This is a genomic window from Corynebacterium senegalense, assembly GCF_900411315.1.
Lineage (GTDB): Bacteria > Actinomycetota > Actinomycetes > Mycobacteriales > Mycobacteriaceae > Corynebacterium > Corynebacterium senegalense.
This window is the reverse complement of sequence record NZ_LS990887.1, coordinates 1,053,324-1,108,497: the sequence shown is the minus strand read 5'-3', so window position 1 is coordinate 1,108,497 and position 55,174 is coordinate 1,053,324. Positions and strand designations below refer to the sequence as shown.

The window sequence follows — 55,174 nt, the reverse complement described above, 5'->3', positions numbered from 1 at the left end:
ACGAGCTTCCGGCAGCGGCGCAAGATCTTTCTCCGGTTCCACAACCTCGTGCTGGACAACCGCGAGCGCCTCATGGACACCATCCAGGACGAGAACGGGAAGAGCCGCCTGTCGGCGCTGGAGGAGGTGCTCGACGTCGCGCTGACCGCGCGGCACTACGGCTACAAGGGGGAGAAGCTGCTGCGCCCGAGGCGTCGCAAGCCGGTCATGCCCCTGCTGACGAGCACCTGGGAGCAGCGCGCCCCGAAGGGGGTGGTGGGGGTGATCGCGCCGTTCAACTACCCCCTGGCGCTCTCGATCAGCGACGCCCTGGCGGCCCTCATGGCGGGCAACGCGGTGGTGCTCAAGCCGGACTCTCAGACGCCCCTGTCAGCCCTGGCGGGCGTGGAGCTGCTCGAGCGCGCGGGCCTGCCACGCGACGTGTTCCAGGTCGTCCCGGGCCGCGGCTCTGAGGTGGGCCAGGCGATCGTCGAGGAGTGCGACTACCTGATGTTCACCGGGTCCACGGCGACCGGCGAACGCCTCGCGCAGCAGGCAGCGGCGCGCCTGATCGACTACTCCATGGAGTTGGGCGGCAAGAACGCGATGATCGTGGCTCACGACGCGGATCTGAAGCGCACGGTCGACGGCGCGTGGACCGCCTGCTTCGGCAATTCGGGCCAGCTGTGCATCTCGATTGAGCGCCTCTACGTCCACCGCGAGGTGGCGGAGGAGTTCATCCCCGCGTTCGTCTCCCGCGTCCAGGCGCTGCGTGTGGGGGCCGGGCACGACTGGGACGTCGACATGGGCTCGCTCATCTCGGTCGAGCACGCCGACGAGGTCGAGCGGCTCGTCGACGATGCCGTGGACAAGGGCGCCACGGTGCTCACCGGAGGGCGTCGGCTGCGTGAGCTCGGCGACGCCTTCTTCGCGCCCACCGTCCTCACCGACGTGCCCGAGTCGGCGGAGCTGTACCGCGCGGAGGTCTTCGGCCCCGTGGTCTACATCGAGGTGGTGGACTCGAACGAGGAGGCCATCGAGCGCGCGAACGACACGACCTACGGCCTGAACTCCTCGGTGTGGGCGAGCCCGAAGACGGGTCGCGCGATCGCCAAGCAGCTGCAGACGGGCACCGTCAACATCAACGAGGGCTACGCGCCCGCATGGTCGGCTATCGACGCCCCCATGGGCGGGTGGAAGAAGTCGGGCGTCGGCCGGCGCCACGGCGACGGCGGGCTGACCAAGTACACGGAGCAGCGCAACGTCACCCAGACCCGGCTGATGAGCCTGATGGACAACACCGTGCCGCGCGCCCAGTGGGCCGAAACCCTGGCGACGATGCTCCGACTCGGCCGCGACATTCTGCGGTAGGAGCCGGTGGCGCGGCCCACCCCTGCGATACAATCGGCGGTCATGCTGCCCAGGTCACGAATTCTTCCGATCCTGCTCGCCGGTGTGGGCATCGCTCTCATCGTCGGCGGGCTGGTCGCCCCGCGCTTCCTGCTGGGGGACGGGCGGCTCCCGCTTGACCTGGAGAACTCAACCTGGACCCTGCGTGACCCGGAGGGGACCTACCTGGGCGAACCCGCCCCCGTGACGCGCCAGCTGCACATGGGTATCCAGAACCCCGCGGACCGGGAGACCACCGGCGTGCGGGTGGGCGACACCCTGCGCGCGGGGACGGCCGGGCGGGACTTTGACAACCTGGTCAGCGCCGCGACGTGGTCGTACGAGATGGACCGCGTCACGGGCCAGCCCACCGGCGACATGCGCCTGCAGAGCGTGATGGCCATGCCGGAGACGACGGTGTCGGCGGGCGGGCAGTGGCTGAAGTTCCCCGCAGATGTCGCGCAGGAGGACTACGAGGTGTTTGACCCGACCCTTCGCGCGACCGCCCCAGCGCACTTCGTGGGCCAGGAGGAGGTGGCGGGCCGGACGGTGTACCGCTTCGAGCAGGACATCGCCCCCACCAACGTCGCCCTGGCCTATGCCGACCTCCGCAACACCACCACGGTGGAGGGCCCGGAGGGCGAGCAGATCCGGGCGTTCCTCTTCCACAGCGCGCGGCGGGTGATCCTCGTCGACCAGGTCTCGGGGCTCGTGGTGGGCCTAGAGGAGAAGGTCGACGACTACTACGCGGACGCTCAGGGGGCGCGGCTGAAGGAACTGGTGACCTACGACGCGCGGATGGACGAGGCCCAGGTGGAGGGGCTGGCGGGCCAGCTCGGGACGGTTTTCTCCCAAGCCCAGTCCCGCGCGGTGACCATCGGGGTCATCGCCCTCGGCGCCCTGCTCGCGGTGGCGGGCCTGGCGGGCGCGGTGCGCCCGGAGCGGACGCGCCCGAGGCACACATTTGCCGAATGACAACGGGGCAGTGGTAGAGTTCCCGGCAAGTGAGCAACCCGCCCAGGACGGCGAGCGGGGGCCACGGGGTCGACACCAGGGGGGTGGTGTTGAAGGATTAATAGCGAGTCTTTACAATGCGCGCGGATTTGTATAAGCTAAGTCGTTGCGCTGGAAGCCGTCTCCAGTTTGTTCCGGAAACCTTGCAGGTGCGGTTTGTTTTTCCGCATTTGACAAGGTGACTTTGTGCATTCTAGGGGCGGATCTTCCACAGCAGACCGAATGCTAACTTATCCAGCGGATTTCCCGGCGAGGCTGTAAGCCAGAGCAGTTTTCCCGGGTCCGCGTGAGGTGCTGGAAGGACCCAACTTGGCAGTCTCCCACCAGACCATGTCAATGGCCACAATCCCCGGAGCTCCGCAGCGTTACTCCTTTGCGAAGATCTCCGAGCCGATCACGGTTCCGGGGCTTCTTGACGTTCAGCTCGAATCCTTCGCGTGGCTCGTCGGCACGCCGGAGTGGCGCAAGCGCGAGCAGGCGGCACGCGGCGAGGGCGCCCGCGTCACGAGCGGCCTCGAGGACATCCTCGAGGAGCTCTCCCCGATCCAGGACTACTCGGGCAACATGAGCCTGTCCCTGTCGGAGCCGCGCTTCGAGGACGTCAAGTACACCATCGACGAGTGTAAAGACAAGGACATCAACTACTCCGCGCCGCTGTACGTGACGGCGGAGTTCATCAACAACGACACCCAAGAGATCAAGTCCCAGACCGTCTTCATCGGCGACTTCCCGCTGATGACGGACAAGGGCACCTTCATCGTCAACGGCACGGAGCGCGTCGTCGTCTCCCAGCTCGTGCGTTCCCCGGGTGTCTACTTCGACGAGACCATCGACAAGTCGACCGAGCGCCCGCTCCACTCCGTGAAGGTCATCCCCTCGCGGGGTGCGTGGCTCGAGTTTGACGTCGACAAGCGCGACACCGTCGGCGTGCGCATCGACCGCAAGCGCCGCCAGCCGGTGACCGTGCTGCTGAAGGCCCTGGGCTGGACCACCGAGCAGATCACGGAGCGCTTCGGCTTCTCCGAGATCATGATGTCCACCCTCGAGTCCGACGGCGTGGCCAACACCGATGAGGCGCTGCTGGAGATCTACCGCAAGCAGCGCCCGGGCGAGCAGCCGACCCGCGACCTCGCGCAGTCCCTGCTCGAGAACGCCTTCTTCCGCCCGAAGCGCTACGACCTCGCCCGCGTCGGCCGCTACAAGGTCAACCGCAAGCTGGGCCTCGGCGGCGACCACGAGGGTCTGATGACCCTGACCGAGGACGACATCGCCACCACGCTCGAGTACCTCGTGCGCCTGCACGCCGGCGAGACCGAAATGACCTCCCCGAACGGCGAGATCGTCCCGATCAACACCGACGACATCGACCACTTCGGCAACCGCCGCCTGCGCACCGTCGGCGAGCTCATCCAGAACCAGGTCCGCGTCGGCCTGTCCCGCATGGAGCGCGTCGTGCGCGAGCGCATGACCACCCAGGACGCGGAGTCGATCACCCCGACCTCGCTCATCAACGTCCGCCCGGTCTCCGCCGCGATCCGCGAGTTCTTCGGCACCTCCCAGCTGTCGCAGTTCATGGACCAGAACAACTCCCTGTCTGGCCTGACCCACAAGCGCCGCCTGTCCGCGCTCGGCCCCGGCGGCCTGTCGCGCGAGCGCGCCGGCATTGAGGTCCGCGACGTCCACCCGTCGCACTACGGCCGCATGTGCCCGATTGAGACCCCCGAGGGCCCGAACATCGGCCTGATCGGCGCGCTGGCCTCCTACGCCCGCGTGAACTCCTTCGGCTTCATCGAGACGCCGTACCAGAAGGTCGAGGGCGGCAAGCTCACCGACCAGATCGACTACCTCACCGCCGACGAGGAGGACCGCTACGCGATCGCGCAGGCGGCCACCCCGATGAACGCGCAGCGCGAGCTGACCGCGGAGCGCATCGAGGTCCGCCTCAAGGACGGCGACATCGGCGTCGTCGGCCCGCAGGGCGTCGACTACCTCGACATCTCCCCGCGCCAGATGGTCTCCGTGGCAACGGCCATGATTCCGTTCCTCGAGCACGACGACGCGAACCGCGCGCTCATGGGCGCGAACATGCAGAAGCAGGCCGTGCCGCTGCTGCGCCCGGAGGCCCCCTACGTGGCCACCGGCATGGAGCAGCGCGCCGCCTACGACGCCGGCGACACCGTGATCTCCCGCAAGGCGGGCGCGGTGACCAACGTGACCGGTGACTTCATCACCGTCATGGACGACGACGGCATCCAGGACACCTACATGCTGCGCACCTTCGAGCGCACCAACCAGGGCACCTGCTACAACCAGACCCCGATCGTCTCCCAGGGCGACCGCGTCGAGGCCGGCCAGGTCATCGCGGACGGCCCGGGCACCAAGGACGGCGAGATGTCGCTCGGCCGCAACCTGCTGGTCGCGTTCATGCCGTGGGAGGGCCACAACTACGAGGACGCCATCATCCTCAACCAGCGCGTGGTGGAGGAGGACATCCTCACCTCCGTGCACATCGAGGAGCACGAGATCGACGCCCGCGACACCAAGCTGGGCGCCGAGGAGATCACCCGCGAGATCCCGAACGTCTCCGAGGACGTGCTGAAGGACCTCGACGAGCGCGGCATCATCCGCATCGGCGCGGACGTGCGCGACGGCGATATCCTGGTGGGCAAGGTCACCCCGAAGGGCGAGACTGAGCTGACCCCGGAGGAGCGCCTGCTGCGCGCCATCTTCGGCGAGAAGGCCCGCGAGGTCCGCGACACCTCCCTGAAGGTGCCCCACGGTGAGACCGGCAAGGTCATCGCCGTGCGCCGCTTCTCCCGCGAGGACGACGACGACCTGAGCCCGGGCGTCAACGAAATGATCCGCGTCTACGTCGCCCAGAAGCGCAAGATCCAGGACGGCGACAAGATGGCCGGCCGCCACGGCAACAAGGGTGTCGTGGGCAAGATCCTGCCGCAGGAGGACATGCCGTTCATGGAGGACGGCACCCCGGTGGACATCATCCTGAACACCCACGGCGTGCCGCGTCGTATGAACATCGGCCAGGTCCTCGAGGTGCACCTCGGCTGGCTGGCCAAGGCCGGCTGGACCGTGAACCCGGACGACCCGGCGAACGCGAAGCTGCTGGAGACCCTGCCGGAGCACCTCTACGACGTGCCGGCCGAGTCCCTCACCGCCACCCCGGTGTTCGACGGCGCCACCAACGAGGAGATCGCGGGCCTGCTCGCCAGCTCCAAGCCGAACCGCGACGGCGACGTCATGGTCGACGGCAACGGCAAGGCCCGGCTCTTCGACGGCCGCTCCGGCGAGCCCTTCAAGTACCCGGTCTCGGTGGGCTACATGTACATGCTCAAGCTGCACCACCTGGTCGACGAGAAGATCCACGCACGCTCCACCGGCCCCTACTCGATGATTACGCAGCAGCCGCTGGGCGGTAAGGCCCAGTTCGGTGGCCAGCGCTTCGGCGAGATGGAGGTGTGGGCGATGCAGGCCTACGGCGCCGCCTACACCCTGCAGGAGCTGCTCACCATCAAGTCGGACGACGTGGTCGGCCGCGTGAAGGTCTACGAGGCCATCGTCAAGGGCGACAACATCCCGGACCCGGGCATCCCGGAGTCCTTCAAGGTGCTGCTCAAGGAGCTGCAGTCGCTCTGCCTCAACGTCGAGGTGCTGTCCACGGACGGCGTCCCGATGGAGCTGTCGGGCGACGATGACGACTACGACCAGGCTGGTTCCTCGCTGGGCATCAACCTCTCGCGCGACGAGGGCTCGGCCGCCGATACCGCGTAAACGCCAGGCGGGCGTCGTTAAGCGCACGCTTCTCGACGCCCGGACGAACGCACAGAACTTAGACCACAATCGATCCTCCCGAACCGGGAGGTGAAAGGGAATTTACGTGTTTGACGTAAACCTCTTCGACGAGCTTCGCATTGGCCTGGCTACCGCCGACGACATCCGCCGTTGGTCCCACGGTGAGGTCAAGAAGCCCGAAACCATCAACTACCGCACCCTCAAGCCGGAGAAGGACGGTCTCTTCTGCGAGCGCATCTTCGGCCCGACCCGCGACTGGGAGTGCGCCTGCGGCAAGTACAAGCGCGTCCGCTACAAGGGCATCATCTGCGAGCGCTGCGGCGTCGAAGTGACCAAGTCCAAGGTGCGCCGCGAGCGCATGGGCCACATCGAGCTCGCCGCGCCGGTCACCCACATCTGGTACTTCAAGGGCGTGCCCTCGCGCCTGGGCTACCTGCTCGACCTGGCTCCGAAGGACCTCGAGCGCATCATCTACTTCGCCGCCAACATCATCACCAGCGTTGACGACGAGGCGCGCCACAACGACATGTCGACCCTCGAGGCCGAGATGATCCTGGAGAAGAAGGAAGTCGAGGCCGACGCCAACTCCGAGATCGCCGAGCGCGCCCAGAAGCTGGAGGAGGACCTCGCCGAGCTCGAGGCCGCCGGCGCCAACGCCTCTGCCCGCAAGAAGGTGCAGCAGGCCGCCGACAAGGAGATGACCCACATCCGCGAGGCGGGGGAGCGCGAGGTTGAGCGCCTGGACGAGATCTGGCAGACCTTCGTCAAGCTCGCCCCGAAGCAGATGGTCATCGACGAGAACCTCTACGACGAGCTCGTGGACCGCTACGAGGACTACTTCACCGGTGGCATGGGCGCCGAGGCGATCCAGACCCTGATCCGCAACTTCGACCTCGACGCCGAGGCCGAGGAGCTGCGCACCATCATCGCCGAGGGCAAGGGCCAGCGTAAGGTCCGCGCCCTGAAGCGCCTCAAGGTCGTCGCGGCGTTCCAGCGCTCCGGCAACGACCCGGCCGGCATGATCCTCGACGCCATCCCGGTGATCCCGCCGGAGCTGCGCCCGATGGTCCAGCTCGACGGTGGCCGCTTCGCCACCTCGGACCTGAACGACCTGTACCGTCGCGTGATCAACCGCAACAACCGCCTCAAGCGCATGATCGACCTCGGCGCGCCCGAGATCATCGTGAACAACGAGAAGCGCATGCTGCAGGAGTCCGTCGACGCGCTGTTCGACAACGGCCGCCGCGGCCGCCCCGTCACCGGCCCGGGCAACCGCCCGCTGAAGTCCCTGTCCGACCTGCTCAAGGGCAAGCAGGGCCGCTTCCGCCAGAACCTGCTGGGCAAGCGCGTGGACTACTCCGGCCGCTCCGTCATCATCGTCGGCCCCCAGCTGCAGCTGCACGAGTGCGGCCTGCCCAAGCTGATGGCCCTCGAGCTGTTCAAGCCGTTCGTGATGAAGCGCCTGGTGGACAACGACTACGCGCAGAACATCAAGAGCGCCAAGCGCATGGTCGAGCGCCAGCGCCCCGAGGTGTGGGACGTGCTCGAGGAAGCCATCTCCGAGCACCCGGTGCTGCTCAACCGCGCCCCGACCCTGCACCGCCTGGGCATCCAGGCCTTCGAGCCGAAGCTCGTCGAGGGCAAGGCCATCCAGCTGCACCCGCTCGCCTGCGAGGCCTTCAACGCCGACTTCGACGGCGACCAGATGGCAGTCCACCTGCCGCTGTCCGCCGAGGCGCAGGCCGAGGCCCGCGTGCTCATGCTGTCGTCGAACAACATCCTCTCCCCGGCGTCCGGCAAGCCGCTGGCCATGCCGCGCCTGGACATGGTCACGGGCCTGTACTTCCTCACCATGCTGAAGGGCGAGTCCGAGATCGGCGGCGAGGGCGCCTACGCCCCGGCCGACGAGAACGGCCCGGAGAAGGGCGTCTACTCCTCCTACCGCGAGGCCATCATGGCCTACGACCTCGGTGTGCTCGGCCTGCAGGCCCCGATCCGCGTGCGGATCGACCACCTCCGCCCGACCGTCGAGATCGAGGCGGAGCAGTTCCCCGACGGCTGGGAGAAGGGCCAGCCGTGGATGGCGGAGACCACCCTCGGCCGCATCATGTTCAACGAGCTCCTGCCGTTCAACTTCCCGTACCAGGAAGGCGCCATGGTGCGTAAGGGCGGCGGCTCCGGCAAGGTCATGCTGGGCGACATCATCCAGTCGATGGTGGAGAAGTACCCGATGATCACCGTCGCGCAGACCCTGGACAAGATGAAGGACGCCGGCTTCTACTGGGCCACCCGCTCCGGCGTGACCATCTCCATGTCCGACGTTCTCGTCCTGCCGAACAAGACCGAGGTCCTCGAGCAGTACGAGAAGGAAGCCGAGGAGATCGAGCGCAAGTTCTGGGAGAAGGGCGCGCTGACCGAGGAGAACCGCTACGACCGTCTCGTCGAGCTGTGGCAGGACGCCACCAACAAGGTGGGCCAGGCCGTGGAGGACCTCTACCCGGACGACAACCCGATCCCGATGATCGTGAAGTCTGGCGCCGCCGGCAACATGCGCCAGATCTGGACCCTGGCCGGCATGAAGGGCATGGTCGTGAACTCGCGCGGTGAGTACATCACCCGCCCGATCAAGACCTCCTTCCGCGAGGGCCTGACAGTGATGGAGTACTTCAACAACTCCCACGGCTCCCGCAAGGGCCTGGCCGATACCGCGCTGCGCACCGCCGACTCCGGCTACCTCACCCGCCGTCTCGTCGACGTCGCCCAGGACGTCATCGTCCGCGAGGACGACTGCGGCACCCACCAGGGCGTCAAGGTCCCGGTGGCGCAGGAAGTGGGCGGCAAGTGGGTCCGCGACGACCTCGTCGAGACCTCCGTGTCGGGCCGCGTGCTCGCCTCCGACGCCAAGGATGCCGAGGGCAACGTCGTCCTCGAGGGCGGCACCGAGCTGTCCGAGGAGCGCATCGACGCCCTCGTCGCCGCAGGCGTGGCCGAGGTCAAGGTCCGCTCCGTGCTGACCTGCCAGACCCCGACCGGCGTGTGCGCGAAGTGCTACGGCAAGTCCATGGCCTCCGGCAAGCTTGTCGACATCGGCGAGGCCGTCGGCATCGTGGCCGCGCAGTCCATTGGTGAGCCGGGTACCCAGCTGACCATGCGTACCTTCCACCAGGGCGGTGTCGGCGGCGACATCACCGGCGGCCTGCCCCGCGTCCAGGAGCTGTTCGAGGCCCGCGTGCCGAAGAACCGCGCCCCGATCGCCTCGGTGGCCGGCACCGTCACGCTGGAGGACGAGGGCAACTTCTGGACGCTGACCATCCACCCGGATGACGGCTCCGACCTCGTGGTCTACGAGAAGCTGTCCAAGCGCCAGGGCCTGGCCCAGGTGCGCCGCCCGATGGAGTCCAACCCGGATGCCATGATCGAGCGCTCCCTGCGCGAGGGCGACCACGTCAACGTGGGCGACCGCCTCCTGCGCGGCGCTGCCGACCCGCACGACGTGCTCGAGGTGCTGGGTCGGCGTGGCGTCGAGAAGCACCTCATCGACGAGGTGCAGGCCGTCTACCGCACCCAGGGTGTGTCGATCCACGACAAGCACATCGAGATCATCATCCGTCAGATGCTGCGCCGCGGCACCGTCATCGACTCGGGCACCACCGAGTTCCTGCCGGGCACCCTCGTGGACCTCGCCGAGGCCCGCCAGGTCAACGCGGCCGCCGTGGCCGAGAACGGCCAGCCGGCGGAGATGCGCTCCGAGATCATGGGTATCACCAAGGCATCGCTCGCAACCGAGTCCTGGCTGTCGGCGGCCTCCTTCCAGGAGACCACCCGAGTGCTCACCGACGCCGCGATCAACAAGCGCTCCGACAAGCTCATCGGCCTGAAGGAGAACGTGATCATCGGTAAGCTCATCCCGGCCGGTACCGGCATCTCGCGTTACCGCAACATCCAGGTCAAGCCGACCGAGGCCGCGCGCTCCGCCGCGTACTCCATCCCGAGCTTCGGCGACTCCATCTACGGAGACGACGGCTACGGCGAGTTCACCGGCGCGTCCGTGCCCCTGGACGAGTACGGGTTCGACCAGATCTAGTAACTCTGGCTTGTAGCTGGGTCTGCTGAACCACAGCGCCCCCGGGTATCCGCCCGGGGGCCCTTCGTCGTCTTCCGCTGAGACGCACGCTTGTCGACGTCACACCGTCCGCTCACCCCGAGGCTTTCTGACCACCTCGACGTCGCCCAACAGTGCGACGCCGCGCAGCCGGACGATCGGGGCGGTCGCGGCGGCGGAGCGCTCGTCGAACTCGGAAAGGGTGATCCGCCCGTCGCTGAGGGCGTCGGAAAGCAGTGCGGTGGCTCTTTCGCGCAGGGAGTCGGTGGCGCGCTGGCGGGGAAGGGCTGGGTCCTCTGTCATACGCGTGATGATAGGCGGGATTTGGAGGTTGAGCCGGGCGTGCTTTATCCTGGTGAGGTATTTCTCGCGTGCGCAGCGTGCGGGAAACGTTGAATCCCTCGCGACAATTGCGATGGTGTTCCAACGTGCGAACGGCAGGGCCCCGGATGGAAGAGCCCCAATTTTTGCATGTATGGGCACTGTACGGTGTCGCTCCGGGGCTCGCCCCGTGCACAGACTTAAAAAGAAGGATTTTCATGCCAACTATTCAGCAGCTGGTCCGCAAGGGCCGCCACGACAAGCGTGGCAAGGTTGCCACGGTGGCCCTGAAGGGCTCCCCGCAGCGTCGTGGCGTGTGCACCCGTGTGTACACCACCACCCCGAGGAAGCCGAACTCCGCTCTCCGTAAGGTCGCGCGTGTGCGCCTGACCTCCGGCATCGAGGTCTCCGCCTACATCCCGGGCGAGGGCCACAACCTGCAGGAGCACTCCATGGTCCTCGTCCGCGGCGGCCGTGTGAAGGACCTCCCGGGTGTCCGCTACAAGATCATCCGCGGCGCGCTGGACACCCAGGGCGTCAAGGACCGCAAGCAGGCTCGCTCCCGCTACGGCGCGAAGAAGGGACAGTAATCACTCATGCGTAAGCAGCAAGCTCCGAAGCGTCCCGTCGTCAAGGATCCGGTGTACAACTCCGAGGTCGTGACCCAGCTGGTGAACAAGATCCTGCGCGACGGCAAGAAGTCCACCGCAGAGCGCATCGTCTACGGCGCCCTCGAGATCTGCCGCGAGAAGACCGGCACCGATCCCGTCGGCACCCTCGAGAAGGCCCTCGGCAACATCCGCCCCGACCTCGAGGTCCGCTCCCGCCGCGTCGGCGGCGCGACCTACCAGGTCCCGGTCGAGGTCAAGCCGGCCCGCTCCAACACCCTCGCCCTGCGCTGGATGGTCACCTTCACCCGCCAGCGCCGCGAGAACACCATGGTCGAGCGCCTGGCCAACGAGATCCTGGACGCATCCAACGGTCTCGGCGCCTCCGTGAAGCGCCGCGAGGACACCCACAAGATGGCCGAGGCCAACCGCGCCTTCGCCCACTACCGCTGGTAATTCCTCGCCTGTGACGAACGGAACCACGCGCAACCCCGCCGCGGCCGCCACGCCCTGTCCTCGGACGAACTGCATATCGCTCTTCCTCTGAGATGGGGCTGGTGGTGTTGGCGGGGTTGCGTCGTCTCCCGGCCTCGAGCCGCCCGTCGCTCACAGCCCACGCTGCCAGGTGGGTGAAAAAGTGGCAGAATTAATAAAGATACATATTCGCCAGAGACGTTCACTGGCTGCGGGCGGGCGGAAAGCCGGCCTTTACGCCACAGCGTCGACGACTCTTAAGTTGGGGTAAAAACGTGGCACAAGAAGTGCTTAAGGATCTGAACAAGGTCCGCAACATCGGCATCATGGCCCACATCGATGCCGGTAAGACCACCACCACCGAGCGCATCCTCTTCTACACCGGCATCAACCGCAAGGTCGGCGAGACGCACGACGGCGGCGCCACCACCGACTGGATGGAGCAGGAGAAGGAGCGCGGCATCACCATTACGTCCGCCGCGGTGACCTGTTTCTGGAACAACAACCAGATCAACATCATCGACACCCCGGGCCACGTGGACTTCACGGTCGAGGTCGAGCGCTCGCTGCGCGTCCTCGACGGCGCCGTCGCGGTTTTCGACGGCAAGGAGGGCGTCGAGCCCCAGTCCGAGCAGGTCTGGCGCCAGGCCGCCAAGTACGACGTCCCGCGCATCTGCTTCGTCAACAAGATGGACAAGCTGGGTGCGGACTTCTACTACACCGTCCAGACCATCGTCGACCGCCTCGGCGCCAAGCCGCTGGTCATGCAGCTGCCGATCGGTGCCGAGGATGACTTCGACGGCGTTGTCGACCTCATCGAGATGAAGGCTCTGCTGTGGCCGGGCAAGGTCGAGACCGGCACCCCGCCGCAGATCGGCGAGATCCCCGCCGAGCTGCAGGAGAAGGCCGAGGAGTACCGCGAGAAGCTGGTGGAGACCGTCGCGGAGTCCGACGAAGAGCTCATGGAGAAGTACTTCGGTGGCGAGGAGCTCACCACCGAGGAGATCAAGGCCGCGATCCGCAAGATGACGGTCAACTCCGAGATCTACCCCGTCTACTGCGGCACCGCCTATCGCAACAAGGGCATCGAGCCGCTTCTCGACGCCGTCGTCGACTACCTGCCGAACCCGCTCGACATCGGCGAGGTGCACGGCACCGACCTGAGCGGCGAGGAGGAGCTCGTGCGCAAGCCCTCCGTCGAGGAGCCCTTCTCCGCTCTGGCGTTCAAGATCGCCGTCCACCCGTTCTTCGGCAAGCTCACCTACGTGCGCGTCTACTCCGGCCAGGCCATCCCGGGCGAGCAGATGCTCAACTCCACCAAGCAGCACAAGGAGCGCGTGGGCAAGCTCTTCCAGATGCACGCGAACAAGGAGAACCCGGTCGAGCACGCCGACGCCGGCAACATCTACGCGTTCATCGGCCTGAAGAACACCACCACGGGTGACACGCTGTGCAACCCGGATCACCCGATCATCCTCGAGTCCATGGACTTCCCGGACCCGGTTATCCAGGTGGCCATCGAGCCGAAGACCAAGGCCGACCAGGAGAAGCTGGGCACCGCCATCCAGAAGCTTGCGGAGGAGGACCCGACCTTCACCGTCAAGCTCGACGACGAGACCGGCCAGACCGTCATCGGCGGCATGGGCGAGCTGCACCTCGACGTGCTCGTCGACCGCATGAAGCGCGAGTTCAAGGTCGAGGCGAACATCGGCTCCCCGCAGGTGGCCTACCGCGAGACCATCCGCAAGAAGGTGGAGTCCCTCGACTACACCCACAAGAAGCAGACCGGTGGTTCCGGCCAGTTCGCGAAGGTCATCGTCACCATCGAGCCCTACAACCCGAACCCGGAGGAGCTGGAGGAGGGCGAGTCCGCCACCTACCGCTTCGAGAACGCCGTCACCGGTGGCCGCGTGCCGAAGGAGTACATCCCGTCGGTCGACGCCGGTATCCAGGACGCCATGCAGTACGGCTACCTGGCCGGCTTCCCCCTGGTGAACATTAAGGCCACCCTCGAGGACGGTGCCTACCACGAGGTCGACTCCTCCGAGATGGCCTTCAAGATGGCCGGCTCCCAGGTGCTCAAGGAGGCCGTCGCGAAGGCGAAGCCGGTCCTGCTCGAGCCGCTGATGGCCGTCGAGGTTGTCACCCCCGAGGAGTACATGGGCGACGTCATCGGCGACCTGAACTCCCGCCGCGGCCAGGTCAACTCCATGGACGACCGCTCCGGCGCCAAGGTGGTCAAGGCCATCGTCCCGCTGTCGCAGATGTTCGGCTACGTGGGCGACCTGCGCTCCCGTACCCAGGGCCGCGCGAACTACACCATGGTGTTCGACTCCTACGGTGAGGTTCCCTCCAGCGTCGCCCAGGAGATCATCGACGAGCGCAACGGCAACTAGGCCGTAGCACCCCGCTCCACCCCGGGGTCGGAGCCCGCGTGCCAGCGGGCCCCGGCACCTCCCCGGGGAGGGCGAGCCGGGGGAGTAGCAGCCGGGCTGAGATCACGGGCCCGCCGGGCCCAGATTTGAGCCGGCCGTTACTCCCAAGGCAGATCTACTTTTCCTCAGATCGCCGAGATCCTCCTTGCTGCCCGTACGGGCGCAAGACGGTTTGAAAAACGGTCTTGATGAATCTAGGATCATGTAACTGGCACATTGTGAAATGGCCATTGTCGCGCGCCCGGTTTTCGTCCGGGGCGGGTCAAGGCGAAATGTAAACCACGTGGCTGCGAAGGTCGTAGCCACCATGAAGTCCAGGAGGACATGCAGTGGCAAAGGCTAAGTTTGAGCGTACGAAGCCGCACGTAAACATCGGCACCATCGGTCACGTCGACCACGGCAAGACCACCACCACGGCTGCCATCACCAAGGTGCTGGCCGACGCCTACCCGGAGGAGAACAAGGCATTCGCGTTCGACGCGATTGACAAGGCTCCGGAGGAGCGCGAGCGCGGCATCACCATCAACATCTCCCACGTGGAGTACAACACCCCGAAGCGCCACTACGCGCACGTCGACGCTCCGGGCCACGCCGACTACATCAAGAACATGATCACCGGTGCCGCTCAGATGGACGGCGCGATCCTCGTTGTCGCCGCCACCGACGGCCCGATGCCGCAGACCCGCGAGCACGTTCTGCTCGCCCGCCAGGTCGGCGTCCCCTACATCCTCGTCGCCCTGAACAAGTGCGACATGGTCGACGATGAGGAGATCATCGAGCTCGTCGAGATGGAGGTCCGCGAGCTTCTGGCTGAGCAGGACTACGACGAGGACGCCCCGATCGTCCACATCTCCGCTCTGAAGGCTCTCGAGGGCGACGAGAAGTGGGTTCAGTCCGTGCTCGACCTCATGCAGGCTTGCGACGACTCCATCCCGGATCCGCAGCGTGAGACCGACAAGGACTTCCTCATGCCGATCGAGGACATCTTCACCATTTCCGGCCGCGGCACCGTCGTGACCGGCCGTGTCGAGCGCGGTATCCTCAACCTCAACGACGAGGTCGAGATCATCGGTATCCGCGACAAGGCTCAGAAGACCACCGTCACCTCCATCGAGATGTTCAACAAGCTTCTCGACACCGCCGAGGCCGGCGACAACGCCGCCCTCCTGCTCCGCGGCCTCAAGCGTGAGGACGTCGAGCGTGGCCAGGTCGTCATCAAGCCGGGCGCCTACACCCCGCACACCAAGTTCGAGGGTTCCGTCTACGTCCTGTCCAAGGACGAGGGCGGCCGCCACACCCCGTTCTTCGACAACTACCGTCCGCAGTTCTACTTCCGCACCACCGACGTCACCGGCGTCGTCAAGCTGCCGGAGGGCACCGAGATGGTCATGCCGGGCGACAACGTCGAGATGTCCGTCGAGCTGATCCAGCCGGTCGCCATGGACGAGGGCCTGCGCTTCGCTATCCGCGAGGGCTCCCGCACCGTCGGCGCTGGCCGCGTCACCAAGATCCTCGACTAGTTCGGGATCTGGCTAACGCCAGCTAGCCAAGGGCCGTTCCTCCCCACACGGGAGGGCGGCCCTTTCGCATGCGTAGACTCGGGTAACTGTGTACGACTCCACCGACCCCACCCGCATCCCCCGGGTCACGGCAGCCCTCCAGAGGGCGTGGGAGGGCCAGCCCGACCTCACGCTCGGCGCCCTCATGGGTGTGCTCACCAACCGCGGCATCGGCTGGGGCAGCACGGACGCCGAGATCGTCGAGGAGCTCGCCCGCATGGAGGCCGAACACCCGTCGCTTCTCGACGCCACCCCGGCCCACCCCTACCTCATCTCGACCACATCCCCGGGGCGCCTCGTCACCGTGACGGACGGGCTGGTTGTGGTACGCGATTCCGAACGGGCGCGGGCGATGCCCGCCCTGTGGCGCTACGACTCGCTCCGGCGCACGGGCCCCGGCCGCCCCCTCGTCGTGCGGGATGCGGAGGGCATCGAGCACAGGATCGGCGTGGTCCGCCTCATCACCAGGCTCGACGCAGAGGCCGCCCCGCGCCTGAGCGGGCTGGTCCGGGCAGAGGTGGGCGGCCACATGTGGCTCGTGGCTCTGGAGGGCGGGGCGCGGGTGGCCGTCGGGCGGCGCATCCGCGTCTGGGAGCCGGCCCGGAGGGACGTCGGTTACAGAGCGTTCTCGTGGGAGCGTGTCCTGGAGGCGCGCGAGGGGGCGGAGATGGTGGTCGCACCGGCGGGCGGCGGGGCGCCGCTGACCCTCGGGAGGGTCGAGCGGTGCGTGCTCATCGAGGGGGAGAGCTAGGCGCTGATCCGGTCGAGCTCGAGCTTGTAGACGGTGTCAATGTCCACGCCGCGGCAGGCCTCGCAGAAGTCCCGGTCGGTGCGCTCGATGAGCTCGGCGACCTCGGCGAAGCTGTAGTAGGGGTCCGCCACGATGCGGAACGTCGCGGTCGGCCGCGCCCCGACCAGGGCCGCGGCGGCGGAGGCGCGCTGGACAAGCGGCGAGGACTCGACGTGCTGGCAAGCCGCCTCGGCGATGCGCTGAACGTTGAGCACCGTCGAGCCGTGCTTCGGGTCTGCGGGTTCGGCCTCCCGGTTGTTGAAGCCCCGGTTGCGGATGTTCGCGAGCACGAACCACAGGCCCAGGAGGATCGAGAGAACCAGTGCGACGATGAGCGCCGTGAGGTACCAGCCCTCGGCGGGCAGCGCGGCCATGCGGTCCCGGCTGAGCCGGTGTAGCGGGCCCGAGACGTAGGGGACATCCCAGTAGAGCGCGGCGGGAACGAGCCCCGCGACGACGAGGGCCAGGCCGGTGAGGAAGACGACCAGCCGGTTGAGGGTGGCGAGCGCGCGGGTCACAGGATCGCCTCCTCGGTGCGGGTCGGGCGAGGCGTCAGGCGGACGTCGATACGCGGCGGGCGTGCAAGACCCGCGAACTGCTCGGCGAGGGACTGCTCGAGGTGCTCCCGGAGGGCGTCGCCGCGGCCGTCGTCCTGCGCGCGCACGCTCAGCTTCTTCCGCGTCGCCTGGGAGCGGATGTGGTGCGCGCCCGTCCGCTCCTTGGCCGTGTACGTGGCCATGCGCGCGATGTCGACGGGCCGCAACCAGATCGAGGTCTCGGAGCCGTAGCGCACGTGCGTGCGCGGGCGGGGGTTGAGCGCGGCGATCGCGAGCACGAGGCCGAGCACCGCCACCGCGATCCCGGCCGCCACCGACGCGGGCCCGACCGGCACCTGGGCCAGCCAGCGGAAAAACGAGCCGACCCACGAGTCGTGGGGGCCGTCTGTCTGCAGGTGGAACCACAGGTCGCGGCCGACAACGCCGGCGAGCGCGAGGAGGAGCAGGCCGACGGCGACGGTCAGCCACTGCACGGCGGACAGCCCGCGGGGCTCGGCGCCGGGGCGCGGGCCCGCCGTGGGCTCAGCGGGAGAGGTCATGGTAGTTCACCACCGGGTTGATCGAGATCTGCGATAGCGGGGCGGGCTCGGGCGCGGACACGCTGCGCACGGGGGAGGGCGACACCTTCACCGGGACGCGCGGAGCGGGCTTCACGACGACAGGAGCAAGCCTCGCCGGCTCCGGCACCGCGAGCGGCGCGAGGCGGACCGGGGGAGGGGTGTGCGGCGAGCGGGGAGTGGCGGGCTCGGGCGCCGCGACGGGGCGCGGGGAGACCGGGTCGGGCAGGAAGCCCGCCACGCGCACGGGCGTAGGGGCCGGCGCGGAGGGGTGGGCGACGGTGCGCGAGGACGGGGAGCCCCTGATCTCCGCCAGCGGCGCCGCCGGGCGCGTGGCGGGCGAGGTGACGCCGAGCGCCGGAACCTCGATGGGGCGGGGGTCGATGCCGACCGGGTGGCGCTGAACCTGCTCGGCGGTCACGCGCCCGTGCGCGCCCTGGTCGGCGCTCTCGGCGCCCTCGGCGCGGGCGTCCGCCACTGTAACGTTCACGCGCACGACGCTCAGCCCGGTCAGGGCCTCGACCTGCGCGATGACCGCGGCGCGCACCGCGTCGGTCACGGCGACGACGGGGGAGGGGTAGCTCACCGCCAGTTCGACGTCGACGGCGGCCGCCGAGGCTACGTGGTCGATGCGCGCCTCCACCCGGGGCAGCCCCCTGCCCGCGAGGCCCGCGAGCTTGGAGTCGAGGGCGACGGTGCCGGGCACGCCCTGGGCGGCGGCCTCGGCGATGCGCGCCACAGCCCGCTCGTTGAGGTGGAAGGACGAAGAGGACATCAGCTGCGTCCCCGTCCCGAGGTGGCGCTGATGAGGGCGGCGAGGTCGAGTTTGCCGTCGAGCTGGGCGCCCACAACCCCGCCGATGGCGGCGAAGAGCACGAGCCACATCAGCCCGATCCAGCCGCCGAAGGTGACGAAGAAGGCGACGATGATGCCCAGGAGAACGCCGAGGGCCACCTTGTTGGAGAGGAAGTTCATTACGGTACCACTTTCCGGAGAAGTTCTTTACTGCGCGTCGCTCACGACGACGTCCACGTAGTCCACCCCGGTGGCCGAGGCCACCGCGAGGCGCGCGTCCTCCGCGACCTCGTGCACCTCGCGGGCGGAGGAGACGTCGAAGACGAGGTGGACCTCCAGGCCCCTGCGCCCGTCCCGCGCGGAGGGGCGCATGCCCTCGATCCGCGTGCCCGGCAGCAGGAGGCCCACCTCCCCGAAGCGGCCGCGGTCCAGGCGGGCCACCCCGGGAACGGCGAGCGCCGCGTCGCGGGCGCGCGCGGCCGCGGCCGGGGAGACGAGGGGGGAGTCCACGGCTACTGGTCCAGGCGGGCGGCGTCGGAGGACGGCTCGGCGGCCTCGGAGTCCTGGCCCGGGAGGTGGACGTCGTGGACGGTGACGTCGACGCGGTCGACGACGAGCCCGGTCATGCGGGTGATCGCCACGGTGACGTTCTCCCGGATCGCGTTGGCGAGCTCGTGAATCGCCACGCCGTACTCCGCGATGATGGCGACGGCGACGGAGGCGTGGCCCTCCTCCACAACAACGTTGACGCCCTGCTGGACGTTGGTGGAGGACGTCAGGGACTCGCGCACGGCACCCCACATGCGGGCGGCGCCGCCCCCGAGGTTGTACACGCCCGACACCTCGCGGGCGGCGATGCCCGCGATCTTGCCCACCACGTTGTCGTCGATGACAGTGGTGCCGTGGTCCGTCTCGAGGTTCTCGTTGCGGGGACGGGTGGGTGCCGGGGTGGCGGGTGCCGCCGCCTCGCCGCCGACCGGCTTCGGGTTCGTGTTCTCGGCCATTGCGATCCTTCCGGGAAGTGTCGAAGAGTATGAAGATGAAAACTGCGAGGTCAGCGGTGCCGACCGGGCCCGTCGCGGCGACTGCGGTGGACGCCGTTTCCGCCGGTCGGGGCCATACACGGACAGGCTACACAGGGTCGCCGGGGCCGGCGCGGAGGCGAAGGCAATTGGTATGAAGTTGAGACGTTCGGGGTGGCGTCGAAAAGCGTGTTGCATATTCGTGAGCAGCGTGTTTTAATAGCGGGGTTGCCTTAACACGGCGCCGCGAGGCGCGGTGGTTTGGTGAACATGACACCTTCGTAACGAGGGTCCCGCCCAGCGGGAACCGGAGAAGGGCCATGGCAAATAAACAGCGGCAGTACGCAAGGGTCACGCGCCCTTCCGAGTCTGACACCCGAGCGCCGGCACCACGCCGACTCTCAGGCGGAAGCACTGATACAGCACGATGTTTTGTTGCCGTGCGTCTCACCTCCCGGATGTGTCACGACAGTCAGAAACGACACTGGCGTTGAGCCAAGGGCCCAGCCCGGACAACGTTATAGAGAAACTAGAAGCTACAACCCCACCGCTTCGACACGAATGTGGGGATGCGAGGAAGAGGTAAGCGTGGCGGGACAGAAGATCCGCATCAGGCTCAAGGCCTACGACCACGAGGCGATCGACGCATCCGCGAAGAAGATCGTCGAGACGGTCACCCGCACGGGTGCCCGCGTCGTTGGACCGGTGCCGTTGCCCACTGAAAAGAACGTGTACGCCGTTATTCGTTCTCCCCACAAGTACAAGGACTCTCGCGAGCACTTCGAGATGCGCACCCACAAGCGCCTCATCGACATTCTCGACCCGACGCCCAAGACGGTCGACGCGCTCATGCGCATCGACCTGCCGGCCAGCGTCGACGTGAACATTCAGTAATCGCCCCCCGGGCGCGATTGCCGAAACATCACTGAAACACGAAGCAGCAACGAGATCCCCCAACTTTCAGTGGAGAACCAACACATGTCTGACAACCAGATCAAGGGCATTCTGGGCAAGAAGCTCGGCATGACCCAGATCTTCGACGAGGAGAACCGCGTTATCCCGGTCACCGTCGTCGAGGCTGGGCCGGCCGTGGTCACCCAGATTCGTACCCCCGAAACCGATGGCTACTCCGCCATCCAGATTGCTTACGGCGACATCGATCCCCGTAAGACCAAAAAGCCGCAGGCTGGCCACTTCAAGAAGGCCGGCGTGAACCCGCGTCGCTACGTCACCGAGATCCGCATGGACGACACCTCCGCGTACGAGGTCGGCCAGGAGATCACCGCGAACATCTTCGACGGCGACACCTACGTCGACGTCGTCGGCACCACCAAGGGCCACGGCTACGCCGGCGCCATGAAGCGCCACGGCTTTGCCGGCCAGGGTGCGTCCCACGGTAACCAGGCGGCTCACCGCCGCGTCGGTTCCATCGGTGGCTGCGCCACCCCGGGTCGCGTTCTGAAGGGCACCCGCATGGCTGGCCGCATGGGCGGTAACCGCGTTACCACCCAGAACCTGAAGATCCAACGCATCGACGGCGACAACAACCTGATCCTGATCAAGGGCGCCATCCCCGGCGCCAAGGGCAGCGTTGTTACCGTCAAGACCGCAGTGAAGGGCGGTGCTCACGCATGACGAACCTGACGCTTGACGTCCACACCGCTGACGGAAAGACCAACGGTTCCGTAGAGCTTCCGGCGGAGCTTTTCGACCGCGAAGCCTCCATCCCCCTGATGCACCAGGTTGTCACCGCACAGCTTGCTGCTTCCCGTCAGGGCACCCACGCCACCAAGACCCGTGGCATGGTCTCCGGCGGCGGCAAGAAGCCGTTCCGCCAGAAGGGAACCGGCCGGGCCCGCCAGGGCTCGATCCGCGCTCCGCACTTCACCGGCGGCGGCACCGTCCACGGTCCGCAGCCGCGTTCCTACGCGCAGCGCACCCCCAAGAAGATGATCAAGGCCGCTCTCGCCGGCGCCCTCACCGACCGCGCCCGCAACGAGCGCATCCACGTCGTTGAGGACCTCGTCCCGGGCCAGACCCCGTCGACGAAGTCCGCCCGCGCCTTCATCGAGCGCCTGACCGACCGCAAGAGCGTTCTGCTCGTGATCGGCCGTGAGGACGTCAACTCCCGTCTTTCCGCAAGGAACCTGCCGGGCGTGCACATCCTTGAGCCGGCTCAGCTGAACACCTACGACGTGCTCAACGCCGATGACCTCGTGTTCTCGGTGGAGGCACTCCACACCTTCGTCAGCGCCGCCACCGGCGCCGGCGCTGCAGCAGTGGAGGAGGATAAGTAATGGCCAAGATCGCCAACCCGCGTGACATCGTCATCGCCCCGGTCCTCTCCGAGAAGACCTACGCGCTGATGGAGCAGAACACGTACACGTTCCTCGTGAACCCGTCTGCCAACAAGACCCAGATCAAGATTGCCGTGGAAGAGATCTTCGGCGTCGACGTCGCTTCGGTGAACACCGCCAACCGCGAGGGCAAGCGCAAGCGCTCCCGCACCGGTTTCGGCAAGCGCAAGGACACCAAGCGCGCCTACGTCACTCTCCGCGAGGGCAGCGACTCCATCGACATCTTCGGCGGCGCAGCCGTCTAAGTGACTCGATAGAAAAGGACACATTATGGCTATTCGCAAGTACAAGCCGACAACCCCGGGTCGCCGCGCCAGCTCCGTTTCCCAGTTCGAGGAGCTCACCCGCTCCACGCCGGAAAAGTCCCTGCTGCGCCCGCTCCCGAAGAAGGGTGGCCGCAACCAGCACGGCCACATCACCACCCGTCACCGCGGCGGCGGCCACAAGCGCCGCTACCGCGTCATCGACTTCCGCCGCTCCGACAAGGACGGCGTGCTGGCCAAGGTCGCTCACATCGAGTACGACCCGAACCGCACCGCCAACATCGCGCTGCTGCACTACCTGGACGGCGAGAAGCGCTACATCATCGCGCCGAAGGGCCTGACCCAGGGCACCATCGTTGAGTCTGGCGCCAACGCCGACATCAAGGTGGGCAACAACCTGCCGCTGCGCAACATCCCGACCGGTACCACCATCCACGCAGTGGAGCTCAAGCCGGGCGCCGGCGCCAAGCTGGCCCGCTCGGCCGGTGCCTCCATCCAGCTGCTGGGCAAGGAAGGCTCCTACGCCGTCCTGCGCATGCCCTCGTCGGAGATCCGCCGCGTGGACATCCGCTGCCGCGCGACCGTTGGCGAGGTCGGCAACGCCGACCAGATCAACATCCGCTGGGGCAAGGCCGGCCGCATGCGCTGGAAGGGCTGGCGCCCGACGGTGCGCGGTGTCGTCATGAACCCGGTCGACCACCCGCACGGTGGTGGCGAGGGCAAGACCTCGGGTGGCCGCCACCCGGTGTCGCCGTGGGGCCAGAAGGAAGGCCGCACCCGCAACCCGAACCGTTACTCGAACAACATGATCGTGCGCCGTCGCCGCGCGAACAAGAAGCGCTAAGAGGAGGTAAACAGACATGCCACGCAGCCTTAAGAAGGGCCCGTTCGTCGATGAGCACCTCCTCAACAAGGTGGACGCTCAGAACGAGGCCGGCACCAAGCAGGTCATCAAGACCTGGTCCCGCCGCTCGACCATTCTCCCCGACTTCATCGGTCACACCTTCGCCGTCCACGACGGCCGGAAGCACGTCCCGGTGTTCGTCGACGAGTCCATGGTCGGCCACAAGCTCGGCGAGTTTGCACCAACCAAGACCTTCAAGGGTCACGTCAAGGAACAGAAGGGACGTCGATAAGCAATGGCTGAGACCATCACCACTGCATCCGCGACGGCCAAGTTCGTCCGCACTTCCCCGATGAAGGCCCGCCGCGTGCTGGCTCTCGTCCGCGGCAAGTCCGTAGCCGAGGCCCTCGCCATCCTGAAGTACGCACCGCAGGGCGCCGCCAAGCCGGTGGCCAAGGTCGTCGCTTCCGCGGCCGCCAACGCCGAAAACAACTTCGGCCTGGACCCGCGCACCCTGGTCATCTCCGAGGCCTACGCCAACGAGGGTCCGACGATGCGCCGCTTCCAGCCGCGCGCCCAGGGCCGCGCCTTCCAGATCCGGAAGCGCACGTCGCACATCACCGTTGTTGTCGAGTCCAAGGAAGGGGCTAAGTAATGGGCCAGAAGATTCACCCACACGGCCTGCGCCTGGGAATCACCGCCGACTGGAAGTCCCACTGGTACGCCGACAAGAACTACGCCGACTACGTCGCTGAGGACATCAAGATCCGCGAGTTCCTGTCCAAGGGCCTGGAGCGCGCCGGCATCGCCGACGTCGTCATCGAGCGCACCCGCGACCGCGTCCGCGTCGACATTCACACCGCCCGCCCGGGCATCGTGATCGGCCGCCGCGGCGCCGAGGCTGACCGCATCCGCCGCGAGCTCGAGAAGCTCACCGGCAAGATGGTCGCCCTCAACATCCTCGAGGTCAAGAACGTAGACGCCAACGCTGCCCTGGTGGCCCAGTCCATCGCCGAGCAGCTGGTCAACCGCGTCGCCTTCCGCCGCGCGATGCGCAAGGCTATCCAGTCCGCAATGCGCAACCCGCAGGTCAAGGGCATCAAGGTGATGACCTCCGGCCGTCTGGGCGGCGCCGAGATGTCCCGCGTCGAGCGCTACCACGAGGGCCGTGTGCCGCTGCACACGCTCCGCGCGGAGATCGACTACGGCATCGCAGAAGCACACACCACCTTCGGCGTCATCGGCGTCAAGGTGTGGATCTACAAGGGCGACGTCGTCGGTGGCGTCCGTGAGTCTGAGCTCAACGCTCCGTCGAACGAGCGCCGCGGCCGCGGCGACCGCCGCCCGCGCCGCGGTGGCCAGCGTCGCCAGCGCGCAGAGCAGAAGCAGGAGGGCTAAAACATGCTTATTCCTAAGCGCGTTAAGTACCGCCGCCAGCACCGCCCGACCCGTCGCGGCGTGTCCAAGGGTGGCAACACCATCAACTTCGGTGACTATGGCCTCCAGGCTCTCGAGCCGGCCTACATCACCAACCGCCAGATCGAGGCCGCGCGTATCGCGATCAACCGCCACGTCAAGCGCGGCGGCAAGGTCTGGATCAACATCTTCCCGGACCGCCCCCTGACCCAGAAGCCGCTCGGCGTGCGTATGGGTTCCGGTAAGGGTCCCGTGGAGAAGTGGGTGGCCAACGTTAAGCCGGGCCGCATCCTCTTCGAGATGTCGTACCCGAACGAGGAGACCGCCATGGAAGCTCTGCGCCGCGCCGGCGCGAAGCTGCCGTGCAAGGTTCGCGTCATCAAGAAGGAGGACCAGTTCTAATGGCTAACGGTACCCCCGCATCCGAGTTCCGCGAGCTCAACGACAACGAGCTGCGCACCCGCCTGTCCGAGGCGAAGGAAGAGCTGTTCAACCTGCGCTTCCAGCTCGCCACCGGCCAGCTGACCAACAACCGCCGCATCTCCACCGTCAAGCGCGACATCGCACGCATCTACACCGTGCTGCGCGAGCGCGAGCTCGGCCTGTCCGTCGTCCCGGGAGCTGAGGCATAACCATGACTGAGGCAAACGTGAACGAAAACCAGAAGGAAAAGGGCCTGCAGAAGCGCCGCCGTGGATACGTCGTGTCCAACAAGATGGACAAGACGATCGTCGTCGAGGTTGAGGACCGCAAGTCCCACGGCCTGTACGGCAAGATCGTGCGCACTACCAAGCGCGTGAAGGCCCACGACGAGAACAACACCGCCGGCATCGGCGACCTCGTCCACATCGAGGAGACCCGCCCGCTGTCCAAGGACAAGCACTTCCGTCTCGTGGACATCATCGAGAAGGCCCGCTAAGCGCCGCCCGATCGAGCAACAAAAAGCCCCGCCCCGTGCGGGGCTTTTTGCTTGTCGACGCCCCCTCGCGCCCCAATTCACTGAAAGTTCACCCGGTTGTTCGTGCCCCGCCATGTCGCCGCCCTACGGTTCACATTGTTTTGCTGTTAATCCGATAGGCGGCGCCGCCGCGAGAGTACGGGGAGATACACCATGGCCATCCGGGGTCTGAACCTGCTGTTCCAGTCCAACCGATCGAAGCTGACCTGCACCTACAAGTGCGGCAACGCCTGCTACGGCGAGTGCACCAACACGTCGGACAACGAGTACTTCGGCGACACCGTCTCGCGCCGCGGCGTCCTGCGCGCCTTCGGCCTCGGCGTGGTCACCGTCGGCGGCGGCGCGGCCCTGGCCGCGTGCGGGGCGGGGGAGTCGGGTGCTTCCTCCACCGGGGCGGCCTCCGGGTCGTCGACAAGCGGCTCCGGCTCCTCCTCTGCCGACGTCAAACCGCTGGAGGGTATGCAGTTCGACAGCGTGGCCCCGAACACCGACGACTCCGTGGTGGTGCCGGCCGGCTACGCCACCGGCGTGCTCATCGCCTGGGGCGACCCCGTCTACCAGGATGCCCCCGAGTTCGACCCGATGAACCAGACCGCGGTGGCCGCAGCGCGCCAGTTCGGCTTCAACAACGACTTCGCCGGGCTCATGGACCACCCGACGGACAAGGAGCGCCTGCTGTACGTGTGCTCGCACGAGTACACCACCGAGCCGCAGATGTTCCCGAACTACGACGCGGAGAACCCGACCGACGAGCAGATCAACATCGGCATCGAGAGCCACGGCCACACCATCCTCGAGGTGTCCAAGGTGGGCAAGACCGGCGAGCTGAAGCGCGAGTTCGGCCCGCTCAACCGCCGCATCACGGGCACCACCGAGTTCACCCTCACGGGCGCGGCGGCCGGCTCCGAGCTGCTCAAGACCAGCGCAGACCAGAGCGGCACGAAGGTGTACGGCACCTTCAACAACTGCTCCGGCGGCATGACCCCGTGGGGCACCATGCTCTCCGGCGAGGAGAACATCGACCAGTACTGGGCGAACGCGGAGGCGGTCAAGGACGGCCGCGCCGCAGAGGACGTGAAGCGCTTCGGCGTGAAGGAGGGCGCCTCCGAGCGCAAGTGGGAGCGCCTGCACGACCGCTTCGACCTGGCGAAGGAGCCCAACGAGTTCAACCGCTTCGGCTGGATGGTGGAGATCAACCCGCAGGACCCCGCCTCCACCCCGGTCAAGCACACCTCCATGGGCCGCTTCAAGCACGAGGCGGGCAACGTCCACGTGACCAAGGACGGCACCGTGGTGTGCTACTCCGGCGACGACGCGCGCTTCGAGTACATCTATAAGTTCGTCTCCTCCAAGAAGATCGTCGAGGGCGACATGGCCCACAACATGACCATCCTCGACGAGGGCACCCTCTACGTCGCCTCGCTGAAGGGCAACTCGCCCGAGGGCGAGATCGCCGGCGACGGCGCCCTGCCGGCCGACGGCCGCTTCGACGGCACCGGCGAGTGGCACAAACTGCTCACGGCAACGGCCGACGGGGCCGAGTCGCACGTCGAGGGTTTCACGGCCGAGGAGGTGGCCGTCTACACCCGCCTCGCCGCCGACGCGGTCGGCGCGACGAAGATGGACCGCCCCGAGGACTTCCAGGCCAACCCCGTCACCGGCAAGGTCTACCTCGCCCTGACGAACAACTCCTACCGCGGCGCGTCCGGCGAGAACGCCAAGAAGAGCAAGGAGGACGTCAGGGAGTACGCCCCGATCCGCGAGAACAAGAACGGCCTCGTCATGGAGATCGAGGACGACCACGCGGGCGAGAAGTTCACCTGGAACCTGCTGCTGGTCTGCGGCGACCCGGAGGCCGCCAGCTCCTACTTCGGCGGCTTCGACAAGACCAAGGTTTCGCCGATCTCCTGCCCGGACAACCTCGCCTTCGACACCTACGGCAACCTGTGGATCTCCACCGACGGCAACGCGCTGAAGAGCAACGACGGCCTCTACGCCGTCGGCCTCGAGGGGCAGAACCGCGGCCAGGTGAAGTGCTTCCTCACCGTCCCGGTCGGCGCCGAGACCTGCGGCCCGATCGTCGACGAGGAGCGCGTGATGGTCAACGTCCAGCACCCGGGCGAGTCCGACGACGCCACCTTCGAGCAACCCGGCTCCCACTGGCCCGACGGCGGCAACAAGGTGCCGCGCCCCGCGGTGGCGGTGACGTGGCGCAAGGACGGCGGCAAGGTCGGCGTCGAGGGCTGAGGCCCCGGCGGGAATAAATGATGACGTGTCCACGTTGTTGAGGGCATGAAGTCATTCGGATTCCTCTCATTCGGCCACTACGCCCTGCCCGGGCAGGCGGGCCCGGGCGCGAAGCAGACCCTGCAGGACACCGTCGAGATCGCCAGGCAGGCGGACGCGATCGGCGTCAACGGCGCCTACGTGCGCGTCCACCACTTCGCCCCGCAGTTCGCCTCGCCCGTCGCGCTCTTGTCCGCGATGGCCGCGGTGACGAAAAACATCGAGGTCGGCACCGGCGTGCTGGACATGCGCTACGCCAACCCGCTGCAGCTCGCCGAGGACATCGCCACGCTCGACCTGCTTTCCGACGAGCGCGTGGCCCTCGGCGTCTCCCGTGGCTCACCCGAGCCCGCCGACAAGGGCTGGGAGGCCTTCGGGTTCACCGCTGCTGCCGACAACGGCGCCGACTTGGCCAGGCGCAACTTCGAGCGCTTCATGGCCGCCCTGCGCGGCGAGGGCGTGGCCACCTCCGCGCCCCTGGAAAAGCAGTACCCGCGGATGTACCACCCGGGCATCCCGCTGCCCGTCATGCCCCACGCGCCGGGTGCGGCGCGCCGCGTCTGGTGGGGAGCCGGGTCCTTCGACTCCGCCGAGCAGGCTGCCCGCGACGGCGTGAACCTCATGAGCTCCACCCTCATCAGCGAGGCCGACGGGTCCTCCCTCGGCGAGCTCCAGGCCCGGCAGATCCAGCGCTACCGCGACACCTGGGCGGAAGCGGGCCACGACTGGCAGCCCCGCGTCTCCGTCTCGCGCAGTATCTTCCCCATCGTCGACGAGCAGTCCCGCCGCATGTTCGGGCTGCAGGGCGGCGCCGAGCAGATCGGCTCGCTGGGGGAGGGCCGGCAGGTCACCTTCGGCAAGACCTACGCGGCCGAGCCCGACGCAATCATCGAGGAGCTCGCGGCCGACCCGTCGATCCAGGCGGCCGACACGCTCATGCTCACCATCCCCAACCAGCTCGGCGTGGACGCCAACGTGAAGATCCTCGCCGACTTCGCCGAGCACATCGCCCCCGCGCTCGGCTGGGTCCCGGCGGGCAGCTAACTTTCGCCGCCAGCGAGGCGGCGCAGCCGGTGGAAGTGGTCCACCGGCCCGTTGCCGTGGCCGACGTGCAGGGCGTCCGCGTGGACTATTGCCTCGTGCAGCCAGTGCGAGGCCCACTCGGCGGCTGCGGCGGGGGTGGCGTCGAGAAGCATGCGCGTGGCCAGTGCCGAGGAGAGCGAGCAGCCGGTGCCGTGGGTGTTCGCCGTGTCCACGCGGGGCAGGTCGATGACGTGGGCCGAGCCGTCGGCGGAGACGAGCGCGTTCGAAGCCACGGGTCCCGTGAGGTGGCCGCCCTTGACCAGCACGTCGACGCCCGCGGCCGCCGCGTAGCGCGCGCCCTGCTCGACGGCCTCCTCGAAGGTCGCGGCGGGCGCGGTGCCGAGCATCACCGCCAGCTCCGGGATGTTCGGGGTCACCACCGTCGCGTGCTCGCGGATGAACTCGCGCACCGCCTCCTCCGCGTCGGCGCTGAGCAGCCGGTCGCCGGAGGTGGCCACCATGACCGGGTCCACGACCACCACGCCCACCGGGTGGAGGCGCAGGAATTCGGAGACGGTGCGCGTCACGGTGGCGTTGCCAAGCATGCCGATCTTCACGGCGTCCACCTCGACGTCGTCGAACACCGAGGAGAGCTGTGCGGTGAGGAAGGACTGCGGGGGAGTGTGGATCTCCTGCACGCCGCGGGTGTTCTGGGCCAGCAGGGAGGTCACCACCGCCATGCCGTAGCCGCCCGCCGCGGCGATGGATTTGAGGTCGGCCTGAACCCCCGCGCCGCCGGTCGGGTCGGTGCCGGCGATCGAGAGGACCCTGGGTTGCTGGAGCTGCTGAGACATGCCTCCATTTCTATCGCATCGGCACCGCATCAAGGGCCACCGAGATTTGGGTTCCGCGCAGGCAGTGTGGTTAAATACCACAGTTGCCTGGAACTGGTCGGGGTGGACGCGCGTTTCCGAGTGAAAGCCCCGAGACCCTTCGGCACCGCACGGCCTGATGGCCGACGGGGTCCGTCGATAAGCTTCAGGCGAAAAGCTAAGTGACCACGTGCGTGCAGGACGGAAATCTGGCGCACATTCAACCAGGTCAGGAGACCACAGTGATTCAGCAAGAATCGCGTCTGAAGGTCGCCGACAACACCGGTGCACGAGAGATCCTCTGCATCCGCGTGCTCGGTGGCTCTGTCCGACGCTTCGCCGGCATCGGCGACACGATTGTCGCCACCGTGAAGGAAGCCGCCCCCGGCGGCAACGTCAAGGAGGGTGAGGTCGTCCGCGCCGTCATCGTCCGCGCGAAGAAGGAGACCCGTCGCCCGGACGGCTCCTACATCGCATTCGACGAGAACGCTGCCGTTCTGATCAAGAACGACACCGAGCCCCGCGGCACCCGTATCTTCGGCCCGGTCGCGCGCGAGCTGCGCGACAAGCGCTTCATGAAGATTGTGTCTCTCGCACCGGAGGTGATCTAAGTATGAAGATCAAGAAGGGCGATATGGTCCAGGTCATTTCCGGCAAGGACAAGGGCGCTCAGGGCAAGGTCATCGAGGCCTACCCGCAGCGCAACAAGGTCCTCGTCGAGGGCGTGAACCGCATCAAGAAGCACGTTGCGAACTCCTACAACGAGCGCGGCGCCGAGTCTGGCGGCATCGTCACCCAGGAGGCTCCGATCCACGTCTCCAACGTGATGGTCCTCGACTCCGACGGCACCCCGACCCGCGTGGGCTACCGCTTCGATGAGAACGGCAAGAAGGTCCGCGTTGCCAAGTCGAACGGGAAGGACATCTAAGCATGGCTGAGAACTACACCCCGCGGCTCAAGACCCGCTACAAGGACGACATCCGCGCCAAGCTCAACGAGGAGTTCGGCTACGACAACGTCATGCAGATCCCGGGCCTGACCAAGATCGTCGTCAACATGGGTGTCGGCGACGCCGCACGCGACTCCAAGGTCATCAACGGCGCGCTCGAGGACCTGACCGCGATCACCGGCCAGAAGCCGCAGCTGCGTCGCGCGAAGAAGTCCATCGCGAACTTCAAGCTCCGTGAGGGCATGCCGATCGGCGCGAAGGTCACCCTCCGCGGCGACCGCATGTGGGAGTTCCTGGACCGCCTGCTCAACGTCGCTCTGCCGCGTATTCGTGACTTCCGCGGCCTGAACGACAAGCAGTTCGACGGCGCCGGCAACTACACCTTCGGCCTGACCGAGCAGACCATGTTCTACGAGATCGACATCGACAAGATCGATCGCGTCCGCGGCATGGACATCACGCTCGTCACCACCGCGACGAACGACGACGAGGGCCGCGCTCTCCTGCGCCACCTCGGCTTCCCGTTCGTCGACAAGGACGGCAAGATGCAGCAGGCCTAAGGCTTCGCTTCACGACGTCACACCCCCGCCCCGCCCCTTTCCGGGTTGAGCGGGGGTTTGTCGTGTTTCGGGTGGGTGGGACGAGCATGTGCGCCTGAAACGGGCGCAATAGCGGCCCTCCGGGGCTCATGTGCTCGTCTTCAGGGGCGGGCCCTGCCGTGGAACCAGAAGGGAACCCACACGACCTTCTCCGCGGGCAGGCCCCACCCCTTCACCGCTAGTGCGCGCACGGCCTTCGTGAGGTCGCCTTCGCCGGAGACCCACACGGAGCGCGGCGGCGCGGGGGAGAAGCGCTCGCGCAGCAGTGTCAGTGTCCGCGCGGTCTCGAGTGTCTTCGCGGCCTCCACGACGTCGAGGGAGCGCACGGCCGTGCCCCACTGCTCCGCAAGCCCGTCCTCCACCTCGTCGTGGGATGTCACCACGGCGACGACGTGGGTCTCGGCCAGTGCCTCCGGCGCGTTGGCCCGCTGGTAGGCGAGGATGTGGCGCAGCGCCGGGAGCGCAGAGGCGTCGGCGACGAGTAGCTGGGAGCCGGTGGGCGGGGTCCACAGCGCGGGGCAGGTGAACATGCCAGCCGTGTCGCCGGGCCGCGCGCGGCGGATCCACCGGGAGCCCGGCCCGGAGTCCCCGTGGGTCACGACGTCGACGTCGATAAGCTTCCGTTGCCTGTCGAGGCTGCGGATGGTGTACCAGCGCAGGTTGGGGCGTGTTTCCTCTGGCAGAGCGGCTACGGCGGCGCGGATGTTCACGCCGTCGATGCTGAACGGCGTGAACTCCCGGCCCTCCTTGGGCATGACGAGCCCGAAGAACTCGTCCGGGCCGCTCAGCGGGAAGTCGGCGAAGGCCTCCGAGGTAAACGTCAGCCGGTGCAGGCGCGGCTTGAGCATCTCGTTGGCGACGAGGGTGACGGGGTGGAGGAGGTGTGTCGACATGATCTCCATCGAAAGTTGGTGAGGTAAGGCTTGCTTAATGGCCGGATCGCGCTCTAGTATACGTCCGACCCTTTAATTTCGGAACACCGTTGTGCCTTTATTCGGCCTGGGTGTGGATCTGGCTCGGGCCAGGGAAGGAAACACATGAGTCTTCTGGGAAGAAAGCCCACGGTGGCCGTCGCCGCCATCACCGCCGCCGCCCTCGCCCTCGCCGGGTGCTCGCGCGGTGAGGGGGAGCCGGCCGCCGAGCAGGCGGGCCAGGACATGCGCGTGGCCAGCCTCGGCCTCGGTGACGTCGACACGCTTCTCGCCCTCGACGTCACCCCGGTCGCCATCGCTCCCTGGGGCGCGCAGGGTGACGGCGACCCCTCCGGCGTGGGTCCCTGGTCGAATGAGCTGCTTGGCGACGCCACCCCGGCGACCATCTACAACACCGCCAGCGGGTTCACCGCCGACGTCCTGGAGCAGGTCACCGCCTCGGACCCCACGCAGATCATCGCCGTGAACCAGGCCGTCGACGCGCAGGCGAAGGAGTCCCTGGAAAAGATCGCCCCGACCGCCCTCAAGCCGGAGGGCTACGAGGACTGGCAGATCCCCTGGGACAAGCAGGTGGAAACGATCGCCGGGGCGGTGGGTAAGGCGTCGCAAGGCGAGAAGCTCATCGAGGAGACCGAGAAGGCGTTCGCCGACTTCAAGCGGGATCACCCCGAGCTGCAGGGCAAGCGCGCCGCGATCGTGATGCCCTACGACGGCAAGATCGGTCTCTACACCTCGGGCGACGGACGCGGACAATTCATCGAGGACCTCGGCTTCACCATCCCCGAGCAGCTGCAGGGCGACGGCTCGAGCTTCTTCGTGGACTACGCGCCGGAGAACTATGCCTCCCTCAACGACGTCGACTACCTCTTCGTGCTCGACTACAACGGGGCCGCCGACGCCCTGAAGAACGACGCGACATTCCAGGGGCTCGAGGTGGTGCGCGACGGGCGCGTGCGCTACCTGGAGACGGACGTGGGCAACGCCATGAGCATGCCGAACCCGGTGACCATCCCCTGGGCGATCGACAAGTTTGAGGGGCAGCTGTCCTGATCTCCCCCGCGAAGCGCGACCCGCGGGGCAGGGCGTTGGCCACCGGGCTCCTCGCCGCCGCTGCCGCGGTGGCCGTGGCGGCCTCCCTGCTGCTCGGCTCGCGCACCGTTTCTCCAGGCGACGTCGCAGACGCGCTGCTCGGTGTGGGTGGCGCCGAGATCCGCGGCATCGTCTGGGACCTGCGCGTGCCCCGCACCCTCGTCGCTTTCGCGGTGGGCGCGTCGCTCGCCGTCGCGGGTGTGCTGGCCCAGGCGTGGACGCGCAACCCGCTCGCGGACCCCGGGTTCATCGGCATCACCGCCGGCGCCTCGTTTACCGTGGCGCTGGGGACAGCGGTTGGCGCGGCAGTCGGCGCGGGTGCTACGGCGGGCCTCGCCTTCGTGGGCGCGGCGGGGGCTGCGGGTGTGGTCATGCTGGTCGCCCGGCGCGCTCGCAGCCCGCTCACACTGATTCTTGTGGGGGTGGGCGTGGACGCAGCGCTGCGCTCGGGGGCCATGCTCATCGGGCTCTTCGACACGGACGTGCTCGACGGGATGCGCCACTGGACGGTCGGATCGACCTTCGGCCGGGGCTACGGCGACGCTGCCGTGGCCTGGGCGGGGCTCGGGGCGGGCGGCGTCTGCGCAGCGCTCGCCGCGCGCCCCCTCGACCTGCTGGCGCTCGGTGAGGAAACCTCGCTCGCGCTCGGCGGGTCCCCGCGGCTGGCGCGCGCCTGCGCCGCGCTGGGCGTTGTGCTCCTCGCGGGGTGCGCCACGGCCGCAGCGGGGCCGGTGGCCTTCGTCGGTTTTGCGGCGCCGCACGTCATGCGGCGCGTCGTCGGCCCGCAGGTGAGGGCGTTGCTCCTTCCCACGGCGCTGTTCGGGGGGACGATGGTCCTGCTTGCCGACGTCGCCGGCCGCCTCATCCTGCGGCCCGGGGAGCTCGAGATGTCCGTCGTGCTGGCCTTCCTCGGCGCGCCGGTACTGATCGCTGCCGTCCACCGAGGCGTCGGGTGGCGCAGGGGGGTGGCGTAGATGGCGGGCCCGAGCGAGGTTCTCCACCGGCAGCGCCGCTCCCGGGCGGCCCGGCGCGTTCTCGCCACCGCCGTGTTCTCTTGCGTTGCCGCGGTCTCGTACCTCCTTCTGCTGGGGCAGGGCGCGGTCGCGCTCAGCCCGCTGGAGGTCATCGAGGTGCTGCGCGGCGGCGGGACTCCCCGGGCGATCGCGGTGGTGTGGGACCTGCGCCTGCCGGTCGCCGTCGCGACGCTCCTCGTCGGCGCGGCGCTGGGGATGGCCGGGGCCTGGACGCAGACCATGGCTCGCAACCCGCTGGCCTCCCCGGACATTCTGGGCGTGACCTCCGGGGCGGCGGTCCTGGTGGTGCTCGGGACGGTGACGTTCCGCCCCGCGTTCGCCGACGGCCTGCCGGACTTCTGGTGGCGGGCGTGCCTGGCGCTCGTCGGCTCTGTCGCCGTCGTGGCTCTGCTCACCCTTCTCGGCGGGGTGGGGACGAGCGACCGGATCGTGCTCACCGGCTTCGCCCTGTCGCTCATGCTCCAGGCGTCGGTGAGCTACCTCCTGCTCAAGGCGGAGGTGCTGCGGGCCGCCGAGGCCCAGACGTGGCTGGCCGGTTCGACGGGGTTCGTGCGCATGGAGGCGATCGCCCCGCTGATCGCCGGGCTCGTTCCCTTCGTCGCGCTGGGCCTGTGGTGCGGACGCGACCTGCCCCTGCTGGCGCACGACGACGCCTCGGCGGGAACGCTAGGCGTGAATGTCACGCGGCAGCGCACCGCCCTGCTCGTCGCCGCGACCGGAGTCTCCGCTGTCGTGGTCTCCGCGGTGGGGCCGATCGGGTTCGTCGCCCTTCTCGCCCCGCACCTCGGCCGGATGGTGGCCCGCACCCCGACGCCCCCGCCGGTCGTCTCGGCGGCGGCGGGGGCGGCGCTGCTCGGCTTATGCGCGGTGCTGGCCGGGCTCATCCCCTCGAACGCCCCGGTCGGCGCGGTGTCCTCGGCGATCGGAGGTCTCGCTCTCGTCGTGCTGGTGAGGCGGGAGTCGGGTAGGGCCCGGTGACTCAGAAAACGGCGGGGCAGGCTGTGAAAGGTGAGGAAGAGATGGAGAAAGAAAACACGCGCGCGGCGCTGCTGCGGGCACGGGACATCCGCGCGGGCTACGGCGACGGCGCAGAAGTCCTGCACGGGGTCAGCGTTGAAGCCCGCGCGGGTGAGGTGACCACCCTGATCGGGCCGAACGGGTGCGGCAAATCGACGCTGCTCAAGGCCATGTCCAAGCTTGTTGCTCCCCGCTCCGGTTCCGTCACCGTGGGCGGCGGGGAGGTCCACGCGCTGTCGCCGCGGGAGGCAGCCCGCCTCATCGCGCTGCTGCCCCAGCACCCGTCCGCCCCCGACGGGCTCTACGTGGGCGAGCTGGTGGCCAGGGGGCGCCACCCCCACCAGGGGCGTCTGCGGGGGCAGTCCGCGGCCGACCGCGAGGCCATCGCCCGGGCGTGCGAGGCCGCGGGGATCTCGGACCTGCTCGAGCGCGACATCGCCGCCCTGTCGGGAGGGCAGCGTCAGCGTGTCTGGCTCGCCATGACGCTCGCCCAGGACACACCCGTGCTGCTCCTCGACGAGCCCACCACCTTCCTCGACCCGGCGCACGCGATGGCCATGCTCGACCTCGCTCGCCGGCAGGCGCGCGGCGGCAAGGCGGTGGTGATGGTTCTGCACGACCTGATGCTGGCGGGGATGTTCTCCGACACCATGGTGGTGATGAAGGACGGCCGCGTCATCGCGCAGGGCACGCCCGGGGAGGCGCTGACGCCCGAAGTGCTGGCGCGGGCGTACGGGTTGCGCGCCGAGGTGTGGGACGACCCGGCGGGAGTCTCGCCCGTGATCGTGCCCCGCGGCGTCGTGTAGCGCGGCCCCGCGCGGTCAACAGCAGACTCGCCGCGAAGCGGCAGGTGCCGTCCCCTAAGATCTACCCTGCTGCTTTACCGCCGCGCCGGCCCGGCCAACGGGCGTTCGGTGGATTACGACACTCGAGGAAGGAACACCCGTGGCACTGCACGAGGCAATCGACACCGGCGCGGCCAAAAAGGTCGAGCTCTTGGACAAGGATTTCGGCCGCTTCGCCGTGCGCGCCGTGCTCGCCGGGATGTACCTGACGCTCGGCACGGCCTTCGCGGCCGTGGCCGGCAACGTGGCCGAGAAGCTCGCGCCGGGCTCCGGATCCATCGTCTTCGCCAGCCTCTTCGGCCTGGGCCTGTTCGCCATCATCGTGCTGGGCGCCGAACTTGCCACGGGCGACATGATGTTCGTGTCTTGGTCGGCCGCCCGCGGCGACCTCGGCTGGGGCAAGGCCGTATGGGTCGTGGTGGTGGCCACGGTGTTCAACCTGGTCGGCGCGATCCTCGTCGCGTTCATCATGAGCCAGTCCGCGAAGCTGGGCGGGATGGACAACACCCACCTCATCTCCACGCTCACCGCGGGCAAGCTGGCCAAGCCGGCGCTCGGGGCGTTCATCGAGGCCGTCGGGGCGAACTTCGTGGTGAACATGGCGGTCGTGGGTGCACTCAAGGCGCCGGACATCGTTTCGAAGTTCGTGGTCATCCTGCCGATCATCGCGATTTTCGTCGGCCTCGGTCTCGAGCACATCATCGCGAACTTCTCGCTGTTCACCCTCGCCTTCATCGCCGACCCCCACCCGGCCGGCTTCGACGCCGCGCACATCAGCCTGAACTGGCTGATGGTGTGGCTCGGTAACTTCGTGGGCGGCGGCCTCGGCATCGGCGCGGTCTACGCGTGGCTGAACACCACGAAGACCAGCTACCTCGACTGAGCCGCGCTTATCGACGCCCCCCGGCCAGCGCCCCGGCGTAGAGGTTGAAGCGCTCCTCCCGCGCGAATCCTGCGAGCGCCATGCCCGCCTGGCGGGCCAGCTCGACGGCGAGGGACGACGCGGCCGAGACGGCGACGAGGGCGGGGAATCCCGCCATCGCGGCTTTCTGCACCAGCTCGAACGACGCCCGCGAGGACATGACCAGGATCGTGTCCTTGGCGGGCAGTTTGTTTTCGAGCAGGAGGTGGCCGATGACCTTGTCGGCGGCGTTGTGGCGCCCAATGTCCTCCCGAATCACCAGGGCATTGCCGTCGAGGTCGAAGGCCCCGGCGGCGTGGATGCCGCCGGTCTTGCGGAATTGCTTCTGGCCTTCCCTCAGCTTCCCCGGCAGGGCCATGATCAGGTCCGGGTCGAGCGCCACCGGCTCGATGGGGGCGTGGGTGCGGTGGAGCAGCTCGGAGATGGACTGCGTGCCGCACACTCCACAGGCGCTCGTGGTGGGGGTGAGGCGGATGAGGTTCGGGGTGACGGGGGCCGCCGTTCCGGCGAGGTCGATGTCCAGGAGGTTGTAGGTGTTCTCGCCCTCCGGGCCGACGGCGCCGGCGCAGTAGCGCGCAGTGGTGACGTCGTCAGGCGAGCTGATGAGGCGCTCCGCGAAGAGCCAGCCGTGGGCGAGCTCGATGTCGTGGCCGGGGGTGCGCATCGTGGAGGTGAGGGTCGTGCCGCCGGCGCGGATCTCCAGGGGCTCCTCGACGCTGACGGTGTCGGCCCGGGTGTCTGTGCGGATGACGCCGTCCTCGCGGGTGACGCGGGTGACGGCGAAGCTGCGGTTGATGCGTCCCATCTACTTGCCGTAGCGCTCCAGGAGGGCGTCGACGTCCGCGATGAGCTCGTCGAGCTCGTCGACCGAGGGGGAGGCGCCGGACTTCAGGGCCAGCGCGTATCCGAGCACGAAGGCCGTGGTGGGCGCGGCGGGGCGCGAGGGGCCGTTGTGCGCGACGTTCGCGGTTAGGTCGAGGACGGGGCCGACGGCTGCGCGGGTGAACTCGGGCGGAACGCCGAGTGTTTCGGACACGGCGGTGAGCCACTCGTGGGTGGAGGCGAGGCTCTCTTTATCGGGCATGGGGCTCCTTTACAGGTGGGCGGTGTAGTCGTGGTCGAAGGGGATGGTCCCCTTGATGGCCTGCGGGTCGGTCCGGGTGGTGATGCTCAGGCGGTTGAACGTGTTGATGGCCAGGATGCTCACGAGGATGTCGTGCGTACCGTCCACGCCGAACAGGTCGACGAGCCGGTCCCACAGGTCGCCGGGGATGGACTCGTAGCCGTCGACGTGGGTGACCGCGTCGGTGAGTCGGAGAACGAGCGTCTCCTCCTCGTCGAAGCTGTCCGTGTGGTTCGTCCAGTCCTCGGCGCGCAGGATGCGCTCCTCCGACCAGCCGTCGCGGCGGGCGTCACGGCGGTGCGTGGTCACGCAGGCCCGACAGTCGTTGATCACGGAGGCGCGCAGCGAGACGAGGTGCCGGTAGCGCTCGGGTGTGTGGGCGGACGAGTACTTGACCATCGGCAGCAGGGAACGCATCCCGTCGCCCCGAAGTTGCGGACGCGAAGTAGCCATACCGCAAGACTATGCCACTGCCCGGACATGCGGCCCGGGTTATCCACAGGGCCAGGCCCAGGAAAGGGTTATCCACAGGTCTGCGGGTTCCGGCGAGTGCCGTGTCGGCCGCGTGTTCTACAACTGCCCTCAGTGCGTGTGCGCCGCCGGTGGCGCCGCCGAAAACAACAGAGGGGGGAAGACCCGTGAGGGACATCGACAAGATCAAGGACAGGGTGCGCAAGCTGCTCAACCAGGCCGCCGACCGCGAAGGGACGCCGGAGGGGGAGGTCTTCTACGACCGCGCCTTCGAGATCATGGCCGCCTACGGGTTCGACGAGCGCGACGTGGAAAGACCCGACGAGCGTGACGACGTGGTGCGCAGGACCTTCGAGTTCGCGGGAGCCTACACGGACATGCAGGCTGCGCTGCTGCTCGCGATCGCCGGGGCGCTGCACTGCACCGGTTTCCAGCAGAAGCTCCACCGTTCGACGAGGACTCCCTCCGCAACCGTCTTCGGGTCGGCGCGGCACATGCAGCGGGTGGAGATGCTGTACGCGCTGCTCAACCCGGTGATGATCGTCGGGGCGCGCAAGCACGTCTCCGAGGGGTGGTACGACTGCTCGACCGTGGTCAAGCGCCGCTCCTTCATGCTGGGGTTCTCGCAGGCCATCGGCAGGAGGCTCGGGGCGGCGGAGGAGACGATAGCCGAAACGGACGGGCGCTATTCGCTGGCGCTTTTCGACGACCTGCGGCGCGCCGAACAGGCCCAGGAGGACTACGCCCGCGACCTCGGGCTGCATCTGACGGCGTCGCGGGCGCGGCGGACCTACGACGGCCGGGCGTACGGCAGCGGCCTCGACGCCGGCGACAGGACCGACCTCGGCCAGGAAAGGGTGCGCTCGCGCCCCGCTCTTCCAAGGTAAGACCGGGTAGATCCCGGCGTCGGGGGCGAAGGCGGGGACGGACCGCGGCCGAGCTGCAGCCGAGCTACGCCCCCGACCTTGACCTGGTCGGCGGGTACGCCTCGGCGCCGCCGGCCGACCTGACCGCGGTGATGGCCAACATCGACGGGTCCGACCTGGCCGGCGCGATCGGCTTCTCCATCAACGGGTTGGTCGCCCGGTACCCGGAGATCGGCGAGATCGTCGAGGCCAACGTCAACGACGACGGCCGCAGCGCGCTCGGGGCGCTGTCCGAGATGTGCACCGACGAGATCATGGAAGAATACGGCTACACCTCGACGCGCGAGTGGATCGCAGGGGGCCGCTCGCTCTCCGAGCTGGTCAAGGAGTACCCGGAGGCGCAGCGGGCGGTGGATGACCAGCTGATCGGGAGGAAGGCGCCCGAGGTGCCGATGATGATCGTCTCTGGCCGCTTCGACCGCAACGTGGCCTACGGCCAGGCCAAGGACCTCGCGCGGAACTGGTGCACCCAGGGCGCTGCGATGTACTACCGCGACGACATCCTCCCCGAGGTCGGCACGATCGGGGAGGCCAACCACGTGGCCCAGTCCGTCAGCGGCGGAGCGTTCGGCATGCCCTTCCTCCTCGACCGCTTCCACGGCCGCGCCCTCGGCGAGAACCTGACCTGCACGAACTGGAACGGCAACGAGGGCTCGTCGGGCATCGACCTGAGCTCCGCGCTCTCCAGCATGCCCCTGTTCAGCGGCCTCGTCGCGCCGGGCTCCGCCGAGGGGCCGAGCTCCGGCACGGAAGGCTCGGGCAGCTCCTCGCCGCCGGGCATCATCGCTGCGCTCGTCGCCCTGGTCCTCGCGGCCGTGGGCGGTGCCGCGGCGGCCTTCGTGCCCCTGCTGGGCGGCGGCGGGTTCGCGCCGCCGTTCTAGACCGGGCGCGCCGCCGGAGCTTCACGACGCCCGCGCGCCGCCACCCTGGGGAAAGGCGGCGATGGGGCGTCGAGAAGCGAATTGCTTTTTCGGCGTGCGGCGAGGTAACGTGAGCGGTCGGACTTGCGCGCCGGTACTTTCGTGCGCGCGGCCGAAGAACATTTGAACATCCAACTTTGTTGCAGGCCCCCCGCCGAAATGCGGACCGGGTGCGAGGGTGGCGGCGAGCGCCCCACGTTATTGAGCGTGGGGAGCGTGGAGTAGCCCCCGACAGATCACACGGCAAACGTGACTTGGGTCCCGCTCAGCGGGCCCGGTCGAGGTGGGCCAGGGAACCGCAACGAGAAAGGTAAACGGTCACATCCTATGACCATGACTGATCCGATCGCAGACATGCTGTCTCGCGTGCGCAACGCAAACAATGCGCACCACGAGACCGTGTCCATGCCTTCCTCGAAGATCAAGGCGTCCATCGCCGAGATCCTGAAGCAGGAGGGCTACATCGCCGACTACAAGGTTGAGGACGCGAAGGTGGGCAAGCAGCTCACCCTCGACCTCAAGTACGGCCCGACCCGCGAGGCGTCCATCGCCGGACTGCGCCGCGTGTCCAAGCCGGGTCTGCGCGTGTACGCAAAGTCGAACGACCTGCCGCAGGTTCTCGGCGGCCTTGGCGTGGCCATCATCTCCACGTCGCAGGGCCTCCTGACCGACCGTCAGGCCCAGGAGAAGGGCGTAGGTGGGGAAGTCCTCGCCTACGTCTGGTAAAGGGAGGTTGGAAAGACTATGTCGCGTGTAGGTAAAGCACCCATCGCCATCCCGAATGGCGTCGAGACCACAATCAACGGCCAGAGCGTCCAGGTCAAGGGCCCGAAGGGCACCATGACCCTGGAGCTTCCGGCTCCGATCACCGCGTCCGTCGAGGACAACGAGATCGTGGTGTCCCGTCCGGACGACCACCGCAACAACCGCGCTCTGCACGGCCTGTCCCGCTCGCTGGTCAACAACATCGTTGTCGGCGTGACCGAGGGCTACAAGATCAACATGGAGATCTTCGGTGTTGGTTACCGTGTCCAGCTCAAGGGCAAGAACCTCGAGTTCTCCCTGGGCTACTCGCACCCCGTTCTGATCGAGGCGCCGGAGGGCATCACCTTCGCCGTCGACGGCAACACCAAGTTCTCGATCGAGGGCATTGACAAGCAGCAGGTTGGCCAGATCGCGGCTAACATCCGCCGACTGCGCAAGGATGACCCCTACAAGGGCAAGGGCATCCGCTACGCAGGCGAGCAGGTTCGCCGCAAGGTCGGAAAGACGGGTAAGTAATCATGAGCAACACCGCAGAGAACACCAAGCGCACCCCGGTCGGCCGCGACATCTCCTCGCGCCGCCGCGAGGCCCGCGTGCGTCGCCACAACCGCATCCGCAAGACCCTGCGCGGCACCCCGGAGACCCCGCGTCTCGTCGTGCACCGCTCGTCTCGCCACATGCACGTCCAGATCATCGACGACCTCGCTGGCCACACCCTCGTCTCCGCCTCCTCCATGGAGCCGGACGTGCGCACCCTCGAGGGCGACAAGAAGGACAAGGCCGCCAAGGTTGGCCAGCTCGCCGCCGAGCGCGCCAAGGCTGCCGGCATCGAAACGGTTGTCTTCGACCGCGCCGGCTACAAGTACCACGGCCGCATCGCGGCCCTGGCGGACGCAGCTCGTGAAGGTGGTCTGAAGTTCTAATGATCACCGCAATCATCACCACCAACGGAAGGATCGCGTAATGGCCGAACGTGAACGGCGTGACGGCGGGCGCTCCGCCGACAACCAGAACAACAACCGCAGCAACGAGCGTGGCGGCCGCGGCCGTCGTGACGACCGCCGCAACCAGAACGACGAGCGCGACAAGTACATCGAGCGCGTCATCACCATCAACCGCGTGGCCAAGACCGTCAAGGGCGGCCGCAACATGTCCTTCACCGCACTCGTCGTCGTCGGCGACGGTGAGGGCTTGGTCGGCGTCGGCTACGGCAAGGCCAAGGAAGTCCCGGCCGCAATCCAGAAGGGTGCCGAGGAGGCTCGCAAGAACTTCTTCCGCGTCCCGATGATCGGCGGCACCATCCCCCACCCGGTCCAGGCCGAGGCCGCCGCGGGCATCGTCATGCTCCGCCCGGCTGCCCCCGGTACCGGTGTCATCGCCGGCGGCGCCGTCCGCCCGGTTCTCGAGTGCGCCGGCATCCAGGACATCCTGGCCAAGTCGCTGGGCTCCGACAACGCCCTCAACGTAGTCCAGGCCACGGTTGCCGGCCTGAAGGAGCTCGTGCGCCCCGAGGAGGTCGCCGCCAAGCGCGGTAAGGCCATCGAGGACGTTGCCCCGGCCCGCATGCTCCGCGCCCGCGCAGGACAGGAGGCCTAAGCACAATGGCACTGAAGATCACGTTGCACCACGGCAAGGTTGGCGAGAAGCCGATGACCCGCAAGAACCTCGAGGCCCTCGGCCTGCGCAAGATTGGCCAGTCCGTTGTCAAGAAGGACAACGCTGCCACCCGCGGCCAGATCCTCAAGGTGCGCCACCTCGTCACCGTTGAAGAAGTTGCAGGGGAGTAGAGAAAACATGGCTGACATCATCAAGCTCCATGATCTGCGCCCGGCAAAGGGCGCGAACAAGGCCAAGACCCGCGTTGGCCGCGGTGAGGCCTCCAAGGGCAAGACCGCAGGCCGCGGCACCAAGGGCACCGGCGCTCGCAAGCAGGTTTCCGCTGCTTTCGAGGGTGGCCAGATGCCGCTGCACATGCGTCTGCCGAAGCTCAAGGGCTTCAAGAACCCGAACCGCGTCGAGTACCAGGTCGTCAACGTTGCCGACCTGGCCGAGAAGTTCCCCAACGGCGGCACCGTCACCGTTGCGGACATCGTCGCAGCCGGCCTGGTGCGCAAGAACCAGCCGGTCAAGGTTCTCGGTAACGGCGACCTGAGCGTCAAGCTCGACGTCACCGCGACCAAGTTCTCCAAGTCCGCGGTCGAGAAGATCGAGGCCGCCGGAGGGTCCGTCACCGAGGCTTAAGCTTCGCGACGCCCCACCAGCGCAACCACGAGGGCCGCTTCCCCGGCAACGGGGGAGCGGCCCTTTGGCGTCGGAAAGCGGCTCAGCCCTCGAGCTCCTTCCGGCGCTCCATTGCAATGCGCAGGCGCTTCGCGCGCTTTTCCTTCTCGGCCGCGTCCAGCTCTTCGAACAGCTCCTCCTCCTCGTCGCCGAGGCCGACGAGGCCGCGCACCCCGGCCACAGCCAGCGCCGCGACGGGGAAAACGACCCAGGACCATCCCCAGTCGAACACCAAAAGACCCACGAAGAAGAAGATCAACGCGCCCGCCAGGATGAGGGAGTCGGCGCTGCGGACCTTCCTCCCCCGGGCTACGAGACGGTCGAGCTCGGCGTCGGTTGCGGAGTCGGCGGACCCGTCCGTCTGGGAAACGGCGAGATCGCGTCCCCGGGGTACATCGGCGAATAGTGCGTCGAGCTCACCCGCGCGGGTCGCGGATGTCGCCGTCGCCGAGCGAGCGTAGAACTCGGCGACGTCGAGGTAACCGGCTGTGAAAAGCTCGGTGAGGCGGTCGAGCGCCTGCATGCGTTCCGAGTCGCCGATACGGAAGTCCGGGTGGGGGCCCTGCTGTGAATCCACGGTGATTCCTTTCCGGACGCGGCCCCGGTGTGGCTCCCATCGTGGAGGGCGGGGCGCGTGCTCCGCCGCCGCGGGTGATCCCAGCGTAACTAAGGGGCTGCACAAATTCAGCGGTGAGCGCCCAGCTGGTAGGCTAGGGGGGTCAAATTTGTCTGGGCCGCAGAAAACCGCTAGGGCGGGGCGGCCCGGGCGGTAAATGTCCACTATCTTCCGGGTGATGCCCTCCCGGGAGCCAGGAGGCTTAGTGTCCGCAATCGTTCAGGCGTTCAAAGACCCCGATCTGCGCAAAAAGATTCTCATCTCCCTCGCGCTGATCATTCTCTACCGCGTCGGCGCCCAGATCCCCACGCCCGGCGTGGATTATGCGCTCATCAGCCAGCGCCTCAACGACATCTCGCAGGGCGACCAGGCGACGATGTTCTCCATCATCGGCCTGTTCTCCGGCGGCGCGCTGCTGCAGCTGTCGATCTTCGCCATCGGCATCATGCCCTACATCACGGCGTCGATCATCGTGCAGCTGCTCACCGTCGTGATCCCCAAGTTCGAGGAGCTGAAGAAGGAGGGGCAGGCGGGCCAGGCGAAGATGACCCAGTACACCCGCTACCTCACCGTCGGGCTGGCCCTGCTCCAGTCCGCTGGCATCGTGGCCCTGGCCGACCGTGAACAGCTCCTCGGCCAGGGGATGCCGGTGCTCGTCGAGGACCGCAGCGTCTGGACGCTGATCATGATGATCATCGTGATGACCGCCGGCGCGATCCTCATCATGTGGCTGGGCGAGATCATCACCGAGAAGGGCGTGGGCAACGGCATGTCGCTGCTCATCTTCGCCGGCATTGCCACCCAGATCCCCGCCCAGGGCGCGACGATCCTGACGCAGTCCGGCGGCGTGACCTTCGGCCTCGTCCTCGCCGCCGTCGTCGTCCTCGTCGTGGGCATCATCTTCGTCGAGCAGGGCCAGCGCCGCATCCCGGTGCAGTACGCCAAGCGCATGGTGGGGCGGCGCCAGTACGGCGGCTCGTCCACCTACCTGCCGCTGAAGGTCAACCAGGCGGGCGTCATCCCCGTGATCTTCGCCTCCTCGCTCATGTACGTGCCGGTGCTGATCACCCAGATCGTCACCATGAACAAGCCGAGCCCGCCCGACAACTGGTGGATGAACAACGTCATGGCGTGGCTGCAGAACCCCGGCTCCTGGCAGTACATCGTGGCCTACTTCGCCATGATCATCTTCTTCTCGTACTTCTACGTCTCCATCCAGTACGACCCGGTCGAGCAGGCGGAGAACATGAAGAAGTACGGCGGCTTCATCCCCGGCATCCGCCCGGGCCGCCCGACGGCCGAGTACCTCGGCTTCGTGATGAACCGACTCCTCTTCGTCGGCGCCCTCTACCTGGCGCTCATCGCGATCCTGCCGAACCTCGCCCTCGACGCCGGCATCTCCGGCACGGGCCAGATGGGTATGAGCGCCTTCGGCGGCACCGCTATCCTGATTATGGTGTCCGTGGCGCTGACCACGGTCAAGCAAATTGAATCCCAGCTCCTGCAATCCAACTACGAAGGACTTCTGCGATAATGCGTCTCGTTCTCCTTGGCCCTCCCGGTGCCGGCAAGGGCACCCAGGCCGCCATCCTCTCCGAAAAGCTCGGCGTCCCGCACATCTCCACGGGCGACCTGTTCCGCGCCAACATCGGCGAGGGCACGCCCCTGGGCGTGGAGGCGAAGCAGTACATCGACGCCGGCAAGCTCGTGCCCACCGATGTCACCGCCCGCATGGTTGAGGCCCGCCTGAACGAGGACGACGCCAAGGACGGCTTCCTCCTCGACGGCTTCCCGCGCACCGTGGAACAGGCGGACATCCTCGCCGACCTCCTGGAGAAGAAGGGCGTCGCCCTTGACGGCGTGCTCAACTTTGTCGTCGACGAGGACGTGGTGGTGGAGCGCATGCTCGCCCGCGGCCGCGCCGACGACAACGAGGAGACCATCCGCACGCGCCTCGGCGTGTACCGCGACGAGACTGCGCCGCTCATCGAGCACTATGGCGACGCGATCATCAACATCGACGCGGTGGGCGATGTCGACGAGGTCAACGCCCGCGCGATGGCGCAGCTGAAGAAGTAGCCCGCCCACGGACCAAGCCGGCCCTCCGCTCGGAGTCGCCGGCTTTCGCCGTTGTGAACCCACCCCCACATTCGCTTACCGACGCCAAGGAGGCACCGTGGCTTTCCGCCGCCGCACCATCACCGCCAAAACCCCGGGAGAGCTCGACGCCATGGAGGCCGCCGGGCGCATCGTCGGCGCCGCGCTGAAGCAGGTGTGCGAGGCCGCCGCACCCGGCGTGAGCACCCTCGACCTCGACCGCGTCGCCGAGGAGGTGATCCGCAGCCACGGTGCCACGCCGACGTTCCTCGGTTACCAGGGCTTCCCGGGCTCCATCTGCGCCTCCGTCAACGACGTCGTCGTCCACGGCATTCCGGGCCAAGACGTAGTGCTCAAGGAGGGCGACCTCGTCTCCATCGACTGCGGTGCCACCCTCGACGGCTGGGTGGGGGACTCGGCGTGGTCGTTCGGGGTGGGGCGGCTCGCGGATGACGTCGACAAGCTCAATCGGGCGACCGAGTGGGTGCTTGCCGAGGGGCTGAAGGCGATGGTGCCGGGCAACCGCCTCACGGACGTCTCGCACGCGCTCGAGCTCGCGACCTACGATGCCGAGGAGCGCTTCGGCGTGGCCCTCGGCATCCTCGACGGCTATGGCGGCCACGGTATCGGCCGGACGATGCACGAGGACCCCTACCTGCCGAACGAGGGCAGGCCGCGCAGGGGCCCGAGGATCCAGGAAGGCTCCGTGCTTGCCATCGAGCCGATGCTCATCCTCGGCGGGGGAACGGAAAGCAAGGTGCTCGACGACGACTGGACCGTTGTCACCCTCGACGGCGCGCCCGCCGCCCACTGGGAGCACACGGTCGCGGCGACAGCCGACGGGCCCCGGATCCTCACCCCGCGGGACTGACACCGGTGTCCGTGCCCGGACTTTTCGCAGAGGACGGTTATACTTTTCCCATGTCTTACACTCCGTGCCATGCGAAGGCCTCGCCCCTGAAGCGTCGCTTCGCCTCCCTCGCAGCCGTCGCCGGTGTCTCGGCCACCCTCGCCGCAGCACCGTTCGGCGCCCCCCAGGCGGCCGCGCAGCCGGCCCCGAGCCCCATCGACCAGCTGACTGCAGCCGACTCCGCGGGTAGCCTCGACGCCTTTGTCGCGCAGGTCAACGCCTCCTTCCAGTCGATCGGCCAGGCGCAGGACCGCGCCGCGCGCGACGCCGCCTGGAACACGCGCAACTCGCTGCGCCAGCAGGCAGAGGGCCTGGCCGCCGTCAACCCGCAGCTGCCTGAGCAGGCGAAGGCCGCGGTCGACGGTGCTGTCGAGACCTTCTTCCCCGGGCTGATCGCCGAGCGCACCCCGAAGCCCGCGCCGGCCCCCGCACCCGCCCCGGCGCCCGCCGCCGAGCCCGCGCCGGCCCCCGCCTTCGACTACGGCCCCTGCCCGCCCGACGCCAAGGCGTGCATCGACATCGACGGACGCCGCTCCTGGCTGCAGGACAACGGCCAGATGTACTACCAGGCCGCCACCATCGGCCCGGGCGCGCCCGGCAGCGAGACCCCGCGCGGCACCTTCTACGTCAACCGGAAGGTCAAGGACGAGATCTCCTACGAGTTCAACAACGCCCCGATGCCGTACGCGACGTACTTCACCTACAACGGCATCGCCTTCCACGAGGGCAACCCGCAGTACCTCTCCAACGGCTGCATCCGCATGTACCGCGGCGACGCCCAGCGCTACTTCAACGACCTGCAGATCGGCGACAAGGTCTTCGTCTACTAGGTTCACAGCGCTTCCGGCGCCCGCCCCCTCCGCCCCCGGGTCGTTCCCCGGCGGAGGGGGTTTGTCTTTGTGCAGGTGAAGGGCTAAACTGGCCCATTGGTGTGTATCAGGGAGGTTATTCCTGCCTGAAACAGGCCACGTAGCAACTACCAAAGTACGTCAGGCACCAGCGCAAACGGTGCTTTAGGAAGTGGAGTGTATGGCAAAAGAAGGCGCAATTGAGGTTGAGGGCCGCATCGTCGAGCCCTTGAAGAACGCGATGTTCCGTGTCGAGCTCGACAACGGGCACGAAGTCCTTGCCCACATCAGCGGCAAGATGCGCCAGCACTACATCCGCATCCTTCCGGAAGATCGGGTCATCGTGGAGCTCTCCCCGTACGACCTGGAGCGCGGACGTATCACGTACCGCTACAAGTAAACACGACAAGCCTCCCCACCCAAAGCGCATACCCGCCACGGCGGGCGTGCGCCTCCCACCTCCGGCCACGGTGGCCGGAGCCGCGCGACATCACGGCCCATCATCCGGTTAGGTCCGGGTAAAGCGCCGCTTGGCTTGGACGAGTGGGGAGAAAACCACCGTAACAACCTGAAAGGCACGTACCACATGGCACGTCTAGCTGGTGTGGATCTGCCGCGCAACAAGCGCATGGAGATCGCACTCACCTACATCTACGGAATCGGCGCAACCCGTTCCAAGGAACTGCTCGAGAAGACGGGCATTTCTCCTGACCTGCGCACGGACAACCTGACCGACGATCAGCTCGCCGCGCTTCGCGACGCCATCGAGTCCTCCTACACCGTGGAGGGCGACCTCCGCCGCGAGGTCCAGGCCGACATCCGCCGCAAGATCGAGATCGGCTCTTACCAGGGTCTGCGCCACCGCCGCGGCCTTCCGGTGCGCGGTCAGCGCACGAAGACCAACGCGCGTACTCGCAAGGGCCCGAAGAAGACCATCGCAGGAAAGAAGAAGTAACACATGCCTCCGAAGACTCGTTCCGGCGCGCGCCGTGGTGGCCGTCGCGTCGTCAAGAAGAATGTGGCCGCTGGCCACGCCTACATCAAGTCCACGTTCAACAACACCATCGTGTCCATCACGGACCCGAACGGTGCTGTGATCTCCTGGGCGTCCTCCGGCCACGTCGGCTTCAAGGGCTCCCGCAAGTCGACCCCCTTCGCCGCCCAGATGGCTGCCGAGAACGCAGCCCGCAAGGCGATGGATCACGGCATGAAGAAGGTCGACGTCTTTGTCAAGGGTCCGGGCTCCGGCCGTGAGACCGCCATCCGTTCTCTCCAGGCCGCCGGCCTGGAGGTGTCCTCGATCTCCGACGTGACGCCGCAGCCCTTCAACGGCTGCCGTCCGCCGAAGCGTCGTCGCGTTTAAGGCAGAAAGGAAAGAGGTAAGACAACATGGCTCGTTACACCGGCCCTGCTACCCGTAAGTCCCGTCGCCTCCGCGTCGACCTCGTCGGCGGCGACATGTCCTTCGAGCGTCGCCCCTACCCTCCGGGGCAGGCTGGCCGCGCCCGCATCAAGGAGTCCGAGTACCTGCTCCAGCTGCAGGAGAAGCAGAAGGCTCGCTTCACCTACGGCGTCATGGAGAAGCAGTTCCGCCGCTACTACGAGGAGGCCAACCGCCTCCCCGGCAAGACCGGCGACAACCTGCTGATCCTCCTGGAGTCCCGCCTGGACAACGTCGTCTACCGCGCTGGTCTGGCCCGCACCCGCCGCCAGGCCCGCCAGCTTGTCTCGCACGGCCACTTCACCGTCAACGGCAAGAAGACCAACGTCCCGTCCTACCGCGTCTCCCAGTACGACATCGTGGACGTCCGCGAGAAGTCCCGCGGCATGCTGTGGTTCGAGGAGGCCCAGGACAACCTGGTCGACTCCGTCGTCCCCGCGTGGCTCCAGGTCGTACCGGAGACCCTGCGCATTCTCGTGCACCAGCTGCCCGAGCGCGCTCAGATCGAGGTTCCGCTGCAGGAGCAGCTGATCGTCGAGCTCTACTCGAAGTAAGAGCCCCTTACTTCACACCGCGCCCCCGTTCACGGCGTGTCGGCGGCGCGATATCTTCCACATTTCCAGCACCCGTTCCTACCGGCATCAAATAGTGGTTGCCGACAAAGGAGAAGTTCATGCTCATCTCGCAGCGCCCTCAGCTGACCGAGGAATACATCGACACCAACCGCTCGAAGTTCGTCATCGAGCCGCTCGAGCCCGGTTTCGGCTACACCCTCGGTAACTCTCTGCGCCGCACGCTGCTGTCGTCCATCCCGGGCGCGGCCGTGACCTCCATCAAGATCGACGGTGTCCTCCACGAATTCACCACGATCAACGGCATCAAGGAGAACGTTTCCGAGATCATCCTCAACGTCAAGGACATGGTTCTGTCCTCCGACTCCGACGAGCCGGTGGTCATGTACCTGTCCAAGCAGGGCCCCGGCGACGTCACCGCAGGTGACATTGAGCCGCCGGCGGGCGTGGAGATCCACAACCCGGATCTGCACATCGCCTCGCTCAACGAGCAGGCGCGCCTCGAGATGGAGCTCGTCGTCGAGCGCGGCCGCGGCTACGTCCCGGCCATGCCCAACGCCGGCGGAGAGGTCGGCCGCATCCCGGTCGACCAGATCTACTCCCCGGTGACCCGCGTCGCCTACAAGGTTGAGGCGACCCGTGTCGAGCAGCGCACCGACTTCGACAAGCTGATCATCGACGTGGAGACCAAGAACTCCATGACGGCCCGCGACGCCCTGGCGTCGGCAGGCTCCACCCTCGTCGAGCTGTTCGGGCTCGCCCGCGAGCTCAACACCGCGGCCGAGGGCATCGAGATCGGCCCCTCCCCGCAGGAGACCGAGTTCATCGCGGCCTACAACCTGCCGATTGAGGACCTGAACTTCTCCGTGCGTTCCTACAACTGCCTGAAGCGCCAGGAGATCCACACGGTTGGCGAGCTCGCGGAATGCACCGAGAGCGACCTGCTGGACATCCGCAACTTCGGCCAGAAGTCCATCAACGAGGTCAAGATCAAGCTTGCCTCGCTGGGCCTGACCCTCAAGGATGCCCCGGAAGATTTCGACCCGACCCAGATCGAAGGCTACGACGCCGAGACTGGCGACTACGTCGACACCAGCGCGGAAGAGACCGAGTAACACCACCGAGCACGCGCTCAACCAACCGCAACGAGGAGTACGAAAATGCCTACCCCTAAGAAGGGTGCCCGCCTCGGAGGGTCCGCCAGCCACCAGAAGCACATCGTTTCTAACCTGGCCCAGTCCCTCTTCGAGCACGGCGCCATCAAGACGACCGAAGCCAAGGCGAAGGTCCTGCGCCCCTACGCAGAGAAGCTGATCACCAAGGCCAAGAAGGGCACGCTGGCCGACCGCCGCGCCGTCGCCGCCGAGCTGCCGAACAAGGACATCGTCGCCTACCTGTTCAACGAGCTCGCGCCGAAGTTCGCCAACCGCGAGGGCGGCTACACCCGCTCCATCAAGCTGGAGAACCGCGCCGGCGACAACGCCCCGATGACCCACATCTCCCTCGTCCTCGAGGAGACCGTGTCCGCCGAGGCAACCCGCACCGCGCGCGCCGCGGCCTCCAAGCGGGCCGAGGAAGCTAAGGCTGATGAGGCTCCGGCCGAGGCAGCCGAGGAGACCCAGGCTGAGGAGACCCCGGCCGAGGAGACCAAGGAGGACTAGTTCCTTCCTTCCTTCCTCGCGACCCCGCCCGCCGCTCGTTCGAGCACTGGGCGGGGTTTCGTCATGCGTGGGGTTGCTAGGGTGAGTCGGGTGACCGCCAGCCCCCAGCTTCCGCCCGACGACGTCCGCCTCCGCCTCGACCTCGCCTACGACGGCACCGGCTTCCACGGCTGGGCAAGCCAGAAGCCGGGCCCCGACGGCACGCCGACGCGCACGGTGCAGGGCACGCTCGAGGAGGCCCTCACGACCATTCTGCGCGCGCCGGCCCGCCTGACCGTCGCCGGGCGCACCGACGCCGGCGTGCACGCCACGGGCCAGGTCGCCCACCTCGACGTGCCGCGTTCCAGCCTGGAGCAGCGCTCCATCGACGGCGACCCGGCGCGCCTCGTTCGCCGGCTGGCCAAGTTCCTCCCCGAGGACGTCCGGGTCTTCCGCGTCGCCGAGGTGACGCCGCTTTTCGACGCCCGATTCGCCGCCCTCGACCGCAGCTACGTCTACCGGGTGACAACCCACCAGGCCGGGGCGCTGCCCACGCGGCGCCGGGACACCGCGGTGTGGCCCAAGCCCGTCGACCTCGAGCGGGTGCAGGCGGCCGCCGACCTGGTGGTGGGGCTCAACGACTACGCCGCGTTCTGCAGGCCGCGCCCGCACGCGACGACGGTGCGGGAGGTCAAGGAGATGCGGTGGGTGGAGGCGTCGACAAGCGAGGAGCCTTTCCTCTACGAGGCCCACGTGCGCGCGGACGCCTTTTGCTGGAACATGGTGCGCGCCCTCGTCGCGTCGTGCCTGCAGGTCGGGGAGGGGCGCCGCGACACCGCGTGGGTCGCGGGGCTGCTCGGTGAGAGGGAACGATCGCCGCAGGTCGCGCTGGCCCCCGCCCGCGGGCTGACGCTGACCGGCGTGACCTACCCGCCGGAGGACGAGCTCGCGCGGCGCGTCGCGCAAACGCGGGGGCGCAGGGACGCCGTTGAGCGCGCCTAATGGGAGCATGTTGGGGCGGGGGAATAGAATGCGACGTGTTGCGTGCCTCCGCTCCATCGGAGCCACGCCGGGGTCGACGAGCTGAGAGGACGGGACGATGGCGCTAACGGGAACGGTCTTTCTCGCGCTGCTCGTTTTCATTCTCCCCGGATTCGCCGTCTCCTGGGTGGCGGGCGCGAAGATCCCCTCGGCGGCCGCCGCGTCGATTCCCGTCACCTTCGGCCTCATCGGGCTCAGTGCCTGGATGTGGGGGGCGACGAGCGCGCCCTTCAACTGGCTGACGTTCGCCATCAGCCTCCTCCTTGCCCTCGTCGCGGCCGCGCTCTGGCGCTGGGCGTTCGCGCGCCGCGCGATGAAGCGCAGCGGTGTCGGCTGGCGCGAGGCGCTGCTGCCGGGGGACTGGCGCAGCACAAGCGTGCTCGACCCCTCCTGGCTGCTCCCCGCTGCCGGGGTGGTCGCCGGCGCCTGGATGAACATCTCGGACAAGCTCAACTGGCTCGTCCGCCTGCCGCACGGCGTGGGCAACATCGTCCAGGGGTGGGACTCGCAGTGGCACGCGAACGTGGTGCGCTTCATCATGGCGGAGCACATCGCCTCGCCGACGAGGATGGGGGAGCTGCAGAACCTGGAGAGCCGCGCCCCGCTGCTCTACCCGTCCAGCTTCCACGCGGGTACCGCGCTGTTTGCCGAGGCCGGCGGGCTGGAGCCGATCCCGGCCCTCAACATCGCCACGGCCGTGCTGCCCGGGCTGGCGTTGTCAGTGTCCATGGCGTGCCTGGTCCTCACCGTCCTGCGCTCGCGGGGGCTGACGGCGCAGATCGCCGCCGGGCTGGCGCCGCTGGCCATCTACGTCGCGCCGCCGCTGTGGATCGCCGACTACGTGGGCATGTGGCCCTACCTGTTCGCCGCCTGCCTGGCCGGAACCGTCATCTACCTGCTCTGCGAGGTCCCTTCCCGCCACGCGCTGGCCTTCCCGGCTGCGCTGGCCTTCGTCGGCGTGCTGCAGGTGCACCCCTCGGCCGTGACCTACATCGCGCTGCCGGTCGCCCTGTTCTGGCTGACCAGCCTCCTCGTGCGCCCCGCCCGCTCGCGCGTGTCCGATTTCTGCTGGCTCGCCGCCCCCGCCGTCGCCGGGACGCTGCTCTTCCTCCCGCAGGCGTTGGCGGGCTCCACGCAGGCGGAGGAGGTCTCGGGCTGGGCGACGCCGGAAGACGCCGGCATCACCGAACCGTGGAAGGCGGTGGTCACGCTCAACACCCGCCACGTGGGCGAGTTCTTCCCCGCCTTCGACGCCACCGCCCTGCTGTGGCTCGCCGGCTTCGGCGCCCTCGTCGCCCTCGTGTGGCGCGGCCAGATCTGGCCCGCGCTGTTCTACGCCATCTCCGCGGCCGTCGCCGTCAACGCGCTCCAGCCCTTCGACGGCTGGGTCGGCACCGCCGTCGGCGCGGTCGGCGCGCTGCACTACAACACCGCGCACCGGCTGGTGCTGCCCGTCGCGATGATGACCGTGGCGGGCGCGGCCATCGGAGTTGCCACCATGATCCGGCTGCTCTGCCTCGCGCCGCTGGGCGCGCGCAACGACTCCCCGGCGTGGGCGCGCGCCAGTGTGGCGGTCTCCTCTGTGGTGGCGGTCGCCGCGGCCGCGGGCACGGGGTGGTGGGCCCACGACCGGGCGAGCGCCGGGGCGGAGGCGAGCTACAGCGACGTGCGCGTCGGCGGGCGGATGGTCAACGACAACGACCTCCTCGCCTACGACTGGCTGGCGGAACAGCCCGGGGCGTGGGAGGGCTACACGATGGGCGACCCCGCCGACGGATACTCCTGGCTCTACGCCTACAACGGCGTGCCCACCATCGCCCGCCACTACATGTGGCCCGTCGGCGGGGCCGGCTCCAGCACGGACATCGTCTACACGCGGACGGACATGCTGGGCGCCGGCGTGCGCGGCGACGCAGAGACCGACAACATGGTCGACCGCGCCGTCGAGGACCTCAACATCAAGTTCTTCCTCCTCAGCCCCGACCCCTTCTGGTGGCAGCAGCAGCCGGCACTCACCCAGCTCAAGGGCCTGTGGACGGCGCCGGGGGCGACCGCGGTGTACCGCAAGGGCAGCACCGTCATCTTCGCCGTCGACGAGCAGTTCACGGAGTCCGAGATCCGCGCGATGCGCGCCGACGCCGCGGCCAACGGCTCGGACGACCTGCCCGAGCTCGAGCCGGCCGGTTCCGCTTCCCCGGCGCTGTAGCGGGCCGTGGGGTAAGTTCTCCGTGGTGTAAGTTTGCTGCGCACCCGCCGGTTCAGGGGGAACCGGGTGTGAGGGGTGGAGCAGGGGAGAAACCGGGGGATCCCGCATGTCCGATTCCGACGCGCGCCGCCCAAGCCCGACGCGCCTCTTGCCGACGACCCGCCCGCAGGTCAGCGGGCACCGCTTCATGCGCCGCCGCGTCGAGCACGGCCTGCTCTTTGGCGACATCCGCATGATCCACGATCCGCTGGCGGCGCGGCGCCGCGCGCTGCTCTTCGGGGCTGTCGCCGTGGCGCTGCTGATGGCCGGGGCGGCTCTTTTCGCCTGGCTGCGGCCGAACCCTGACCCGGGCGACGCCGCGATCCTGCGCGACCCAGCCGACAACCTCTACGTCCGCGTCGACGGGACGGCCCACCCCGGCCTCCTATCCACCTCCCCCGCCCCCGCCCAACCTCCACCTCTCCCCCCCCCCCCAGACCCCCACCCGGGGGAGGGGGAGA

At 67.9% G+C, this 55,174-nt stretch carries 63 protein-coding genes and 1 pseudogene (1 of these 64 running past the window's edge); 51 read left to right on the top strand and 13 right to left on the bottom strand.

Going from position 1 to position 55,174, the window contains the following annotated elements; all coding sequences use genetic code 11:
• From DYZ02_RS05420 to DYZ02_RS05405, 4 genes are all read left to right on the top strand, one after another.
• A protein-coding gene (locus DYZ02_RS05420) for a succinic semialdehyde dehydrogenase (RefSeq protein ID WP_115685332.1) crosses the window boundary here: on the top strand, positions 1-1,350 show its 3' portion. 147 nt of this gene lie to the left of the window's left edge; the window shows 1,350 of its 1,497 coding nt (coding positions 148-1,497); the start codon falls outside the window, past its left edge; it ends in the stop codon at positions 1,348-1,350.
• Between the two features lie 42 nt (positions 1,351-1,392).
• Complete coding sequence (gene pgfA / locus DYZ02_RS05415; protein WP_115686385.1) at positions 1,393-2,343, top strand: cell envelope lipid trafficking protein PgfA; 951 nt, start codon at positions 1,393-1,395, stop codon at positions 2,341-2,343.
• 330 nt (positions 2,344-2,673) lie between these two features.
• Positions 2,674-6,171 carry a DNA-directed RNA polymerase subunit beta gene (gene rpoB, locus DYZ02_RS05410; RefSeq protein ID WP_115685331.1) on the top strand — a complete coding sequence of 1,166 codons (3,498 nt, stop codon included), beginning with the start codon at positions 2,674-2,676 and terminating at the stop codon, positions 6,169-6,171.
• A 106-nt stretch (positions 6,172-6,277) separates the two neighbouring features.
• On the top strand, positions 6,278-10,276 hold the full coding sequence (locus DYZ02_RS05405; RefSeq protein ID WP_115685330.1) for a DNA-directed RNA polymerase subunit beta': 3,999 nt from the start codon (positions 6,278-6,280) through the stop codon (positions 10,274-10,276).
• A gap of 99 nt (positions 10,277-10,375) precedes the next feature.
• Here the strand turns inward: DYZ02_RS05405 and DYZ02_RS05400 are convergent, their stop codons facing one another.
• A complete protein-coding gene (locus DYZ02_RS05400; RefSeq protein ID WP_115685329.1) occupies positions 10,376-10,597 on the bottom strand; it encodes a DUF1707 SHOCT-like domain-containing protein in 222 nt (73 codons plus the stop codon).
• A gap of 236 nt (positions 10,598-10,833) precedes the next feature.
• Here DYZ02_RS05400 and rpsL point away from each other — a divergent pair, with 236 nt between their 5' ends.
• The 5 genes from rpsL (at position 10,834) to DYZ02_RS05375 (ending at position 16,442) form a co-directional block, all read left to right on the top strand.
• On the top strand, positions 10,834-11,205 hold the full coding sequence (gene rpsL / locus DYZ02_RS05395; RefSeq protein ID WP_115685328.1) for a 30S ribosomal protein S12: 372 nt from the start codon (positions 10,834-10,836) through the stop codon (positions 11,203-11,205).
• 6 nt (positions 11,206-11,211) lie between these two features.
• Positions 11,212-11,679 (top strand): 30S ribosomal protein S7, encoded by a 468-nt coding sequence (gene rpsG, locus DYZ02_RS05390; RefSeq protein ID WP_115685327.1) that lies wholly within the window; start codon positions 11,212-11,214, stop codon positions 11,677-11,679.
• Between the two features lie 293 nt (positions 11,680-11,972).
• A complete protein-coding gene (gene fusA, locus DYZ02_RS05385) occupies positions 11,973-14,093 on the top strand; it encodes an elongation factor G (RefSeq protein ID WP_115685326.1) in 2,121 nt (706 codons plus the stop codon).
• A 368-nt stretch (positions 14,094-14,461) separates the two neighbouring features.
• Positions 14,462-15,652 carry an elongation factor Tu gene (gene tuf, locus DYZ02_RS05380; protein WP_115685325.1) on the top strand — a complete coding sequence of 397 codons (1,191 nt, stop codon included), beginning with the start codon at positions 14,462-14,464 and terminating at the stop codon, positions 15,650-15,652.
• Between the two features lie 88 nt (positions 15,653-15,740).
• Positions 15,741-16,442 carry a hypothetical protein gene (locus tag DYZ02_RS05375; protein WP_115685324.1) on the top strand — a complete coding sequence of 234 codons (702 nt, stop codon included), beginning with the start codon at positions 15,741-15,743 and terminating at the stop codon, positions 16,440-16,442.
• Here DYZ02_RS05375 and DYZ02_RS05370 read toward each other — a convergent pair.
• From DYZ02_RS05370 to DYZ02_RS05345, 6 genes are read right to left on the bottom strand one after another with little or no spacing between them, the layout of a single operon-like run.
• Positions 16,439-16,999 (bottom strand): hypothetical protein, encoded by a 561-nt coding sequence (locus tag DYZ02_RS05370; protein ID WP_115685323.1) that lies wholly within the window; start codon positions 16,997-16,999, stop codon positions 16,439-16,441. The genes DYZ02_RS05375 and DYZ02_RS05370 overlap by 4 nt on opposite strands.
• Positions 16,996-17,577 (bottom strand): DUF6286 domain-containing protein, encoded by a 582-nt coding sequence (locus tag DYZ02_RS11335; RefSeq protein WP_181896897.1) that lies wholly within the window; start codon positions 17,575-17,577, stop codon positions 16,996-16,998. The genes DYZ02_RS05370 and DYZ02_RS11335 overlap by 4 nt, the downstream gene beginning before the upstream one ends.
• Entirely contained in the window at positions 17,561-18,370 is an 810-nt protein-coding gene (locus tag DYZ02_RS05360) for an Asp23/Gls24 family envelope stress response protein (RefSeq protein ID WP_115685321.1), read from the bottom strand. Before DYZ02_RS05360 ends, DYZ02_RS11335 begins: the two co-directional genes overlap by 17 nt.
• Positions 18,370-18,570, bottom strand: a complete 201-nt coding sequence (locus DYZ02_RS05355) for a hypothetical protein (RefSeq protein ID WP_115685320.1) — start codon at positions 18,568-18,570, stop codon at positions 18,370-18,372. The genes DYZ02_RS05360 and DYZ02_RS05355 overlap by 1 nt, the downstream gene beginning before the upstream one ends.
• A gap of 27 nt (positions 18,571-18,597) precedes the next feature.
• Complete coding sequence (locus DYZ02_RS05350) at positions 18,598-18,900, bottom strand: hypothetical protein (protein WP_115685319.1); 303 nt, start codon at positions 18,898-18,900, stop codon at positions 18,598-18,600.
• A gap of 2 nt (positions 18,901-18,902) precedes the next feature.
• Positions 18,903-19,394, bottom strand: a complete 492-nt coding sequence (locus tag DYZ02_RS05345; RefSeq protein ID WP_115685318.1) for an Asp23/Gls24 family envelope stress response protein — start codon at positions 19,392-19,394, stop codon at positions 18,903-18,905.
• Between the two features lie 606 nt (positions 19,395-20,000).
• Here DYZ02_RS05345 and rpsJ point away from each other — a divergent pair.
• The 13 genes from rpsJ (at position 20,001) to DYZ02_RS05280 (ending at position 28,580) form a co-directional block, all read left to right on the top strand.
• The gene (gene rpsJ, locus DYZ02_RS05340; RefSeq protein ID WP_003848085.1) at positions 20,001-20,306 is read left to right on the top strand and encodes a 30S ribosomal protein S10; all 306 of its coding nucleotides are present in this window, start codon (positions 20,001-20,003) and stop codon (positions 20,304-20,306) included.
• 84 nt (positions 20,307-20,390) lie between these two features.
• Positions 20,391-21,047 carry a 50S ribosomal protein L3 gene (gene rplC, locus DYZ02_RS05335; protein WP_115685317.1) on the top strand — a complete coding sequence of 219 codons (657 nt, stop codon included), beginning with the start codon at positions 20,391-20,393 and terminating at the stop codon, positions 21,045-21,047.
• The gene (gene rplD, locus DYZ02_RS05330) at positions 21,044-21,709 is read left to right on the top strand and encodes a 50S ribosomal protein L4 (protein ID WP_115685316.1); all 666 of its coding nucleotides are present in this window, start codon (positions 21,044-21,046) and stop codon (positions 21,707-21,709) included. Before rplC ends, rplD begins: the two co-directional genes overlap by 4 nt.
• Positions 21,709-22,014 carry a 50S ribosomal protein L23 gene (gene rplW, locus DYZ02_RS05325; protein WP_115685315.1) on the top strand — a complete coding sequence of 102 codons (306 nt, stop codon included), beginning with the start codon at positions 21,709-21,711 and terminating at the stop codon, positions 22,012-22,014. Before rplD ends, rplW begins: the two co-directional genes overlap by 1 nt.
• 25 nt (positions 22,015-22,039) lie before the next feature.
• Positions 22,040-22,876, top strand: coding sequence for a 50S ribosomal protein L2 (gene rplB, locus DYZ02_RS05320; RefSeq protein WP_115685314.1), 837 nt, complete (start codon positions 22,040-22,042; stop codon positions 22,874-22,876).
• Positions 22,877-22,892: 16 nt separating this feature from the next.
• Positions 22,893-23,168 carry a 30S ribosomal protein S19 gene (gene rpsS, locus DYZ02_RS05315; protein WP_018017481.1) on the top strand — a complete coding sequence of 92 codons (276 nt, stop codon included), beginning with the start codon at positions 22,893-22,895 and terminating at the stop codon, positions 23,166-23,168.
• A 3-nt stretch (positions 23,169-23,171) separates the two neighbouring features.
• Positions 23,172-23,531, top strand: a complete 360-nt coding sequence (rplV, locus tag DYZ02_RS05310) for a 50S ribosomal protein L22 (protein WP_115685313.1) — start codon at positions 23,172-23,174, stop codon at positions 23,529-23,531.
• A complete protein-coding gene (gene rpsC, locus DYZ02_RS05305) occupies positions 23,531-24,274 on the top strand; it encodes a 30S ribosomal protein S3 (protein ID WP_115685312.1) in 744 nt (247 codons plus the stop codon). Before rplV ends, rpsC begins: the two co-directional genes overlap by 1 nt.
• A 3-nt stretch (positions 24,275-24,277) precedes the next feature.
• Positions 24,278-24,694, top strand: coding sequence for a 50S ribosomal protein L16 (gene rplP / locus DYZ02_RS05300; protein WP_115685311.1), 417 nt, complete (start codon positions 24,278-24,280; stop codon positions 24,692-24,694).
• A complete protein-coding gene (gene rpmC, locus DYZ02_RS05295; RefSeq protein WP_115685310.1) occupies positions 24,694-24,924 on the top strand; it encodes a 50S ribosomal protein L29 in 231 nt (76 codons plus the stop codon). The genes rplP and rpmC overlap by 1 nt, the downstream gene beginning before the upstream one ends.
• A 2-nt stretch (positions 24,925-24,926) precedes the next feature.
• Positions 24,927-25,211 carry a 30S ribosomal protein S17 gene (gene rpsQ, locus DYZ02_RS05290; protein ID WP_115685309.1) on the top strand — a complete coding sequence of 95 codons (285 nt, stop codon included), beginning with the start codon at positions 24,927-24,929 and terminating at the stop codon, positions 25,209-25,211.
• Between the two features lie 192 nt (positions 25,212-25,403).
• The gene (locus DYZ02_RS05285; protein WP_115685308.1) at positions 25,404-27,497 is read left to right on the top strand and encodes a PhoX family protein; all 2,094 of its coding nucleotides are present in this window, start codon (positions 25,404-25,406) and stop codon (positions 27,495-27,497) included.
• 45 nt (positions 27,498-27,542) lie between these two features.
• Positions 27,543-28,580, top strand: a complete 1,038-nt coding sequence (locus DYZ02_RS05280; protein WP_115685307.1) for an LLM class flavin-dependent oxidoreductase — start codon at positions 27,543-27,545, stop codon at positions 28,578-28,580.
• Between the two features lie 14 nt (positions 28,581-28,594).
• Here DYZ02_RS05280 and thiD read toward each other — a convergent pair.
• Positions 28,595-29,443 (bottom strand): annotated as a pseudogene (gene thiD, locus DYZ02_RS05275) (bifunctional hydroxymethylpyrimidine kinase/phosphomethylpyrimidine kinase); the annotation flags it as partial.
• 230 nt (positions 29,444-29,673) lie between these two features.
• On the opposite strand from thiD, the gene rplN reads away from it, so the two are divergent.
• The 3 genes from rplN to rplE are packed head-to-tail and all read left to right on the top strand — an operon-like array spanning position 29,674 to position 30,940.
• Positions 29,674-30,042, top strand: coding sequence for a 50S ribosomal protein L14 (rplN, locus tag DYZ02_RS05270; protein ID WP_115685305.1), 369 nt, complete (start codon positions 29,674-29,676; stop codon positions 30,040-30,042).
• Positions 30,043-30,044: 2 nt separating this feature from the next.
• Complete coding sequence (gene rplX / locus DYZ02_RS05265; RefSeq protein ID WP_115685304.1) at positions 30,045-30,359, top strand: 50S ribosomal protein L24; 315 nt, start codon at positions 30,045-30,047, stop codon at positions 30,357-30,359.
• 2 nt (positions 30,360-30,361) lie between these two features.
• Positions 30,362-30,940, top strand: a complete 579-nt coding sequence (gene rplE / locus DYZ02_RS05260; protein ID WP_115685303.1) for a 50S ribosomal protein L5 — start codon at positions 30,362-30,364, stop codon at positions 30,938-30,940.
• A gap of 140 nt (positions 30,941-31,080) precedes the next feature.
• Here the strand turns inward: rplE and DYZ02_RS05255 are convergent, their stop codons facing one another.
• The gene (locus tag DYZ02_RS05255; protein ID WP_115685302.1) at positions 31,081-31,872 is read right to left on the bottom strand and encodes a siderophore-interacting protein; all 792 of its coding nucleotides are present in this window, start codon (positions 31,870-31,872) and stop codon (positions 31,081-31,083) included.
• Positions 31,873-32,016: 144 nt separating this feature from the next.
• On the opposite strand from DYZ02_RS05255, the gene DYZ02_RS05250 reads away from it, so the two are divergent.
• The 5 genes from DYZ02_RS05250 (at position 32,017) to DYZ02_RS05230 (ending at position 36,779) form a co-directional block, all read left to right on the top strand.
• The gene (locus DYZ02_RS05250) at positions 32,017-32,961 is read left to right on the top strand and encodes an ABC transporter substrate-binding protein (protein WP_115685301.1); all 945 of its coding nucleotides are present in this window, start codon (positions 32,017-32,019) and stop codon (positions 32,959-32,961) included.
• Positions 32,958-33,974 carry a FecCD family ABC transporter permease gene (locus DYZ02_RS05245; protein WP_425451037.1) on the top strand — a complete coding sequence of 339 codons (1,017 nt, stop codon included), beginning with the start codon at positions 32,958-32,960 and terminating at the stop codon, positions 33,972-33,974. The genes DYZ02_RS05250 and DYZ02_RS05245 overlap by 4 nt, the downstream gene beginning before the upstream one ends.
• Positions 33,975-35,012: a FecCD family ABC transporter permease gene (locus DYZ02_RS05240; protein WP_115685299.1), complete on the top strand. Its 1,038-nt coding sequence runs from the start codon at positions 33,975-33,977 to the stop codon at positions 35,010-35,012.
• Positions 35,013-35,053: 41 nt separating this feature from the next.
• Positions 35,054-35,857 (top strand): ABC transporter ATP-binding protein, encoded by an 804-nt coding sequence (locus DYZ02_RS05235; protein ID WP_115685298.1) that lies wholly within the window; start codon positions 35,054-35,056, stop codon positions 35,855-35,857.
• 139 nt (positions 35,858-35,996) lie between these two features.
• Positions 35,997-36,779, top strand: a complete 783-nt coding sequence (locus DYZ02_RS05230) for a formate/nitrite transporter family protein (RefSeq protein WP_115685297.1) — start codon at positions 35,997-35,999, stop codon at positions 36,777-36,779.
• Between the two features lie 7 nt (positions 36,780-36,786).
• On the opposite strand, the gene fdhD is transcribed toward DYZ02_RS05230, so the two are convergent.
• The 3 genes from fdhD to DYZ02_RS05215 are packed head-to-tail and all read right to left on the bottom strand — an operon-like array spanning position 36,787 to position 38,394.
• Positions 36,787-37,623: a formate dehydrogenase accessory sulfurtransferase FdhD gene (gene fdhD / locus DYZ02_RS05225; protein ID WP_115685296.1), complete on the bottom strand. Its 837-nt coding sequence runs from the start codon at positions 37,621-37,623 to the stop codon at positions 36,787-36,789.
• Complete coding sequence (locus DYZ02_RS05220) at positions 37,624-37,902, bottom strand: DUF6457 domain-containing protein (protein ID WP_115685295.1); 279 nt, start codon at positions 37,900-37,902, stop codon at positions 37,624-37,626.
• 9 nt (positions 37,903-37,911) lie between these two features.
• On the bottom strand, positions 37,912-38,394 hold the full coding sequence (locus DYZ02_RS05215) for a carboxymuconolactone decarboxylase family protein (RefSeq protein WP_115685294.1): 483 nt from the start codon (positions 38,392-38,394) through the stop codon (positions 37,912-37,914).
• A 185-nt stretch (positions 38,395-38,579) separates the two neighbouring features.
• Between DYZ02_RS05215 and DYZ02_RS05210 the strand changes: the two genes are divergently transcribed.
• The 8 genes from DYZ02_RS05210 to rplO all read left to right on the top strand — a co-directional run bounded on the left by DYZ02_RS05210 (position 38,580) and on the right by rplO (position 43,264).
• A complete protein-coding gene (locus tag DYZ02_RS05210; protein WP_245945672.1) occupies positions 38,580-39,299 on the top strand; it encodes a DUF2786 domain-containing protein in 720 nt (239 codons plus the stop codon).
• Positions 39,300-39,352: 53 nt separating this feature from the next.
• A complete protein-coding gene (locus DYZ02_RS05205) occupies positions 39,353-40,219 on the top strand; it encodes a lipase family protein (protein ID WP_115686384.1) in 867 nt (288 codons plus the stop codon).
• A gap of 366 nt (positions 40,220-40,585) precedes the next feature.
• Positions 40,586-40,984, top strand: coding sequence for a 30S ribosomal protein S8 (rpsH, locus tag DYZ02_RS05200; protein WP_115685292.1), 399 nt, complete (start codon positions 40,586-40,588; stop codon positions 40,982-40,984).
• 18 nt (positions 40,985-41,002) lie between these two features.
• Positions 41,003-41,539, top strand: a complete 537-nt coding sequence (gene rplF, locus DYZ02_RS05195) for a 50S ribosomal protein L6 (RefSeq protein WP_115685291.1) — start codon at positions 41,003-41,005, stop codon at positions 41,537-41,539.
• A 2-nt stretch (positions 41,540-41,541) separates the two neighbouring features.
• Complete coding sequence (rplR, locus tag DYZ02_RS05190; protein ID WP_115685290.1) at positions 41,542-41,946, top strand: 50S ribosomal protein L18; 405 nt, start codon at positions 41,542-41,544, stop codon at positions 41,944-41,946.
• A gap of 40 nt (positions 41,947-41,986) precedes the next feature.
• Positions 41,987-42,619 carry a 30S ribosomal protein S5 gene (gene rpsE / locus DYZ02_RS05185; protein WP_115685289.1) on the top strand — a complete coding sequence of 211 codons (633 nt, stop codon included), beginning with the start codon at positions 41,987-41,989 and terminating at the stop codon, positions 42,617-42,619.
• Between the two features lie 5 nt (positions 42,620-42,624).
• On the top strand, positions 42,625-42,810 hold the full coding sequence (gene rpmD, locus DYZ02_RS05180) for a 50S ribosomal protein L30 (RefSeq protein WP_076599123.1): 186 nt from the start codon (positions 42,625-42,627) through the stop codon (positions 42,808-42,810).
• A gap of 7 nt (positions 42,811-42,817) precedes the next feature.
• Positions 42,818-43,264, top strand: coding sequence for a 50S ribosomal protein L15 (gene rplO / locus DYZ02_RS05175; protein ID WP_115685288.1), 447 nt, complete (start codon positions 42,818-42,820; stop codon positions 43,262-43,264).
• Between the two features lie 82 nt (positions 43,265-43,346).
• On the opposite strand, the gene DYZ02_RS05170 is transcribed toward rplO, so the two are convergent.
• Complete coding sequence (locus DYZ02_RS05170) at positions 43,347-43,880, bottom strand: DUF1707 SHOCT-like domain-containing protein (protein ID WP_245945670.1); 534 nt, start codon at positions 43,878-43,880, stop codon at positions 43,347-43,349.
• 244 nt (positions 43,881-44,124) lie between these two features.
• Between DYZ02_RS05170 and secY the strand changes: the two genes are divergently transcribed.
• The 13 genes from secY to DYZ02_RS05105 form a co-directional block, all read left to right on the top strand.
• Positions 44,125-45,453 (top strand): preprotein translocase subunit SecY, encoded by a 1,329-nt coding sequence (secY, locus tag DYZ02_RS05165; protein WP_115685287.1) that lies wholly within the window; start codon positions 44,125-44,127, stop codon positions 45,451-45,453.
• Entirely contained in the window at positions 45,453-45,998 is a 546-nt protein-coding gene (locus tag DYZ02_RS05160; RefSeq protein ID WP_115685286.1) for an adenylate kinase, read from the top strand. The genes secY and DYZ02_RS05160 overlap by 1 nt, the downstream gene beginning before the upstream one ends.
• Positions 45,999-46,095: 97 nt before the next feature.
• A complete protein-coding gene (gene map, locus DYZ02_RS05155; RefSeq protein ID WP_115685285.1) occupies positions 46,096-46,887 on the top strand; it encodes a type I methionyl aminopeptidase in 792 nt (263 codons plus the stop codon).
• A gap of 50 nt (positions 46,888-46,937) precedes the next feature.
• A complete protein-coding gene (locus DYZ02_RS05150; RefSeq protein ID WP_115685284.1) occupies positions 46,938-47,756 on the top strand; it encodes a L,D-transpeptidase in 819 nt (272 codons plus the stop codon).
• Between the two features lie 199 nt (positions 47,757-47,955).
• Complete coding sequence (gene infA, locus DYZ02_RS05145) at positions 47,956-48,174, top strand: translation initiation factor IF-1 (protein ID WP_052205357.1); 219 nt, start codon at positions 47,956-47,958, stop codon at positions 48,172-48,174.
• Positions 48,175-48,360: 186 nt separating this feature from the next.
• On the top strand, positions 48,361-48,729 hold the full coding sequence (rpsM, locus tag DYZ02_RS05140) for a 30S ribosomal protein S13 (RefSeq protein ID WP_006839471.1): 369 nt from the start codon (positions 48,361-48,363) through the stop codon (positions 48,727-48,729).
• Positions 48,730-48,732: 3 nt separating this feature from the next.
• On the top strand, positions 48,733-49,137 hold the full coding sequence (rpsK, locus tag DYZ02_RS05135; protein WP_019193981.1) for a 30S ribosomal protein S11: 405 nt from the start codon (positions 48,733-48,735) through the stop codon (positions 49,135-49,137).
• A 26-nt stretch (positions 49,138-49,163) separates the two neighbouring features.
• The gene (gene rpsD / locus DYZ02_RS05130) at positions 49,164-49,769 is read left to right on the top strand and encodes a 30S ribosomal protein S4 (protein ID WP_115685283.1); all 606 of its coding nucleotides are present in this window, start codon (positions 49,164-49,166) and stop codon (positions 49,767-49,769) included.
• Positions 49,770-49,888: 119 nt separating this feature from the next.
• Entirely contained in the window at positions 49,889-50,902 is a 1,014-nt protein-coding gene (locus DYZ02_RS05125; protein ID WP_115685282.1) for a DNA-directed RNA polymerase subunit alpha, read from the top strand.
• A 45-nt stretch (positions 50,903-50,947) separates the two neighbouring features.
• Complete coding sequence (rplQ, locus tag DYZ02_RS05120; protein WP_115685281.1) at positions 50,948-51,448, top strand: 50S ribosomal protein L17; 501 nt, start codon at positions 50,948-50,950, stop codon at positions 51,446-51,448.
• Positions 51,449-51,538: 90 nt separating this feature from the next.
• Positions 51,539-52,429, top strand: coding sequence for a tRNA pseudouridine(38-40) synthase TruA (truA, locus tag DYZ02_RS05115; protein ID WP_245945668.1), 891 nt, complete (start codon positions 51,539-51,541; stop codon positions 52,427-52,429).
• 97 nt (positions 52,430-52,526) lie between these two features.
• A complete protein-coding gene (locus DYZ02_RS05110) occupies positions 52,527-54,674 on the top strand; it encodes a DUF6541 family protein (RefSeq protein ID WP_115685279.1) in 2,148 nt (715 codons plus the stop codon).
• Between the two features lie 106 nt (positions 54,675-54,780).
• On the top strand, positions 54,781-55,174 hold a 394-nt coding region (locus DYZ02_RS05105; protein ID WP_181896981.1), incomplete at its 3' end, for a type VII secretion protein EccB.

Excerpts from the sequence above, each read along its gene's own strand:
- DYZ02_RS05285 (WP_115685308.1), top strand. The coding sequence starts at position 25,404 with ATGGCCATCCGGGGTCTGAACCTGCTGTTCCAGTCCAACCGATCGAAG.
- rplB (WP_115685314.1), top strand. The coding sequence starts at position 22,040 with ATGGCTATTCGCAAGTACAAGCCGACAACCCCGGGTCGCCGCGCCAGC.
- DYZ02_RS05215 (WP_115685294.1), bottom strand. The coding sequence starts at position 38,394 with ATGGCTACTTCGCGTCCGCAACTTCGGGGCGACGGGATGCGTTCCCTG.
- rpsL (WP_115685328.1), top strand. The coding sequence starts at position 10,834 with ATGCCAACTATTCAGCAGCTGGTCCGCAAGGGCCGCCACGACAAGCGT.
- DYZ02_RS05160 (WP_115685286.1), top strand. The coding sequence starts at position 45,453 with ATGCGTCTCGTTCTCCTTGGCCCTCCCGGTGCCGGCAAGGGCACCCAG.
- DYZ02_RS05250 (WP_115685301.1), top strand. The coding sequence starts at position 32,017 with ATGAGTCTTCTGGGAAGAAAGCCCACGGTGGCCGTCGCCGCCATCACC.
- rplO (WP_115685288.1), top strand. The coding sequence starts at position 42,818 with ATGGCTGACATCATCAAGCTCCATGATCTGCGCCCGGCAAAGGGCGCG.
- DYZ02_RS05360 (WP_115685321.1), bottom strand. The coding sequence starts at position 18,370 with ATGTCCTCTTCGTCCTTCCACCTCAACGAGCGGGCTGTGGCGCGCATC.
- rplP (WP_115685311.1), top strand. The coding sequence starts at position 24,278 with ATGCTTATTCCTAAGCGCGTTAAGTACCGCCGCCAGCACCGCCCGACC.
- DYZ02_RS11335 (WP_181896897.1), bottom strand. The coding sequence starts at position 17,577 with ATGACCTCTCCCGCTGAGCCCACGGCGGGCCCGCGCCCCGGCGCCGAG.
- rpsG (WP_115685327.1), top strand. The coding sequence starts at position 11,212 with ATGCGTAAGCAGCAAGCTCCGAAGCGTCCCGTCGTCAAGGATCCGGTG.
- rplF (WP_115685291.1), top strand. The coding sequence starts at position 41,003 with ATGTCGCGTGTAGGTAAAGCACCCATCGCCATCCCGAATGGCGTCGAG.
- rplE (WP_115685303.1), top strand. The coding sequence starts at position 30,362 with ATGGCTGAGAACTACACCCCGCGGCTCAAGACCCGCTACAAGGACGAC.
- rpsH (WP_115685292.1), top strand. The coding sequence starts at position 40,586 with ATGACCATGACTGATCCGATCGCAGACATGCTGTCTCGCGTGCGCAAC.
- DYZ02_RS05235 (WP_115685298.1), top strand. The coding sequence starts at position 35,054 with ATGGAGAAAGAAAACACGCGCGCGGCGCTGCTGCGGGCACGGGACATC.
- rpmD (WP_076599123.1), top strand. The coding sequence starts at position 42,625 with ATGGCACTGAAGATCACGTTGCACCACGGCAAGGTTGGCGAGAAGCCG.
- DYZ02_RS05220 (WP_115685295.1), bottom strand. The coding sequence starts at position 37,902 with ATGCCCGATAAAGAGAGCCTCGCCTCCACCCACGAGTGGCTCACCGCC.
- rplW (WP_115685315.1), top strand. The coding sequence starts at position 21,709 with ATGGCCAAGATCGCCAACCCGCGTGACATCGTCATCGCCCCGGTCCTC.
- fdhD (WP_115685296.1), bottom strand. The coding sequence starts at position 37,623 with ATGGGACGCATCAACCGCAGCTTCGCCGTCACCCGCGTCACCCGCGAG.
- rplX (WP_115685304.1), top strand. The coding sequence starts at position 30,045 with ATGAAGATCAAGAAGGGCGATATGGTCCAGGTCATTTCCGGCAAGGAC.
- rplQ (WP_115685281.1), top strand. The coding sequence starts at position 50,948 with ATGCCTACCCCTAAGAAGGGTGCCCGCCTCGGAGGGTCCGCCAGCCAC.
- rplD (WP_115685316.1), top strand. The coding sequence starts at position 21,044 with ATGACGAACCTGACGCTTGACGTCCACACCGCTGACGGAAAGACCAAC.
- DYZ02_RS05345 (WP_115685318.1), bottom strand. The coding sequence starts at position 19,394 with ATGGCCGAGAACACGAACCCGAAGCCGGTCGGCGGCGAGGCGGCGGCA.
- DYZ02_RS05150 (WP_115685284.1), top strand. The coding sequence starts at position 46,938 with ATGTCTTACACTCCGTGCCATGCGAAGGCCTCGCCCCTGAAGCGTCGC.
- rpsD (WP_115685283.1), top strand. The coding sequence starts at position 49,164 with ATGGCTCGTTACACCGGCCCTGCTACCCGTAAGTCCCGTCGCCTCCGC.
- rplC (WP_115685317.1), top strand. The coding sequence starts at position 20,391 with ATGTCTGACAACCAGATCAAGGGCATTCTGGGCAAGAAGCTCGGCATG.
- infA (WP_052205357.1), top strand. The coding sequence starts at position 47,956 with ATGGCAAAAGAAGGCGCAATTGAGGTTGAGGGCCGCATCGTCGAGCCC.
- rpsM (WP_006839471.1), top strand. The coding sequence starts at position 48,361 with ATGGCACGTCTAGCTGGTGTGGATCTGCCGCGCAACAAGCGCATGGAG.
- rpsE (WP_115685289.1), top strand. The coding sequence starts at position 41,987 with ATGGCCGAACGTGAACGGCGTGACGGCGGGCGCTCCGCCGACAACCAG.
- DYZ02_RS05110 (WP_115685279.1), top strand. The coding sequence starts at position 52,527 with ATGGCGCTAACGGGAACGGTCTTTCTCGCGCTGCTCGTTTTCATTCTC.
- pgfA (WP_115686385.1), top strand. The coding sequence starts at position 1,393 with ATGCTGCCCAGGTCACGAATTCTTCCGATCCTGCTCGCCGGTGTGGGC.
- rpsK (WP_019193981.1), top strand. The coding sequence starts at position 48,733 with ATGCCTCCGAAGACTCGTTCCGGCGCGCGCCGTGGTGGCCGTCGCGTC.
- rplR (WP_115685290.1), top strand. The coding sequence starts at position 41,542 with ATGAGCAACACCGCAGAGAACACCAAGCGCACCCCGGTCGGCCGCGAC.
- rplV (WP_115685313.1), top strand. The coding sequence starts at position 23,172 with ATGGCTGAGACCATCACCACTGCATCCGCGACGGCCAAGTTCGTCCGC.
- rpsS (WP_018017481.1), top strand. The coding sequence starts at position 22,893 with ATGCCACGCAGCCTTAAGAAGGGCCCGTTCGTCGATGAGCACCTCCTC.
- DYZ02_RS05355 (WP_115685320.1), bottom strand. The coding sequence starts at position 18,570 with ATGAACTTCCTCTCCAACAAGGTGGCCCTCGGCGTTCTCCTGGGCATC.
- rpmC (WP_115685310.1), top strand. The coding sequence starts at position 24,694 with ATGGCTAACGGTACCCCCGCATCCGAGTTCCGCGAGCTCAACGACAAC.
- rpsC (WP_115685312.1), top strand. The coding sequence starts at position 23,531 with ATGGGCCAGAAGATTCACCCACACGGCCTGCGCCTGGGAATCACCGCC.
- DYZ02_RS05280 (WP_115685307.1), top strand. The coding sequence starts at position 27,543 with ATGAAGTCATTCGGATTCCTCTCATTCGGCCACTACGCCCTGCCCGGG.
- DYZ02_RS05255 (WP_115685302.1), bottom strand. The coding sequence starts at position 31,872 with ATGTCGACACACCTCCTCCACCCCGTCACCCTCGTCGCCAACGAGATG.
- DYZ02_RS05125 (WP_115685282.1), top strand. The coding sequence starts at position 49,889 with ATGCTCATCTCGCAGCGCCCTCAGCTGACCGAGGAATACATCGACACC.
- DYZ02_RS05400 (WP_115685329.1), bottom strand. The coding sequence starts at position 10,597 with ATGACAGAGGACCCAGCCCTTCCCCGCCAGCGCGCCACCGACTCCCTG.
- DYZ02_RS05240 (WP_115685299.1), top strand. The coding sequence starts at position 33,975 with ATGGCGGGCCCGAGCGAGGTTCTCCACCGGCAGCGCCGCTCCCGGGCG.
- rpsQ (WP_115685309.1), top strand. The coding sequence starts at position 24,927 with ATGACTGAGGCAAACGTGAACGAAAACCAGAAGGAAAAGGGCCTGCAG.